A 57,671-nucleotide genomic window follows, 5' to 3' on the forward strand; every position below is an offset into this window, starting at 1 on the left:
ACACCGTCCACGAGACACACGGTATTGATGTGGAACGTGTCTTCAAGCTGTGTGTGTTTGTAGAGAAAGTTGAGAATTTTTTGTGGATGTGCCCCCGTTTTGAGCTCAATCACCACACGAATATCCTTCGTTGATTCATCACGAATATCACGAATACCATCAATCTTTTTTTCTCGAACAAGGTCAGCAACTTTGACAATGAGATCCGCCTTGTTAACACGGTACGGAATTGATGTAATTATAATTTGAAATTGACCCTTTTTCCCTTCCATAATTTCAGCTTCACCACGTGTCACAATTCCTCCCTTTCCGTTCGTGTATGCGTGCTTAATATCTTTTTCACCAAAAATAACCCCGCCTGTTGGAAAGTCTGGCCCTTTGACAAACGAGAGGAGGTCGTCATTTGTTGCTTCTGGGTTATCGGCAAGATGCACCGTTGCGTGGACAACTTCACGGAGGTTGTGTGGAGGAATGTTTGTTGCCATACCAACAGCAATACCAAGCGTGCCGTTTAAAAGAAGTCCTGGGACAGACGCCGGAAACACTACTGGCTCTTTGTATCGTCCGTCATAGTTTGGTCGCCAATCAACCGTATCTTTTTCAAGGTCTTGCATGAGCTCAAATGCCACGCGCGACATTCGTGCTTCGGTGTATCGCATCGCGGCTGGAGGGTCTCCATCAATTGAACCAAAGTTTCCCTGACCAATAACGAGCGGGTAGCGGTACGAAAATAGTTGCGCCATGTTCACCATCGCATCGTACACAGACGCATCTCCGTGCGGGTGGTATTTTCCAAGCACTTCACCAACGACAGCGGCTGATTTTCGTGGCTTTGCTGTTGGAAGCAACCGCATGCCATACATGGCGTATAAAATTCTGCGATGCACTGGTTTAAGCCCATCTCGAACATCCGGCAACGCGCGCATTGTGATAACCGACATCGCATAGTCCAAATACGCCTCCTTCATTTCGGCAGAAATGCTACGAGAAACAATCCCTGATTCGGAGCGATCTGGCACTATATTTTCATCTTCTTTTGGTGTTTTGGAAGCCATGAAATACTACATTTTTACCCTATCATTATACACCAAAAAGACCCACAAATAAAGGGGATTTCTTCGCTTTTGGGTGTTTTAAAATGAGTTCTGCACGGTGCTTTTGAGCGAGTCCCAAAGAGAGGAAAATGTTTCTTTGGAGCTATTCAGTGGGGAAACTTTTTCTGAAATAACGGTGTCTGCGGGAGAGGAAATTTGATTGAGGTGTGCAAAAAATGAGACAAACCAAATACCAAAAATACACACCGTTATCCAAAAGGCAATCCACAATGCTATGGTACGACGTTCGTGTTCTGGGCGCTGTTGAATCTTTTGTAATAACGTAAACATACTGGGAATGTGCTACACCTGTGGAGAAAGCACAATAACCTCACCCTCTTTTTCAATCACTTCTTTTTTTCGCAAAGTTACCTTGTCTGTTGCCGAAGCCCCCGTTTCTCCCTCTTCTTTAAGAAACGCCTTGAGTGTGTCTGCTGTGTAGTGCATTGGAATCACCACATGTGGTTCAAGAGAAACGGAAAGTTTGTGAGCCGCACGCGCATCAAGAACGCCGTCTCCACCAATAGGAAGAAAGAGAATGTCAACATCATCCAGCACTTCATACAACTCTGAAGAAAGTTGTCCATCAGAAAGTGCACCACAAAAACACATCTTCATATCTTCCAATGTAACGAGGTACACCGTATTGAGTCTCTCTTTTCCGTCATACATACTCTTTGACGAATATCCGCGAATCACAATACCATTGAGTTCATATTCTCCTGGCCCACTGATAACTAGAGGACTGGCATCTCCGCGTGCAACCGTTTCCGCACCATTCATATCGGGGTGGTTCACCGAAACAAGCACAACATCTGCACCGTACGATGTTGCGGTGTGTTTTGATTTCTTGGATACGGGGTTAAATGCGAGGACCGCGTCTCCAAATTGAACTTTAAATGACTCTAGTGTGTTGTACGTAATTATCATATGTACGCAAAGTATACCAAAAAATGCCTTCCCCGTCCTCTTATATTCATACTACAAATATGTTTCTTTATTTTGCTTGTGCTCTTCAAACGTCTCAGCATAGTGGGTTACCCCATCCTTTCCATTGAGGTAATACCAATATGGTGTCTTTGTTGGAGAAAGTGCCGCTTCAATGGCACTTCGTCCTGGGTTGCTAATCGGTGTTGGTGGAAGTCCAACTCGTGTGTATGAATTGTATGGAGAATCAAGTTCCAAATCTGCACTCGTCAATTCGTGTGACTCCTTTCCAAGTGTGTACGCAAACGTAGCATCAACTTGTAATGCCATGCCAACATCAAAACGCTTCCAGAGAATGCCGGACACGCTACGCTGATCTTCTCTCCCACGTGCCTCCTCTTCTATAATAGATGCCATCGTTACTATTTCTTCCAAACTTCGACTTGATGATGCAATTGCATCTGCGTATTCGGCAAGAATGGTGTCTGATTTTTTGGAGAGTGTTGAGAGAACATCTTCTGGTGTTGTGTTTACAAAAAAGAAATACGTATCAGGAAACAAAAATCCCTCTTGGGTGTATGCGAGTGAAAAAAACTTTTGTTTGTCAAATGCTGGCAGATTTTTTGAAAGAATATCAGCCATAGTGGCAACGGTGATGCCTTCAGGGAGCACTACTTTAATCTGTTCCAAACGATAGTCACCGTGCGTGAGGCGATATGCAACCGCGAGTGTTCCTTGTGGTTTTTTAAAAAGGTAATCTCCCGCTCGAATATTTTCTGCACCACCGATGACTTCTGTAAGCACCCTGAGTAATGTTGTTGATGTAATAATACGTGCGCCTTTAAGCAACGATGCAGCCTCTACAAACGAAGCACCTTCTGGGATATTCACCAAGGAGTGCTCTGGGAACGGCTTCGGCGTATGCAACAAAATCAAAAGAAGCACAACGCCACACACCACACCAATGTTCATCATCATATTTCGAGACATACCTATACAGGAAGATTCATTGGTGGCTCTGCTTTTTGTGATTCAATACGACCAAATGTTGGTGTTTCTACAACGCCTCCAGGGAAGTGAAAAATGGTTGCTAATTCTTCGGCATTAAGTACAAACGGTTTTCGTTTGTAGGGTGCGTGAAAATAACTTCGTAAACGGTATGCCTCAAACATTTCCCGTTTCATTTTTGGAAGGCGTATTTTAAGTGGGTCCTGAATAATATAATCAAAACTTGTCCCTCGAACTTTTTTGAATCCGTTCAGGTGTGGTGTGTTGTACTGTGTCAGCACACCATTAAGCGCCCCTTTGTGTGACTTGTTGAAATAGTCTTTTTCCGCGACATACACTCCACGAATACCAACGTCAAACCCGAGCTTCGTTATGCTTCGTTCAAGTGCAGTTACAATATCTTTCTCCCCAGAAGTGAAGGTGACCAACGTACTTTCCTCATCATCATTTTTACCCTTTCCTTTGAGCGTTCTCTTGTCAATAATCTTCTTTATCTCACCCTTCACATCATCTTTCCACTTGTCAGTTTTTTCAAAGTGCTCTTTTGTCTTTTTTCCTATATCAAACACATCCTCAACCGACTTAAAATTAGCAAAAAATGAGCCTTCTTTGGTATCCTCTTTTTTGTGTGCACGAACAAGAATTTGTATCCATGCCTGTTCACCCTTACCCAAACCACCGAGATACTCTAGCACTGGGGCAATGGGGTCAATTTTAAATTCCTCTTTTGGATCTCTATCCAAACCATAATCAATGTACGTTTTAATTGGGTACGGATCTGGTTTGTTGAGTATAAATTCTGCGGCATAGAGGTCCGCCACATCGGGGTCATACAAAAATGCCAGCGTGTAGTCAGGAACTTCAACGACTTCTGTTTTCGGATACTGTGCGTAGATATGATTTTGAATATTTTTAACACTATTTCTCCATGTCCAAATAAAAAACTTCACCTGGCCTTCAAGAGACACAAGCTCAAGAGAAAACCATGCACGCACACCACCGTCCCAATATTTTTCAAGAAGGTTACCTTCACCGGGAATCGAATAGAGTGAGTTGAGAGCCATTTCCATTGCTGCGGGTGACTTACTCACTTCTCGCGGAACTTTAATTTCAAGAAGAACGGGTTCTTGTTTTGCCAAATATTTTGCCCTTCGATACCGCATCCACCCGCGCCACCCAGCATATCCAAACAGAATAGGTGCCCACAGAGGAGCAAGCTCAAACAAAAAACGGGAAGTGGTCCAGATGGGTTGTATACGTTCTAGAATATCGCCGAACATATAAGTATCATACCACACGCCCCCGCCTTCAAAATGAAGTGCGGGGGCTTTGGCGTGCCGAGATTAGGCGAGAACGTAGGTTCCGTCTGGATTCTTAGAGAAATATTTTGAATCCTGAAGATTAACAAGAATAGTATTTGGCTTTACGTAACGCTCCTTGAGTACTTTTGCAACAACGTCATCTTTTGTAAGAGCACCGTGTTCTTTAAGAATTTTCGTAATAACATCACGCACAACTCCCTGCATATATCCCCATTCCGCAAGTGCGTAGAGTCCGCGTCCCACGAGAACAAATCGGTCATCCTTAATAAGCTCGTTGTGTGTTGTCGCAACGTGCGCCTTCTTTTCAAAAAGTTCGTTGATTCGTTTAGCAACTTCGCTAAAGTGAAGTGGCGATCCGTGATTTCGAATAGCAAGATATGCAAAGTCACGAACTCCCTTTGGTGTAACATTTGGAGATGCTGAGTGTCCCCATTCTCCTAATGGATTACTGGAAACAACCTTTGACATAGTGAGCCATCGACGTGTCATTTCTTCAGTGCGATATACTTCAGCAACATTTTTTAAATGTGAGAGAAATGTGGCGATAACGTCTGATTCAGAAACAAGTTCCTCGTATGAAAGTGATGCGTAGAGTTGTTTCAATGCCTCTTCAACTTTTTCTGCCAAGTCAGTATCTGCGTGCCAGCGATGTTCAAAGTGTTCATCTTCTTTTCTTTTTTCAAAATCTTCCCCAACAACCAAAATAAAGTGGAAGTGGTTTCGCACACCAGCATCAGCTGAGAGGTGTGCGAGAAAATGTTCCTCAGATGCAATGCCACCAAAAAACATGAGCTCTTCTTTCAGTTCTGCAAACGCATTTTTATCTTTTGTGTATGCATCCGATTTTCGGATACTGCCGAGAGCGTAATTTTCAATCTGACGAACTCGTTCACGGGTAATACCATACAATTCGCCAATTGCCTCAAGTGTCATACGCTTCACCTTATCACCAAGACCATACCGTTTGATGAGAACATCCTGTGCACGTGCAGAAAGGGCACCAAGAAGACGCTTGGTTACCTGCTTTGAGTTAAAAGAAATTGCCGACTTTCGACCGGCAGATGGTGATACTTTTTTTAAGGTTTTTGACATGCGTGTATTAGTTATCTATTGATTGATACCTGCTAGTCTATCACTCTTGGGGGATATCGTCAAGGCTCTCGCGTAACGATACTTATAAGGCGATTGGGGATAAAAATGACCTTCTCAACAGTAACTTTCTCTAGGTACCGAGACAGCTTTTCATCCTTATAAATTAAGGCCAAAACGTCATCTTGGGTCACTCCGGGGATGGTCAAAACCTTACCCCGAACCTTACCGTTGACCTGCATTATAACATATATCTCTTTTTCTGCAAGTACTGACTCATCGTACGTCGGCCACGCTTGTATATGAACAGAATCCTGATGCCCGAGCTGTTGCCAAAGCTCTTCGGTAATATGTGGGGCAAAGGGAGCAAGAATACGCGCGAAGGTTTCAAAAGCTTCTTGTGGTATTCCCCTTTCTTTCTCCAGAGCATTAAGACAAATCATGAGTGCCGAAACAGCGGTGTTAAACTTAAACGATTCTATTTCATCCGTCACTTTCTTAATTGTTTGATGAAGAACTCGCTTACCACTCTCAGATAGCTCATCAGCGCCAATCTTACTTGCCATTTTCCATACTCGTTCAATAAATCTTCGTACTCCAATGATACCGTCGGAGCTCCAGGGATACGAACCAACTTCATTGTATGGTCCAATGAATGCAAGATACATACGAACGGTATCCGACCCAAGTTGTGCAACTACCGCATCTGGATCAATAACGTTTCCTTTACTCTTACTCATTTTGTTTCCATCAGGACCAAGAATGAGTCCGCGATTCATTCGCTTCAGGTACGGTTCCGAGTCACGAACAAGCCCGAGGTCAAAAAGAACTTTGTGCCAAAATCGAGAATACAGCAAGTGCATTGTTGTGTGTTCGGCCCCACCAGAATAAAACGCAACAGGCATCCACATATCTTGTTTTGCTCGGGACGCAAACTCTTTCTCATTCTTTGGGTCGGTGTATCGAAGAAAATACCACGAAGAATCAATGAATGTATCCAACGTATCTGTTTCGCGTTGTGCATCTCCGCCACATGTTGGACACTTCACATTCACCCAACTTTCTGCTTTTGCGAGAGGCGACTTACCATCCCCCATTGGAAGATAGTCGTCAATTTCGGGAAGTATCACAGGAAGGTCTTTCTCTGGAACAGGAACTGGACCACATTTCTCACAATGGATAATTGGAATGGGACAACCCCAATATCGTTGACGTGACACAATCCAATCACGCATACGGTACGTTGTTTTCATTTCCCCACCAACAGATTCGGTAATTTCTCTTTTTACTTCTTCAGTATTTTTTCCATTGAATTGGTTTGAATTCACCAATACTCCGTGACCTTCGTAACAGCGCTCGCCTTTTTTTATCAAATCAAGCTCTGAAAGACGATGTCGTTCCGAAGTTTGTGCTACTGTTTCGTCTTCTAATTGGTGAGGAGCAAACGTCGGATACCCCCACGTGTCTACATCGTGCTCGTTCAAAGGATCGATAACGTGGACCATTGGCAACTCGTAACGCCGTGCAAACTCATAATCTCGTCTGTCGTGTGCAGGGACGGCCATAATGGCACCTGTCCCATATGATGCGAGTACGTAATCAGCAATAAATATTGGAATCTCTTCTTTGTTTGCTGGATTAATCGCAACAACACCCTCAAGCTTCACACCCGTCTTTTCTCTTCCCTCCGCCATACGATCAATCTCCGCTTTCTTGCGTGACTCTGTCGCATATTTTTGCACTTCCGCAAAATTGGAAATAGTACCTTTTAGTTTTTCTACCAATTCATGCTCGGGTGCGAGCACAAGGTAGGTTGCACCAAATAGCGTGTCCGGACGAGTTGTAAACACCTCAACAAAATCTAATTTTTCGAATTTCGAATTTCGAATTTCGAATTTAATCTGTGCACCTTCTGACGCACCAATCCAATTTCGTTGTGCTTCTTTAATCGCTTCTGGATACTGGAGTGTGTCTAAGTCAGACAATAGTCGTGGTGCGTAGTCGGTAATTTTAAGATTCCATTGTTTCATCAAACGCTTCTCAACTTCTGTTTCACACCGTTCACAGTGTCCCGCAACCACTTGCTCATTTGCGAGCACCGTCTTGCATGAGGGACACCAGTTTACCTCCGTTTCTTTTTGATATGCCAAACCTTTATTGTAGATTTGCAGAAAGAGCCACTGTGTCCATTTGTAGTACGATGGATCACACGTCACCACTTCGCGCGACCAATCAAACGATGCACCCATTGAACGAAGTTGGTTGCGCATGTACTCAATATTGCCAAGTGTCCACTCGCGCGGATTCAATTTGTTTTTAATCGCAGCGTTTTCAGCGGGCAAACCGAATGCATCAAACCCCATTGGGTAGAGCACATTGAAACCCTTCATGCGTTTGTACCGCGCAAAAATATCTGGAACAGAAAATGCATACCAATGTCCCACATGCAGGTTTCCCGACGGATAGGGAAACTCAATTAACGAGTAGAACTTGGGGCGTTTGTCTTCATCCTGCGCACGGAAAAGCTCTTGCCTCTCCCACTCTTTACGCCATTTCTCTTCAATTTTTTTGTGGTCGTAGGATTCCATATACGTAAACACTATACTACACCACGCACTGAGGATATAAAAACAGCCTCGCCACAGCTGTGTGGCGAGGCTGTTTTTCTTATTTTACTGTTTATACACTGGATATGTTTTTGGATCTATTGTTCGTTCAAAACACACTCGTCCCGAATCGTGAACAAAGTTTCCACTCATACCCCCCATGTCGTAGTACACAGGTGCAGGTGCTGTTTTTGCCGAATCAAGATTTGCTTGAGCAAACGTCGCACACAATTCAAACGAAAGAGGTTTAAGCACCGTGTATTCATATGATTCTTGTGATTGTGGGTCAACGGGTGCGCGGTATCCACTAATATCATCAGAAAGTGCACCTAGAGTTGTTGGCAATGCGTTGTGCTTTTGGTAGTAAAGGGTAATCTCCTGTTGAACACCCGAAAGGTCGTTCACTCGTTGTTCATCAAAACGAAGCGCACGAACTTGAGATGGTGAGCCCGCAACAACAAGTCCCCACACAACAACTCCAACAACTCCAATGACGGCAAGCACGATGAGTGTTTTGTTTACTTTTGTATCCTTTGACTCTGCACGACGTAAATCATAGAAGTAGTAGGCAAAGATAATTCCAGCAACAACAAATACTGAAAGCATTTTCCAAATAAACCGAGATGAAATTTCTCCACCAAGGTATGTATTCACCAGCGCGATAATGTCACCCGCAACCGCCGCACCAGCAATAAAGAGTGTGAAGTACACAAACCATTTACGAATAGCGAGTTGATACTTGGCAACATCGCGAGCTATATCTTTTCGGATGAGCCACGAAAGCACGATGTACAAAGGAAATGCAACAAGGAGTGTTGACATAGCAAATCGCATACCACTTGTTGCCCACGATGACATGTACTGTGGATTCAATGCGTCGGGAAGTAGGGTGTTGATAATACTAAAAAAAATCGCAATAAGGGCACCCGCAGATGCATAGAGCGCTACCGCCGTGCCAAGATACATAAAGAAGTCCTTTGGCGTCATTTTTGGTTTATCCATATAAATAGAAGTTAGTAGTAAGTAGTAAGTAGTTAGTAATTTCCTTGATTACACACCAAGTATACTCTGATTCTTGCCCAAAATACACGAAAATAGCGAGTCTAAAAAACACTTGACAAACAAACATGGTCTGCTATACTGTATCTACCTTCAGCAGGCACGGGTTGCCCAGCTTGCATGAGAAGGTATCGTTCTTCGTGGGACAGCCCAACGAGGCTCCCACAGACAACCAACTACAACAACCTGGCTCAAAAGGAGGTTCGAACTAGATACCCTTGGCTACCAAGAGCAAGGGCTGGTCAAACAAGTACTAGAAGAGTACCTCGCCACCGACAACACACGATCTTCTCGCTTCTTGTGAGACAGAACGGCGGTACCACTCAAAAGGAGGGCCTGCTAGTGCGTGATTAGTGAAGGCGCTTGCGAGTGTAAGGAGAGAGTTTCGCGCCGCGAAACTACAAATAAACCCTCTCACTTGACGGACTGTTAGCGGGTGTCCGCATCAAGTACTCGCACAGCTTGAGTTAAAAAGGGTTGGATACACAGAGACGCAGTGCGGGGGCCGGGCAGTCAGCGATGACTCCCCGGCCCTTTTTCATTTCATGCAACATTTTCAGACGTCCGACTTCTCTACAGGAAGGTCGGGCTCCCTTGTTACATGTTACATGACTTGTAAACTAGATTTTAAACTCGACGACGTCGCCGTCTTTGACGATGTATTCCTTCCCTTCTGTACGTACCAAACCCTTTTCACGAGCTGTTGCGTATGAGCCGGCATCAATTAAATCTTTCCAAAAAACAACCTCAGCACGAATAAATTTTTGTAAAAAGTCCGTGTGAATCGCAGCGCCAGCTTGCGGTGCAGTGCTTCCCTTCTTTATTGTCCACGCACGTGTTTCATCTTCTCCAGTCGTCAAGAATGTCATCAAATCAAGAAGTGTAAAACCAGAAACAATTAAATCATCAATACCACCACGTACTGAAAGCTCTGTGCGCATGGCAACACGCTCGTCATATTCCATATCTTTCAAATCAGATTCTGTATTTGCGTCCACCACAACCCATACCGCTTTTTCTTTTTCAAAAAATGCAAGCAATGCCGTCCACCGTTCATCTTTGAGTTCATCTAAATTTTTTCCACCTGATTGTGTGTTAAGTGCGTAGAGCATCTTTTTCATCGTCAAAAGGTTGAGGAGTTTCACTTTTTCAAACTCTTCTTCGGTGAGTGCTGTGGTTCGAGCAAATGCCTCGGATTCAAGCACTACCTTCACCTTCTCCAGCCCGTCTTTCTCAACCTGTGCCTCACGTGAGCCACTACGGACCTCCTTCTCAACACTTCCGAGACGCTTCGTTACTACCTGCATATCTGCCAAAATAAGCTCTAAATTAATCACCCCAATGTCTCGTACTGGGTCAATGGTGTTTGATACGTGAATAATGTCAGCATTTTCAAATATACGCACCACCTGCACAATCGCATCAACTTCGCGAATGTGGGAGAGAAATTGGTTTCCAAGTCCCTGCCCTTCCGATGCGCCCTTTACAAGTCCCGCGATGTCCACAAACTCAACGGCCGCAGGAATTGTTTTTTTTGATTGTGAAAACGTTGAAAGAACGGTGAGACGTTCGTCGGGTACTCGAACAACACCAACTGACGGATCAATGGTGCAGAACGGATAATTTGCGGCATCAACACTTTGACGTGTAAGCGCATTAAAAAGCGTCGACTTACCAACGTTGGGAAGACCAACAATACCAAGCGAGAGTCCCATAATTATTTTGAATCCTGCATTAAGGTGTGCAATTCAACTTCGTGAGATGCAAAAACAGCTTGGGCTGCGGCCATTTGCTCCATACCACTGTTCGTTTTTTCTTGAACCTCTTGTGCAATACGTACAAAAAGGTCTGGGTCTTTTTCAAGCATACGCATAAACATATCGCGTTGCTCGGGAGGTAACCCTTCGAGTTGTTTCTGTGCGAGTTTTTGTAGCAATAATCCTGAAATACTCATAGTAGTACTAGGCAGACTAGCATAGACAAAAACAAAACACCACTCGCATACGGGTGGTGTTTTGCAAAACGAAAAAATTAGTTTGTCGTTGTTGTAGTAGAAGTTGTTACTTCTGTTGTTGTGCCAGTTGTTCCATCATCACTTGTAGTTGCAACAACAGTTGTTGTTTCTACTGTTGTCTCATCTACAATCACATCAGACACATCCTTCTTGTTTGTGAAGAAGAGAACACCTGCGAGAATGAGAAGAACAACAATGATGAGGATCGTAACACCCGCTCCTCCTTTTTGTGTTGAAGTCATGTCAAAAAATTACGATTAATAAAACGGGTGCCACACTAAACATCACTGTCCATGAACGACACCAGATTTGTACCCACAACTATAGCACAGACAGCCCCCAAAAGCAAAACCCGCACGTGTGTGCAGGTTCTGCTTTTAGATATATTTTTCTAAAGAATTATGCCTCTTGATTTTGAGAGAACGTGTATGCGCCACCAATACGTGTAAACTGTCGTTCTTTAATAACATCCAATACACGGACAAGGGCAAGACGAACTGATGTATATGCTGAATCGTAGCGTTCATCAACACCCTGCAACAGTTCACCAATAATTACCTCTAGCTCGTTATTTGAAAGATGATACGTTACTTCTGCAATGTGCGGATTGACCGTTGTCTTTTCTTCAGCACCCTCAAGTCGTGCGCGATGTGCGTTGTCAAGTTCCGCTACCACTTTTCGCATAAAGTCGGCTACTGGTTGTTCTTGTGATTTGAGCATACGGAGAAATCCGAAGATGTTTTTGTCTTCTGCTCGCACCATCCATTCAACAAACAATGGAACCATTGAAAGTGTTGAAATAAAGAGTGCCTCGCGAACGCGCCCTTTATCGAGCACAAGCCATCCATCTTCTCGTGGGTATCGTGTCTTTGCAATTTCGACAACTTGTAACAATCGTTCAATTGCTTTCTTTTCGTCACCTTCTGCTGAGTGTACAACAAGTTTCATACCATCCTCAGACACCAGCGCTTGAGATGAACGTGCCACATCTTGTAGTCGAGCAAGTGAAACGGTGCTTTGAGCAACGGCATGCTCACGCTGTGCAACCATGCGCACTGCGAGTGATTGTGCAACAACATCAGCTACAGGAATTGCTGGAGCAATGGGAAGATCTACGGGAACCTCTGCAATAATTGGCTGAACACGAGATGTGTATTCATCGTACGCAGAAAATGTGTCTACTTCAGGAAGATTTTCTTCAAGAATCGGTGCAACGTCTTGGACGTAGTGTGTGCTCGTGGGTGAAACTACCTCAAATACGTTCTCGTTTGTGCGTCGACGTGCAATGACATAGGTTACCCCACCAGAGATTGCGAGCAAACCAATGATAAAGAGGAGTATCTGGAAGAGGCTTGTTCCAAGACCCGTGTACGGAACCTGTGTTAGAGAAATTGAAGAACCGAGAACTTCGGGAGTACTGAAGAGAACAACCTTCGGACGGTGGCCACTGCCCCCACCACCTCCGCCACCCCCATCGTCATCGTCGTCGTCATCGTCGTCACCTCCGCCCCCTGCATTGTCATTGTTCGTGATGGTACATGTTTTATCTTGTCCTGCAGCAAGTGTCACTGAACCATTTGCAGCACAGTCACCACCCCACACGCTTGCGGTATAGCCAGAAAGTTGGTTTTCAAAAATAAGATAGTTGGCTGGAGCAAATTTGTTTGTTTCACCGCTTATAACAAGTACTGTTGGTGCATCAATTACCGTTGGTATTTCACTGTTTACTCGCTCAACGTACAGATTAAAATCTGAAACTTGCTTAGTTCCACCGTCGTCGTTAATGACCGTCTTAATAACCGTCAGTGTTGCACCATTTTGAATGATTGGATTGTCGTTGTTTACAATCGTACATGTTTTTGTTTGTCCTGCGACAAGTGTCACGGTGCCGTTTGCGGCACAGTCACCTCCCCATGCGCCGGCTGTATATCCGGGAAGCTGGTCTTCAAAAACAAGGTAGTTGGCGGGGGTAAACTGATTAGTTTCACCACTTATGACGCGCACTGTTGGTGTAGTACTTATCGTTGGTACTTCACGGTTCACTCGCTCAACATACAGATTGAAATCCGAAACCTGTTTTATTCCACCATCATCATTGATAACTGTTTTGATTACCCTCAACATTGCTGGATTTGAAATAATTGGGTTGTCGTTGTTGGTGATTGTACATGTTTTATTTTGGCCTGCAGCAAGTGTCACTGAACCATTTGCGGCACAGTCACCACCCCACACGCTTGCGGTATAGCCAGGAAGCTGGTCTTCGCGAACGGTGTATGCTCCAGCGGCAAACTGGTTAGTTTCACCGCTTATAACAAGTACTGTTGGTTCCTCATCGAACACTCGATCAACATACAAATTGAAATCAGCAACTTGTTTAATACCACCATCGTCGTTAATGACTGTCTTAATGACTGTCAGTGTTGCCGGGTTTGTAATGATTGGATTGTCGTTGTTGGTGATGGTACATGTTTTTGTCTGTCCTGCGACAAGCGTGACCGTACCATTTGCAGCACAGTTTCCACCCCATGCGCTGGCTGTATATCCGGGAAGTTGGTCTTCGTGAACAGTATATGCTCCAGCGGCAAATTGGTTTGTTTCACCGCTTATAACAATGACATTGCCTACATAGAGTTTGAAATCTGAAACCTGCTTGATACCGCCATCGTCGTTAATAACGGTTTTTATAAGTCTAAGGTGTGCAGGATTTGGTATCACTGGATTGTCGTTGTTCACAATCGTACATGTCTTGCTTTGTCCTGCGGCAAGTGTCACGGTGCCATTTGCGGCACAGTCACCTCCCCATGCGCTTGCGGTATATCCGGGAAGTTGGTCTTCGTGAACTGTGCGTGTACCTGGCTGAAGGTGTTGCGAAACACCACTGACAAAAGGAATACTGTCTGCATACAGATGAAAGTCAGCAACCTGCTTAATACCGCCGTCGTCGTTAATAACGGTTTTTATAATCGTAAGTGTTGCTGGATTTGAAACTGGATTATCGTTGTTGGTGATGGTACATGTCTTGTTCTGTTCTCCGGAAAGTGTCACCGAGCCGTTCGCCGCACAATCACCTCCCCATGTGCCAGCTGTATATCCGGGGAGGTTGGTTTCAGACACGGTGTATGTTCCTGCGTGAAAGTAGTTATTAACACCACTCGTTACTGGTGTGGTATTTACGAACAAGGGAAAATCAGAAACGACTGCGGTTCCACCGTTGTCATTGATGACAGTTTTGGTAACGGTGAGTTTTGGTCCACACAAAGGCAAAGGATAGGACGCGAATTCCCAGTCAAAAACCGTGTAGGCCGGCAATTGCGCAAAATCTGGGTTTGTCTGAGGTGCGGCTGGGCCTTCAAAGAAATCGGATTGATACTGACACGTGGTAGGTTGTGACCTTGATATTGTTATTGTTGCACCAGGTCCAATCGAGTCTTCGTTATCGCTATAGAGTGTTTGTGTTGCAAGGAACGTTGTGTTCGAACCCGGTTCCCACTCATCAAATACCTTGTATGTAGCCATGTGAATTGAATATGTACACTCTGTTGAGAAATTTTTTACTTCAACTGATGTGGGAAGGTTACCAGTGACGATAAATGGATCACCGTTTGGATGACGGAGGTCTGCTCGTGGATTAGGAACACATGTGGATGGCTCGTGGGTTCCGCCACCAGTAGGAGGGGTTACTTCAGCACTTTTGGTAGCCACCGTAGCACCTTCAATTGTTGCTTGCTGTGCAAGCATTGCACTTGGCACCACAACAGAGGCGACGAGGAGTAATGACACTCCTGCCCCGAGAAAATTAGATCGAACTGATTGTGTAATTGTTTTTAACATATGTATTTGATTAGTATATGTACGTTTGCGCATTATACATCCCTAAAAATTAAAAGTCAATACCTCTCTATTTAGCGTGCAGTGAGGTCGTAGCTACCAACAAAATCCGATTCAACAACATATCGTTCCTCTTTTTGACCAAACGAATTGCATGTTGAAAGCGTTAATTTTTTTCGTGTGCTTGAAAAGTTCACACGTACCTCATCTTCGTTAACGAGTGATACTTTTGTCACGCGATACACATACTCTTTTGTTTTTGACTGCACGCGGACGAGATCTCCTTCACGTGCATCCTTTAAACCACTGAATGCTTTGAATGCTTGGTTTTGTACAACACGAAAACCTGTGCTGTGACCGAAAAGAAATATGTTGCTTACATCTTCCAAATCACCCGAACCTGGATAGCGGACCGCGCCACTCAAAAGTGCCGTATCAAGAATTTCAATGTCACGACTTTCTGGATTCACAATCAGTGTATCAACACCAATACGCTCAATAATAATTCGCACTGGTGCACTATCCTCTTGCACGGCATCTGTGGATTGTGGCACTGTCGTGTTCGCAATTGCAACTGTGGGGGTTTCTGTTTCAAGTTTTGGTACCAAACCAAGAGCAAATGAAATACCCAGGAGAACGATAAAAAAACCGCTCCACAGGATGCCGACAAGCACCGGATGCTCTTTTAGAAGTGCAAAAAGGTCACTCACCATGCTTTGGGAATATGTGTTTTTTTGCCTTGTTTGTGCAGTTTTCTTTTGCATAGCACGTGTATGTGTTGTCTATGAATACTACCACCTTTTTATATAAAGTCAATACCGTTCCCCAGACATCCTGAAGAACGGCACTAACTCTTACAACCTTTGTAGGAGCTCCTTATCTGTCAATTTCAACAACCCCTGTCTTAACGTTATTTTTCTCGTTTGACTCAGTAACTGAATCGGTGGGGTCAACTTCTATGCGGTAATCGTCTTCATCCGCATTTTTTATACGATCAAACCCAATAACATATTCAATACGATCTCCAGGAAAAAGTGATTGCTGGCTTGTTGATGTATATGTGTATGAGGGAGATGTAGGAAGTGCTATTTCAAATTTCCACTTGCCTGACTCCTTTGTTCCATCATTGCGAATTTCAAATTTAATCGCTCCTCGTTTCCCTGATGGAAGTTTGTAGGGAATATCATTTGTTTCTGTAAACGATCCTGTTTTTGTATCTACAAGACCAAGCGCAATAACGCGAGGAGCAAGATCTGGTTTTCCGTTCGGGTCAGAAAATGGAGGCACAATGACGGGAACGGTGATTGTCTGCCCAACTGAACCTGTCACGACCCCTGTTGCTGTCGGAGTTGGTTGCGTTGATGTACTTGTTGTTGTCGTAGTAGTTGTGGTTGTTGTAGTACTTGTTGCCGTATCAAGATACGCATCTTGTACAAGAAGTGAAAGAGTTCCTTCTTGAGAAACGAAGGGGCTGTCATTTTCAGTAAAACGAATTGAAACTGAAACTGTGGCAATCCCGTCCACTGTACCAACTGGCACAAGTGTTATCTCATTCCTACCATCAGTAAGTGGTGTTGGTGTATTACAAAAGAGCGTTGTGTCTGTACTAGCAACACGGCGTACAAGATGTACACCATCAGTACATTCATAGACAAAGGTGTATGAACCTTCCGTGTCCTTACCGCGGTGTTCCCATGTGAGTGTAAATGGCTTGTTCACGACAATCTGACTATCAACCGTGGACACAATAATGCGCTCCGCTGGAATAAAAAGTGATTGTACACTGGCAACCGCAGTTGCGAGTGCGCTTCCAACGCTTGGAAACAGCACGAGCCCACGCGCACCAACCCACACAACGCCCGCGATAATCGCAATACCGCCGACAACACTCAATACTTTAATAGTGAGATCTTTATATTTAGATGCTTTTTGTATAATAGGGAGGTCCATATAGAGTTGAAGTTAGAGGTTAGAAGTTTGAGGTTAGTAATTAGTTTTGGTTTAAATACTTTTTTGGATTTCGAACTTTGTGCTTTGAGCTTTCCTATTAGTGGCTTTGTTAAGCCGTTTTTTAATGTTCAATAATTGTAAGTCGTATTATATAGCAATCATTTACGAATGTCAAGCCCACGCATTATTTCCTTTTTGACACGACACGTAGCAGAAGCCCCCGACCAGTCTGTCTGGTCGAGGGCAAAATGGGGACACATGACTGTCCGTCTTCAAAACAGGACCAAGCTCGTCCCCAAAAGAACAGCGGCGGGAGAAAGACAAATAGGAGTCCGTTTTTGTAAGCTTACACCTTTAATAACGTCTTCTCCCATCACAAGATTCTATTTCAAATAAAATCCTCTGATGAGAGGGCGACCGAAGTCGCCCTTGGGGACATATACCCTTTCGTTCAAGTAAGAACAAGCATCGGGGCGTCCCCAAAAGAACTGCGGTGAAAGACAGCACTACTTTCGTCTTCGAGTGAAGACTTAGGGAATAACGTCTTTCACCTTTTTCAAATTGCGAGGGTGGCGAAACAATTACCAGTCATCCCGTCAAGGAAACCAGTCCATTCGTTTCGCCAAGGCAGACAAAGGTGGCAGCTTTCAGTTTGAAAACACCAGGAGTCGTCTACCATCCCTCCTTACAAAACCCTTCAAAAAAGATTCTGTAAGGAAGGGTGCATCTCTGGCGCGCATGCGCGCCAGAGATGCACCCTGTGCGGACAGAGGATCTCTCGTCTTTTAAAAGAAACCGCAAACTTCGTCCGCACTAAAATCTAATCGTATGGAGACATGTTCACTTACGTCTCTAAGACATCATGGATAACGTCTCCACACGAACATCAACACTAGGCTACTTTCTTCTGCCGTTCCACCTCGCGCTCGAGGTCCCACCACGTCATGTAGACGTACTCGGCGAACTTCGTCACCGTGCGCCAGATCGCCATCTTGTGGATGTGCCCGTCGGTGTAGCGCTTCTTGCCCTCCACCACGACAACGTCGGGGTGTGCGACACGGAGCTTCGCCTTGTACTCGCGGAGCTTCTTGCCCCAGACCGAATCCGGCCTGCGGTTGAACTGCTCACCGAGAAGGTAGAGTGCCTGACGACAGTCGGGCTGCCAGTTGGCAACTTCACCAGAACGGCGACGTGCAAAACGGCCGTCCGAAAGGACGTGTACGCCACAGAACTTCTTGAAGCCGGGCTCCGTCGCAAAACGGCGGATGTCGATGATCGCGGCAATCATACGTGCCGCAATCTTGACCCCGCATCCTTCGACCGGAGAGAAGACTCGCTCGAACACGTCGAGACTCTCGACGGCCGAAGCGAGCTCCCTCTCGCGCGCCTTCTCTTCCGAGAGAAGGGCTTGGAGGATCGCGTCGTTGGCTTTCTTGGCCTCGAACGCTTTCTCCACGCCGCCTTCGGGCACGAGACCGTCGGGCGAGCAGAAGATGCTGCCGATGGTTCGCTGACGAAGGCGCTGTTCGCATGCGATGCGCGCTTTCATTGCGTCGATGCGGGCACTGTACGCCACGCGCACCTTGACCAGCGAGAGGTCGCGGACCGTCACGGGGTAAAACAAGTTCGGCGACGTCTCCGCGAGACGAACAAGCTCGGACGAGTCGTCGTCCTTGCTGTCCGTCGTGCGGTTGTTCTTGAGGACAAAGCTCGGCACGCGCATGATGCTTGCGCCGATCTCACCCGCGCGACGAGACAGAGCGAATGCGAGGTAGTCCCCGCTTCCGCCCAAAACCATCGCGAGGTTGTCGCCTTCGCGAACACCCTCACCTTTGTAGTCGCCGAGCACGAACTGAAGCTCAGCATCCTCGTCGGGGAGATCCAGAAGGCGAACCTTCTTCCCCTCCTTGATAGCAACCTGCGTCGGATGCGATTCACCTTCCGCCGTCTTCTTCACTCGATGCCTGATTCCGATTGTTCGTCCCATTGTGAGACACTCCTCTCCGCTAGCGCGGGTTCGGCCCTGTTTGATTATCTTGGGGCCATTGTTGATGTATACGACAAAGAACAACAGTGAGAGGTACAACTCATGCCTCGTCCGTTAAGGACAACTCTCGAATCGTACCTCTCACAAATCTAATTTGAGGGAGAAAGAACACAATTCCATACGTTTTTAAAACAATCGCCTTTTCGTTCTCTCTCCCATCACAAGATTCTATTTCAAATAAAATCCTCTGATGAGAGGGCGACCAAAGTCGCCCTTGGGAACATGAGCATTGTCGTCCAAACGAACACCTCGACTTTCGTTCCCAAAAAGAGCAGTGGACAAATCAATTTTCGTCATAGACGCTTGATCATCCGTCCGCGCTGAAAGACTAGCACAGAATAGAATGTGTGTCAAATAGTGCGATATATCGCACTAAACAAAAAGCACTCGTTATCTCGAATGCTTTTTGTTTTCACTTCTACTTACTGCTCACTACTTTTCCCGACGTTTCAGTCGGGACCCCGACCATAGCGTCGGGGCTACTTACTATAAGCTACACGCTACATGTTCTGTGATACATATTTAGATATCAATCTTCGCGAGTTTTGCATTACTCTGAATAAATGTCTTGCGGGAAGGAACATCTGTTCCCATGAGGATATCAAAAATACGGTCAGCTTCTTGTGCATCTTCAATCGTCACCTGTTTTAGAATTCGTCGTGTTGGATCCATTGTTGTTTCCCACAACTCATCCGCATTCATTTCTCCAAGACCTTTGTAGCGTTGAATAGAGAGCTTGGGTAGCTTTGTTAGCTTTGTTAGCTTTTTAGCTTCGTTAGCTTCGTTAGCTTCGTTAGCTTCGTTAGCTTCAAAAACCCCAGTGGATTCTTCTTCGACCAACTCTTCACCTTCCTCTTCTACATCGTTCGCATCAACACCTTCTTTTTTAAGAAATGTATTTTTTTCTTCCTCTGTATAAAAATAGTGAATCTCTTTTGCTTTCTTCACCTTATACAGTGGTGGTTGCGCAATGTAAATAAATCCGCCTTCAATGAGCGGTTTGAAATATCGATAAAACAACGTAAGGAGCAATGTTCGAATATGCGCACCATCCACGTCGGCATCAGTTGCAATCACCACTTTGTGGTAGCGAAGTTTTGAAATATCGAAGGTGTCCGAGATGGCCGTCCCGAGTGCAATGACAAGATTTTTAATTTGTTCAGAACCAAGCATACGGTCAAGTCGCGCACGTTCCACATTCAAAATTTTTCCACGTAGTGGCAAAATTGCCTGAGTACGACGATCGCGTCCTGTTTTTGCAGTACCTCCGGCTGATTCACCTTCCACAATAAAGAGTTCTGATTCACTTGCATCTTTTGTTTGGCAGTCGGCCAACTTTCCCGGAAGCGTCATTCCCTCAAGCGCACCCTTTCGCAAAATACTGTCCTTTGCCGCTTTTGCTGCTTTGCGAGCGCGCAACGCGAGCACCACCTTGCCCATAACCGCCCTCGCCTCTTCTGGACGCTCCTCAAGAAACATAGTAAACGCCTCTCCAAATACCGTTTCAACGGCGCCACGGGCCTCAACACTACCAAGTTTGGCCTTTGTTTGTCCTTCAAATTGAATCTCACGAAGCTTGACCGATACGACGGCAGAAAGGCCTTCAAGTACGTCATCCCCAGAAAAAGGACCGTCTGCCTCCTTAAGTATGTTTGTTTTTTTCGCGTAGGTATTAAGCGTTCTGGTCAGTGCGGTTTTAAATCCGGTGATGTGCGTTCCACCCTCACCGTTGTACGTGTTGTTTGCGAATGCATAGATGTGGTCTGTCACATCGTCAACATACTGCAGTGCAACTTCTACATCAACGGTATCTTGTTCTTTTTCGATATAAAAAATTGTTTTGTGGAGTGATTTTTGAAATTCGTTTTGGTGACGAATAAATGACACAAGTCCGCCTTCAAAATAAAATGTCATTGATGGCGTTTCCAAACCAAGCTCACGCACGTACATTGTGCTATTGAAATCAATTTTTTCATCAATCTCTCGCGCGTCAATAACCGCAATACGAAGTCCACGCACCAAGTACGCTTGTTGTCGCATGTGATTTACAATCTTGTCCCAGTTGTAGATAATTTCTGGAAAAATTTCTGGGTCTGCCTCAAAGGTAGTTGTTGTCCCACGCAAATCAGAATTCTCCAATTTTTTGACACTACTCTTTGGTTTACCTCGCACATATTCCTGCATGTAGTGTCCCCCATCGCGGTACACATCAGCACGCACATATGATGAAAGTGCGTTCACTACAGATACACCGACTCCGTGAAGTCCTCCTGATACTTTGTATCCTTCTCCACCAAATTTTCCTCCTGCATGGAGAGTCGTCATGATGGTCTCAAGAGCCGACACGCCTGTTTGTTTGTGTTTATCAACCGGAACACCACGACCGTTGTCTGTTACACGAACGCGTTTTTCTGGAAGCAATACAACCTCAATATCATTTGCAAAACCACCCATCGCTTCATCGCGTGAGTTATCAAACACTTCCGTAATGAGGTGGTGTAATCCATCAGGACCAGTCGTACCAATGTACATACCTGGACGTTTTCGCACAGGATCAAGCCCTTCCAGAACGGTGATATCTGAGGCTGTATATGAGGACTCCTTTGTTTTTGGTTCTGGCTTTTTGGGCATGAAAAATGATGACTTTGACCTGTTCAGTATAGCAAAAAACACCTCAAAAATAAAGGGTTTTGATGTGTTTTGGTGGGTATAAAAATGGCTTAAAACTAGCGTACTTTCCACCCATCACGACCGTTTAATTCATCCGTAACCGCTTGCATAATAACGTTCACCTCATCGTCTGAAAGTGTTTTTTCATGGGATTGGAATACAAGGTGGTATGCGTATGATGTACGTCCGTCTTTTTTGTACGAGTCGTCAAACAGGTCTAGCCGTACCAGATACTCTCCGGCATTTTCTCTAATTATCTTTTCAACATCCGAACCCGTAAACTCATCCGGCACCCATACTGCAATATCACGCAACACAAATGGATATATTGACGAAGCGACATACTGCATAGAAGGTATGACCATTTCTGCTAAATTATACTCTGTCGGTTCAGAAAGATTTTCAACATACTCTGTAAGATTCATCAACCCACCATCCTCTCCCGTCACAAAAGTAAAATTGGCTGGTTTACCAAAGACATCTCCAATGTGTTTAAATGTATCAGCAATATTTCCTTTTGCACCAGACATAATTTCAAGCTCAATATGTTCACCATCTTTTGTAAAAACTGTTCCGATTTCGAAAAATTTTAATTTTGAAAAGTCGTAAATACCTAATAGCGAGAGCATGTTACTGTTATATGCGAAGGCATCTCCAAGTCCTGTTTCTAAACTATTCCTCAAAAATCCCTTATCTCCTGCAAGTGAATTTGCAAGTTTAACTTCCCCCTTCTCTTGGAACGTGTACGTCATCACTTCTGAGAATCCGACACTAACAAGAATATCGCGTACTTTGTTTGTGTAATAAAACACCTTGTCCGTTTTCGATACTGATGCTAAAGGAAGTTGCTGTGCCGGAATGTGCTCATATCCGTACACACGTCCAACTTCTTCAAAAAGATCAGACGGCAAACGTATATCTACACGCTCAAAAGGAATTGTGACTGAAAAACGTGGAGATGTATCAGTAACAACACGTTTATACCACTTTTCTTTTGCAAATGTTTTACTCTCAGAAAGTTTCTCTCGTACCACACCACCAACCGCAGAACCCGCATGAATAACCTCACCATTGCCTGCGTAGATGCCAACATGGTCAACACCGTGCCCAACTTCTGTTCCAGGGAGATACTCCAGCGTCTTCGTACGAATTGCTTCATCTTTGACCATAACGCCGAGTATTGAAGAATAATTTTCACCATCAATTGTACGTACTTCCTCTGTATTCGTGAATATAAAATCGCCGGGCAGTAGGTCTTTTTCGTCAATTGAATCCAGATAGACAAATTGGTCAATGGTAATTCGAGGTATACCAAATGTATACCCAGCCTCAATCGCACACCACGCGGTGAGAGTTGCACAATTGAACGCCTCGGGTGTGTCAAAACGAATGCGCGCCATGCGCTTATATGGGGCGCCGGTAACACCTTGAGCTTTTTGTACAATAACATCTCGAGGGTTTTCTATTTTTGTGTATGTAAATCCGAAACGGTCAAGAATTTTTACAAGCTCATTATCTGAAAGTGTTGTCCCAAGAAGTTTGTTCACTTCGTCTGATGAAACACCAATTTTATATGGGAGCGTTGCTCGAACCCTTTCAAAACCATCATACTCAATCACATCACCTCCTGCAATATCTTTGATGAGCGTGACAAGTGCCTGAAGTGCATACAGCGGTAGCTCATCAGGAATTTCATTTTCAAAACGGTATGATGCATCAGTACGCAACTTTAATTTCTGAGATGCTTTTCGTGTAAGTGTGGGATGAAACTTTGCAGATTCCAAAATAATATCTTTTGTTGCAGTATCAACTTCTGCTTGGCTACCACCTTTAATGCCAGCAATTGCGATTGGTGTATCTCCTGAAGCATCAGTAATGAGTTGGATTGTTTCATCAAGTTCGTACCGCGTGCCACCAAGAACCTCAATACTTTCGCCAGCGCGTGCCATACGCACATGAATTGCTTTGCTACCCTCCACATCTCCCAGTTTTTGTGCGTCAAATGAATGAAGTGGCTGACCTAACTCCAACATGACGAAGTTTGTAGCATCAACAACATTATTGATTGAACGCTGGCCGAGTGTTTCAAGTCGTTCCGTGAGCCATTTTGGCGATGGACCAACGGTAATGCCTTTTACATATGCCGCCTGATACACAGGACATGCGTTTTCTTTTTCAACTGTAACAGTTAGTGCATTACTTTTTTCAAATGACGGAACACTACCCGAAAGTGGGTCATGCGACAATGGAATGTTACATAAGACGGAAAATTCTTTTGCGATGCCTCGGTGACACAAACAATCATGTGCACGATTAGGCAACACTTTTACATCAAAAACCGTGTCTTCTCCAACAGCTTCTATTCCCTCAATTTCAAATGCACCAAAGGTGAGTATACATTCAAGTTCGCTCACTTTAGGAAGTGGGGAGTCAAAAAATGTTTGGAGCCATGCACGAGATACTTTCATATATAGTTATTTGGTTGGAAATTGCATGGTTAGACGTAAATCACCTGTGTGGAATAATCGCACGTCATCAATTCCCCACTTGAGCATACAGAGTCGCTCAACACCGCCACCAAAAGCAAATCCTTGGTAGCGTTTTGGATCAATACCTGCATTGTTGAGCACATTTGGATGCACCATACCTGCCCCCATCACCTCAATCCAACGATCGCGAAGTTTTGGAGTTACATGCTCGCCAGTCAAGCGCATATCAACTTCAACTGACGGTTCGGTAAATCCAAAAAAGCTGGGGCGCAGTCGCACTTCAACCGTACCTCCAAAAAACTCCCTGAAAAATGTTTCAAGTACGCCTTTGAGGTGTGCCAGTGTTGTATCTTCTGAAACAACCAATCCCTCAAGTTGGTAGAACTGTGCCTCATGTGTCATGTCAGTTGCTTCGTTTCTGTACACCTTTCCTGGCACAATAATGCGAATTGGTGGCTCGTGTGTTTCCATGTAGCGAATCTGTACCGGCGACGTGTGGGTACGCAGTACGCGACCATCAGGGAGCCAGAAGGTGTCCTGCATGTCACGTGCAGGGTGATCTTTGGGAACATTGAGCGCGGTGAAGTTATGCCACTCATCTTCAATTTCTGGTCCTGTTGCAACCGAAAAACCCATACTACGGAAAATACGTTCAAAATCACGAATGGCGACAGTGAGTGGGTGGTAAAATCCTTTTTGTTCCATGATGTACCGATTATACCTTTGATTCGACCTAAAATAAAACAGTCGCTTGAGGCGACTGTTTTATTTTGTACCAACAACTACTCGCACCGCTAGCTTTCTTTCAATTTCACCCTTTTCACTCTTCATCTTCTTAAAATATTTTTTGAGTCCATCTAATGCTTTTGATTTGAGTAGTGCGGGAACTGAATTCCAGATTGATACCGACTGAACATACTCCAGTGCGTTCGGAATAGAGAATAGTTCACTTTTTCTCCAGGCTCTTATTTTTATCTTTTTAAATCTGTTCTGGAGTAGACTAGTTTGTGGTTTATATAAGATATTCTTCCGAAAGTGGGCAACCTCTCGATGTATTGTTCTTATAATCATTCTCCTGTAACCCTCTCCCCAACTTTTCAGACCCATCTTGTTTACGATAAAAATAATCCCACCAGGCCTTAGAACTCGGCGAATTTCACTAATACTTTTCCTATCATTAAACCAATGGAACGCACCAAACGCAGTGACGACATCAAAGGTTCTGTCTTTAAACGGCAGGTTATTGGCATAACCAGTGACATATTTTTCATTGTTGATTTTTGGATATTTTTTTGCCGCTCGGAGCATGACTACATCGGGGTCACACCCTATAACATGTCCATACTTAGTAAGTTGTCTTGTAGAAATCCCTGTACCACATCCCAAATCTAGAATCAAAGAATCTTTGGTTGTTAGATTTTTTTTCAGAAAATTAAAAACCTCGGCTGGATATGGGCGCCGAGCTTTTTTATATTCTTTTACCAGTGCGCCGAACTTTCCAAGTTTACTTCTCATAGGACAAGTGTTCTCTTTGTTTTGGAGCCGCCTCCCAGATTCGAACTGGGGACCTACGCATTACAAGTGCGTTGCTCTACCAACTGAGCTAAGGCGGCGTGACTATATTCTACCTACTTATCATTACGTGCCAAACTAAAAGTGTTGCTCTCCCACCTCCCTTCGGTCGGATTCAAAACAAAGCAGTTTGTTTTTTATCCAACTGAGCTAAGGCGGCGTGGCTATATTTTACCTCGTCACAAACCACTACTCTACAGGGTTTTCCTGAGAAATTCCACCCTGTATCTTTTTCTTGTGATCATAGAGATGTTTAAAATACTCTGATGAAACCTTTCCTTGCGCAACAAGCTTCTCTCCTCGTGCAGCTCGAATCATGTGTGCCGCAACAAGAACAACAATGGTACGGCCCCATGTTAGGAGTGTGTGAAAAACATATAACACAATGTCTCGTACCGCCTGAACAACGAGCACAACAAAATGTACGACACGACCTCGAATATGGAGAAAATGGTCTCGTACGACAGGAGAATGTCTCTGTAAAAAGAGTGTGAGTGTTGTTGTTGAACTCCGTTTTATTTCCCACTCTTTAAATGCAAAGAAAAGTGAGAGAAGAAAGAGCGATCCACCAAATGTACTAATGAGTGCTGTCATAATGAGGATTTTCTCAACACCAGACGCTATACAGAAAACTTACAGAAACGTCCGAGTTGTGTTCGTTCGCCAAATTTTTGCACCGCGCCATCAATAAGTCCCCCAAGCGTTATGTCAGGATTCTTAAAAAATGGTTGTTTCAAAATCTCTTCCACACCTGCTTCTAGTATAGCATCGTCCGTTGCGGCAATTTGCATAGCAAAATCTTTCGCAAGTTCTTGAAATTCGGGATTTCGAGCAACAAAATCTGTTTCACACTGCAATTCCGCAAGCGCACCGATAGCTCCGTGGTTGTGAATGTATGCTTGAACAGAACCAGAACCAAGTGCCCGGTCTGATTTTTTGGAAGCAATCGTTGCTCCTTTTTCACGCAAAATATCCAGCGCCTTCTCAATATCACCCCCCGAACTTTCAAGGGCATCTTTACACTGGTTGAGCGGTAGACCTGTTCGGTCACGCAACTGCTTCACATCGAGAGCGGTAACAGCCATATGTTTTAAAAAATTAATGAACAATTATTTCTTTGCGACGTGTGTGGGTGCTACGCGAGCGCCCCGTCGAGCAGGTCGTTCGTCTGGAGCAACGGGCTTTCGTTCGGGCATCGCCGCTTTTGCTGGCACACGTTTGGAACCCGTGCTGTATGCTTTTGCAATTCGGTCAATAACGTACGTAATAGTTCCAATACTTGCATCGTTACACGGAACAACATATGTAATGTCTCGCACGTCACAGTCAGAATTTGAAAGTGCAATAATTGGAATCTTGAGCATGAGTGCTTCTGCTCGAGCAATCTTCTCAAATTGAGGGTCAACAATCACCATAGCTCCCGGAAGGTGTGAGAGTGTTCGGATACCACCAAACATCTCATCCAGACGCTTTATCTGTCGGTCAATCATCAATCGTTCTTTCTTTGTATACTTCGTAAGTGTCCCTTTTTCTCGCTCATCAGAAAGTGTTAAAAGCTTTTCAACCCGTTTGTGAATGATATCAAAATTAGAAAGTGTTCCTCCAACCCATCGTCCTGCTACAAACGGAGCGCCTGCAAGGATGGCTGCTGAAGAAATAGCTGTTTGTGCTTCTCGCTTACCTCCCACAAAGAGAACTTTCTTTCCTGTTGCTGCTAGATTTTCAACAAATGCACATGCCTCATTGAGGGCCTCTGCTGTCTTTTCCAAGTCAAAAATCTCAACATTGTTTTTTACGCCAAAAATGTACTTCTTTGTTGTTGGATGTCGGCGTGCCTTTGGGTACCCATAATGAGCCCCTACTGTAAAGAGTTCTCCGACGGCTACTTTTATATCAGTTTCTGTAGTGGTCATAGTGTTTGATGAAAAGAGCCCCGTAGGGCAACGTGTCAAAGATACCAGAGACAGACGCGAGAATCAAGCCTCTTTTTGAGGAGTATCCGAAGCCACCGCCAACGCTTTAATAATACGAGAAATGTCACCTCCGAGGATTCCGGGGATATTTGACCAACTTTCCTTGATGCGGTGGTCAGTCACACGGTCTTGGGGAAAGTTGTATGTACGAATTTTCTCAGAACGATCGCCTGTTCCAATCTGCGCCTTTGTTTCTGTAGACAAATCCTTCATTGCTTTATCCGATTCAAGTACTTCAAGTTTTGCCAAAAGCATTTCCATTGCCTTGTCACGGTTTCTTTGCTGGCTTCGCTCTGCCTGCGAACGAACCGCAAGGCCCGTTGGTTTGTGCACAATACGAACCGCCGTTTCAACCTTGTTCACGTTTTGTCCTCCCGCACCTCCCGCACGTGAAAATTCCATTTCAATATCTGCAGGATTTATTTCAAGTGTATGTTTTTTTCGGAGAGGAAGAATGGCGACTGATGCGGTTGATGTATGAATGCGCCCCGATTTTTCGGTTGCAGGAATACGTTGAATGCGGTGCACACCCGTTTCAAAACGGAGTTCTTTAAACACGCCCTTTCCAGAAATCTCAAATGATGCATCTTTATACCCGCCCATCGTTGCACGTGATTCATCCAACGTGGTAACTTGCCAACCCTTTATTTCAGCATAGTGTTGATACATCAACGCCAAAAGCTCGGCAAATAACGCCGCTTCTTCCCCACCTGCTCCAGCACGCACTTCCAAAATAATGTCATTGGGAGATTCTTCAACACCTTTTTCCTCTTTTTCCATTCCTTCAATCTGCTCAATAATACCTTTCTCTGATGCATCAATTTGCGTCAAATCATCCTTTGCTAAATCCGCCAAGGATGGGTCTGCTTCAATGGTCATGAGCACATCTTTTCGTTCTTTCGCAAGACGTTCAAGCTCGTGTGCCAAAAAAGCAGTTTTATGATTTTGTTTTAGTTTTTCGAGATCCATACGTATAACCAAATTCAAAGTTCAAATATCAAAGTTCAAAAAATTTTAGTTTTATATTTTTACTTTTTTGGATTTTGTGCTTTGAGTTTTGTGCTTAATAGATATCATTCAGTATAACAAAACAGCCATATCCAGAAAGGACACAACTGTCGTGTAATTATCTGTGGAGTTACTTCTCTGATTCAACCTCAAGAGAAGCCTTTTTGGTTTTCTTTGCGGTTGCGTGCTTCTTTGCTTCCTCACGCTTAGCTGCAGTTGTTGATTGACGAGTTTTGAATTTCTCCATACGTCCAGCGAGAATCTTCTTGCTCTCGTCACCTACGTAAAAGGGGTGGCACGCAGAACACACTTCGACGTCTATCTTTTCTTTCGTCGAACCTACGGTGAATGTGTTCCCACAGGCGCATTTAACGGCCGCCTTTAAGAAATATGCTGGGTGTATATCGGATTTCATCCCGTTAGAGATAGAAAACGCTTTGCGTTTCCGTAGTTATTTGTACAAAATCAAGATATTCGAACATCTTGGACTATTCCCTCCCGTTTCTTTTCGTAACTGAACAATCTCTAACGGGATTCATAGCCGGTGTACTGTACCAAAAAGACCCGAAATAATCAAGAGGAACACGGTTTTTGAATATTTGGATCCAAAAATTACTACTACCAAGTTGTGATTGAGACACGCTTCCATGTATCCGTCGCAACACAACGATATATATAATTCGCGTCAAAACAAATTTCTCCCGCCGAACAGGCATCAATAGCGCTGACCGGGCACGTCTTCCATGTATAAAGCTTAAACGCCTTAGTAGCATTATCAACCGATACAACAGTGAACCCGCCGATACCTCCCTCAAGAACATCAGCATGTGCAGACCACCACGTATCTCCATCATTGACTCCAATCGTTGCAGACTGGTTGTCCACCATAACATAGCCCGCCGTGGTAGAGTCTCCACTACCCCAAAGCTCAGACATGTCGGCGCTAGTTACCCCTATCTCCAACCTCGGCTTGTCAGCCCCAGTACGGCCTTGTATCGTCTGCCCGTCCGCGTCACCCGCGAGGAGAACATAGTTTGCTGGATTAAATGGTGTTGCACCAATGGTAAGCGCACCGACAGTTGCCGTACCCGTCACACCCAAGTCACCGCCCGTAGTAATACTTGTCCCAATGGTTGATGAAGCTGTTACCGAAAGAGCAGTAACAAAAAACAGCACAACGATCGGTGAAAGCCACTTTGAGAATTTTTCCATATAACTTTGAATTAGATTTAAAAATTAAAAATACTATTCACACCCTACTGCACCCGAACAGTAAGAAGGAGTTGAAGATATTGTTTGAGCAGTTCAATAAGTCGTTCCATAAGTATCAATACTAAATCTTGATTTGTTTCTTCTGTGGTGTGTTGTATACGTCTTCCACTTGAACCTCCTCCTGAAATTACTCCAGACTCACTTGCAACACACACACCTTCTGGTGTAATGGTAATGGTTGGGTTACCACCGACTGAAGCGAGCCCGAGTCGTGACTCCGTGTCGCTACACACCTCGCTCGTTACATATTGAGCATCCGCATCGTGGGTAAAACCAACTTTGTCAGCTGATGCAATAATAATAGCGGAACCATTATCAAGAGTGATTGAAAAATCAGTTGCGCTAATTGTTATGCTTGCAATCTCAGCACTACTTCCATAGATGGTTAGTTCATATCCACCAACATCAAGAATCGCTGTTGTTTCAAATGTGACATCATTAAAAGCAGCTTGTACAGAAGCAAAAAGGGGTACAAGCGACAAACCGAGAATGATGAAGAATTTAGAGATTTTTTTCATACACAACAAGTAAGAGATATTTCGTGACTTGTTATCCTATACACCAACAAAAACACATGCCTGTGTTGTAGATGCCACTTGCACGTAGCTCGCCCCATCACACACACAGAGATAATCGGACAGGTCAGAGTATGCGATTGTTCCCGCGCTACCTGCCGCACAAGCGACGGGTTCAGCGGATACGGGCACCAAACGGACCCTACCTTGTAGTGCCGTTTCTCCTCCCGCGGATGGATTAAGAATAATGTCCCCTCCTCCACTTGCCGTGAAAATCCAAGCCGATCCATCACCGCCAGTGTCAAATGTTGTTCCACTTCCAGATGACACATCACTAGGAAGTCCGACTGTTCCAGAAAAAGATGGGCTAGCAAGTGGTGCATAATCTGCTGGATCAAAAGTTGCATATTCGGGACTTTCTGGATCAAAAGGTGTTACACCAAGAACAAGTGCGCGCGAGGTTGTGGTACCCGTCACATCCAAATCACCTCCTGTGGTAATACTTGTGCCTATTGTCGAAGATGCGGTGACGCTTAACGCTGTAACAAAAAATAGTGCAATGATTGGTGAAAGCCACTTTGAGAATTTTTCCATATAACTTTGAATTGGATTAGAAAATTAAAAATACTATTTACATCCTACTGTCCTTGAGCTGCAAGAAGCAATGCTAGGTATTGTTGAAGAAGACCGATGAGTTTTTCCATAAGCATCAAGATAACGGGGTCGTTTGAGGAACCACCCCCACCACCTCCGCCTCCACCATCGTCATCATCATCCCCGTTATTGACATTCACGGTAACACTGTCGGTTGCTGAACCACCTGTGCCAGTACAACTAATTGCAAATGTCGTTGCGTTGATAAGATTACTTGAAGTATCACTCCCCGATGTTGCACCACCACTGATAGTAAATCCTGAAGAACTTCCTTGTGTAACTGAACATAATGTTGCATATGTTGAAGCCCATGTCAGTGTTGTTGCACCCCCCGTGCTCACAGGATTTGGAGAAGCGGTTAGGGTTGCTGTTGGAGTGGTGTCTTCCACGTTGATATTCACAACAACACTCGCCGTTGCTGTTCCACTTGACCCAGTACAACTGATTGCAAATGTTGTTGAAACAGAAATAGGGTCTGAAGAATCACTCCCTGCCGTTGCGCCACCTGTAGTAAATCCTGATTTTCCTCCCTGTGTCACAGAACACGAGGTTGCATATGTTGAACTCCACGAGAGGACAGTACTTCCAACACTTCGTGTGTATATGGGATTTGGAGAAGCGGTTAGGGTTGCCGTCGGAGGAGGTAAGGATGTTGTTGAAAAAACAGATGATGGAAACACTAATACAGAAGCTATAAGAAGAAATACAAAATACGAGATTGTTTTTTTCATAGGAGCAAGAGTTTTAGTTAGTGTGGGTAATACTTCTAGTGTAACAGTTTTTGTGGTGCTTTTTTACCTGTGGGGAAAGCTTACTTTCCATTCTTCAAAATATCAATCTGCACTTGGTACCCATCGGCAAGTGCCATCACTTCATCACCATAAAAAGCATACGATGGTTTAGACGCGTTTCCCCAGCCTGCAAAATAACGAAGTGACGCAAGACGTTCTGCTGCCCGAGTTCCCGCGGTTGCACCGTTGTCGCCTAAAAGAATCCCGGCCGCGGTGAAGGCGTCCAATGGATTGTATGGATTTGGTGGAAAGTTTCCAGAAACAGCTCCGATACGATCCTTATTTTTATCATACGGTGCACATGTTTGTGTTGTCTTGTCACATGAATACCCAGCGTATTGTGCCCATGTTGAAGGAATAAATTGTGCCGGTCCCATAGCGCCCCCCCATCCGTACCACGGCTTTGCAGACACCGGCATACTATCTGGGTTGAGCCCTAAATCTTTCATGAGTGTCCCAAAAATATATTTATCACGCTCCGGGTGCGAATCAGTAATCCAGTTTCCTGTTCCAAGATTTTCTCCGAGGCGTGTCTCTTCCTGAAGTGTTCCTAAAATAAGTGCTGCTCGCACACCAGTAACTTTTTGTACGTCTTGTGCAAAATCAATGGCCTCACCGAGGGAAATTGCTGATGAACCGCGAAGTTTGAAGAGCTCGGCGCGAATTTGTGCGGCCGTCTGTTGTTTCTGCGCAATAATCGTTTGGTAGACGGTTTCCTGACCCTTCGTCACGGTGAGCACCTCCTTTTTTTGTGCCTCTTGAATTTCAATTTTTTTCTTTTCAAGTTCTTGAAGTTTTTTGAGTTCAAGTTCATCTGCTTGTCGTTCTTCTAGGGTTACTTTTTCTTTATGAGTTTCATCCTTTGTTGATTCAATTTCTCGAAATGAACCCTGAAGCGCTACAGTAATCGCATCAAAAGAATCTAGGTCCTCAAAAAATTCTGAAATGTTTTCTTTAGCAAGAGCCACCTCTACAAGAGACACATTGTCTAATCGATTTGTTTCACGAATAAGTTGCGCGAGGGACTCTTTCTCTCGAGACATGCGGGCAGTGAGTTCATCTATGGTTTCTAGCTTGTCGCCAATTTCACCTCCAATTTTTTTAATGGAGTACGTGCGTGCCTGAATACCAAGTTGGGATTTTTTTATTTCACCATTGAGCAACGACACGTCACGTTCAAGTGACACGCGTTCGGTGCGTTTTTCATCAAGAAAAACCTGCTGAAATTCTATTTCTTTCTCAACTTTTTTGAGTTGCGCCTCAAGCTCTTTCTGCCGTGCTTCAACAGAGTCCTGTAGGGTTTCAGCAAAGACCGTGGAGCAGAATCCCACGGAGAGAATACTTATGAACAAAATGAGTAGGGAGCGTGAATGGCGCATAGAAGTGGCCAGACACCCGTTGGTATTGGACTACGCCTAGTTTTTTTCCGGCTTTTCTGTCTTTTCTGGCTTTTCCGCATCTTCTCCCGTGGCCTCTCCGCCTTCCTCTCCTTCTTCCTCTTTCTTGCCCCTCTTTTCAACTTCAATAGACTCCATGTCTATTTCAGCAACTGGCGCCTCCTCTTCTTCTTTCGGTTGTGACACAGATACTACTGTTTCTTCTAACTCTTCCTGAATGGCCACACCCGCGGGTACTGGTATATCTTTAATGGCGATACGACCCTCAAAGGTTTCAAGTGTCGATACATCTATTAGTATCTCATGTGGCAAGTCCTTTGGAAATGCTTCCACTTTAACTTCGTGCATAACTTTCATAAGTGTTCCTCCAAGGTTCTTAACTGCTGGTGACTCACCAACAAATACAAGGGGAACTTCTGTTTGCACCTTCTTTCCTTTCTCAATAACATAAAAATCAACGTGGCGAGCGATGTCAGTCACTGGATGAAAATCAACTTCGTGAATGAGCGCATCTTTGGGTTCACCCACACCCTCAAGAGTGATGACAGTTGACTCACCTGCTTCTTTCCAGAGCTTCTCAAACACCTTCTGATCAACAGAAATAGCTTGTGTTGGCTCTTTTGGACCATAGAGTACACCAGGAATACGCCCGTTTGCACGAAGCGTGTCTGGCTTTCCTCCATCTCGTTTTTGTATCTGTACTACCGTCATAGGTCACCAATAATCGCATAGAGACACTTAAAATGCAACCGTCCTAGAGAGCCCCAGTACAACGGCTCGGGTTTTTTGACCAAAATATCCTATTGAAGGGGTAACTCCTTTGACCATTTGAAATTCAGCGAGAGCTTGTTGGGTACGTGTGCCAAAATAACCAGTCGCACCAACCAAGAACAAAGTGCGAGCGAAAGAACCCGAGTTTTGTGTAATAAGAAATATTTGAAGTTTGACAACGTCTTGTCCACTATCGCCAAGGGTGAGGTCGCGTGAGTACTCATTTTTTTCTGAGATTGGACCAAGAAACACAACCATCTCTGGTGTGGGAATGCCACCAAGGGCAATGAATTGTACGATAAGAGATTTGAGCTGAATAAGAAGTGTTTGAAGAATCTTTGTGTCATTTTGGGGTACGGCTTCAGGCACTGCAGGGATTATTGGTTTTTTGTTATCCCCACCACCTCCACTTTCTTCCTCTTCTACCGAGCATGTAGACGTGGTGAACGATCTATCTGCACCATAAGCAATTCCAGCCGTCGGATTTGATGCCCACACCTTCACGTGATACAACGTTTCGCATACAAGTGACGTAAGACTTCCAGAAAAAACTCCCGTTGAAAAAACCCCGTTCTCTGTTGTTGTTGCACCATATGCCGTGGTGAGACCAAATGTAAAACCACGTGCTGTCACATTTTCTCCACCAGTTGTACTAATCGTCCCATTTCCAACCGCGGTAGTTTGTTCAATTGAAGATACCGCATCGGTCGTCACCGTAGGAACCACCACCTCAAGAACATCTTCAAGGTCAATGTGTGTTGTTCCTGTTCCGGTTCTTGGCGTCATCCAGTTGTCTGTTGCTCCGACAACAAGATCAAAAGATGGATTTGTTTCAAAATCAATCACCGATGCTGTTTGGACGGTCAGAACACCTGTCGCTCCATCAATGGTAAACGCCGAATCTGTATTCCCAGACACAATGGTGTATGTAAGCGTGTTACCACCATATGCGTCAGTCGCCGTGACCGTACCAACAACTGTATTTATAGGACTGTTTTCGGAAAGTGTAAGAGTATCAGGTGTAACCACGGGAGTTTCATTTCCAACAAAACACGATAGATCATAGGTTGAGATTTGATACCCGCCATCATTGCCAAGGTCAAGAATCGCTTCATTGAGCGCCTCTGTATATGCGCCATAAAAAGGGCCATAGCCGTCACCTGTAATCGTGGTGGTAAGCGTCGGCTGTCCGTCGATGACAAAGAAACCGGGTTGACCCGAGTCTCCACCCACAAGCGCTTCACTGAACGCATAACGCGTCGTTGTCGCCGGCGGAGTAAAAAACGAAAGCGACGCATGCCCGTCCATTGAACTGTATGAATAATCAAGGTCAACGATTGAGGCTTTTTGTTCCTGATCAAAAAGAATAAATGGCACTATGGGTTCAGAGAAGTAGCGTTCAACTTCTTCTTTACTCACAATCGGATAGAACGCTATTCCCGCAGGAACGTCGGCATTGAGGACACCGAGCTGAATGTCATCTTGGTTCGGCTGAAAAACAATTTCCACCTGGGCCTGTAAGGTGCGTGTAACAATCGTATTGTCATCCGCAATAAAAATAATCGTTGATCCATTGGTTATCGGAAAGTGATTTGCAAATACGATGTGTCGGGGAGAGATAAGAACGCCCGCCTTTGTAAAACTTGAATTGGAGTTCCACGGTGATGCTCCCGTCAAAGCAAGTGGAGTATCTCCTTCGGTGATCCACACAGTCGCACTTCTCGTCCACGGATCCATATCGGTTCCCCGCGTTGAAAAAATCTTTTTAGTGCTGTCGTTTGCAGTTAGACCCTCAATACGGTACTCAATCTCATGCTTCATTTCTGCTACGAGATCTGTTGAAAAAAGACCGACACAGCTTGCGGGAGCAAACACGTCGGCAAACACCACGGACACGACAATAGAAAAACACCCGACAAAAACCACCACAAACACACAGCACCTTGTACTAAAAATAAAACGCATTCGTGTATACATTATCGGCCAGCAAAGAGTTTGAGGCGCTTTTCAACAATATCCTGTACTGCTAGCACGGCTTGTTTAGTGTATTTGTATGGTGCAAGTTCCTCAGTATTTTCTTGCAATGAAATTTGGAGTGCTTTTCGGTATGCAACACGGAGTTCGGTTGACACGTGTACTTGAGCAATTCCTGACACAATGACCGCAAGGTAGTCCTCGTCCGATGTTCCAGAGCCTCCGTGAAGCACGAGCGGAATACTCACGGCATCTGCAATCTCTTTCACACGCGAAGGATTAAGACGTGGATCCATACCACTCTTCAATGTCCCATGAATAGTGCCAACAGCTGGGGCGAGTAAGTCCACCCCTGTTTCGTCAACAAACCGTTTCGCGTCTTCTGCGGTTGTCATCATGTCATCAGTTACCGCGGCGCCCACAGGAAGTACATCAAGAAGTTGCGAGCCAACACCAATAAAACCAAGTTCTCCTTCAACCAATGTTGTGTCTCCTTTTGATTGCGCATAGGCAACACACTCTTTTGTCTTGGCGATGTTTTCTTCAAAAGAAAGCTGGGCCCCGTCAAAAATAACACTATCAAATCCGGCATCAATTGCCTCTTTAACACGTTCGACACTGTATGTGTGATCGGCATTGAGATATATATCATGTTCAGTATCTTCGCGAAGTGTTTTCACTAACGCAACGAGTTCTTTCACACCAAACGCATCTCGTTCCCCTTCTGATGCTCCAATGATGACAGGGAGGCGCACATCTTTGGCGGCGTTCACAATTGCTTGCACCATTTCTATGTTTGCAACATTAAAATGTCCGATGGCATACTTACCTTTCTGTGCCTCATTAATTGTTTCGCGTAGAGTTTTCATCCCATAATTCTATCATAAAACATGTAGCGTGTAGCACATAACAAAAATAGCGCTTGTTACATGTTGCGTGTTACATGTTGCGTGTTACCTGCTGCGTGTTACATGCTATGTGTTACATGCTCTATCCCCTGTGCTATCATATCCCCATGACCTACGACCTTATCGCCATTGGCGACACAGTAACCGACGAGTTTATTGAACTAGAAGATGTACGTATTGACACGAAACGTGACCCCGAAGACAAGGGGTATCAGGAGATTTGTTTTCGATTTGGAGACAAGGTGTCATATAAAAACCTGACTGTAGTACATGCGGTCGGCAACGCGGCAAATGCCGCTGTATCAGCAACTCGGCTTGGCCTAACGACCGCATTCGTCAGTGATGTTGGGGATGATGAGCTTGGAACAAAAATACTTGAAACACTCACTGGGCACAATGTATCAACATCGTTCATTCGTATACACGAAGACATGCTGAGCAATCACCACTATGTTTTACACTATGGACCAGAGCGAACCATTCTAATCAAACATCAACCATATCCGTACGCACTCCCCGACATTGGAGAACCGACATGGTTATATCTTTCGTCTCTCGCAGACCACTCTCTGGACTATCATCACGAAATCGCGCGGTATCTGGAAGCACATCCATCAATTAAACTTGCATTTCAACCGGGAACATTTCAGATTAAACTCGGAGCAAAAGAATTATCCGACATATATGCACGCACGCACATTTTCTTTTGCAACCGCGAGGAGGCGGGTAGAATTTTAGAAACACCAGAAATCAACGACATCAAAAAACTTTTGAAAGATGTCTCTGCTCTCGGACCAAAGGTGGTAGTCATTACGGACGGACCAAATGGTGCATATGCGTACGATTCACAAAACGGCGAGATGCTCTCGGTTACCATGTACCCAGACCCAAAACCACCAGTTGACCGCACGGGGGCTGGAGATGCGTTTGCTTCAACGGTTGTTTCTGCGCTTGTTCTTGAAAAACCTTTGTCTGAAGCGCTTTTGTGGGGACCTATTAACTCCATGTCAGTTGTGCAATACATTGGCGCACAAGCAGGACTCCTCTCACGTGAACAACTGGAAAAACATCTTGCCGAAGCTCCTGCGGACTACAGGGTTGAGAAGCTCTAGATTGAGTTCATCCAGAACTTACTTGAGCTGGCTCCCACCACTTGGTTTGGAGGTAGAGTAAATGCTAGATATACTTTCACTAGACGACAACCACAAGAAATAAGGAGACTCCAATGAAGAGAACTCCGCTCTTCTTTTTGTTTGTACTGTTCTTTTTCAACATGCACACGGCAAACGCGCACACCCACAAGGAACGTGTCGCGGACCTCACCAAGGAACTGTCCGTATTGGGAGAAGAGTGGGTCACCGACATCTTCAACCACAAGGATGTTTGCAGCGAGATTGAAGTTCCTCAGCCACGCCTGCGAGCCTGGAACGAGCTTCGTAACGAAGTTCTCTCTGATGTGTCGCAAACGCGAGGAGAATTATTTTTCCTCGCCAACGGAAGTCTCTTCACCGCCGCTGGCAAGACATATGCAAAGGACGACCTCCTCCCCTATGTAATTCTGGCAATCCCCCGGATCGAATCAAACCTTGGTGAGAATCGTGCGGGCACGCCAGTCATCGCGACACTTTTCAAGAAGTATGAGCGGGTTGTTGATGGTCCAAGCGGAAACAAACGTCGAAACTACATCAAAGAAAAGGAAATCATCCCTTTTCTGCAGATGGCCAAGACAAACGAATGGGATGTGTGTTTGATCTTGGGAACTCGTGCAGCAGCGTTTGGGTATCCACACTTCATTCCGGAGTCGCTACGGCTTGCCGTGGACGGCGACGACGATGGAAAAATCGATCTCATGTGGAGTCTTGCTGACGCCACACGGAGTATCGCGCACTATCTCCACAAAACAGGGTGGAGCCACTCAAATACACGAGCAGTATTTCGATACAATCCAGACCCTAAGTATGTGCAGATTGTGCTTGAATACGCGTATGCGATTAAGAAACGTGTCCCTGTGTAACGCGAACCGCCCCTCGAGGTTGAGGGGCGGTTTTTTATCCAGCACTCAGTCGCTGAGTGCTGGATTTATTCTTCCACCTTTTCAAATCGTTTTCGCCTTTGTCCTTCAATCTCTACTTCTTCTTCAAACATAGAAAGTGGCCGAACCCAGAGTTTTGATTTTGGGTTGTCGTACAGAGCCTCATACACCACAAGGTCTTCTAGTGTCTCTGAGTGTTTTGCAATACCAATAACGCGGTAGAGATTTCCTGTTTTTGTATGTTTGTATATTCCTGGTGTAATCATATTTATTTCCTTCTGCTTACTACTTTCTACATATTACTTATCTTTTATTTTCTTCCAATTACTTTCTTGGCCGCCTCAACAATAGAATCCACATCCATCTTGTAGTGTTTGAGAAGTTCGTCGGGAGTTCCTGATTGGCCAAATTGATCATGTACACCGATAAATTCCATTGGTACTGGTTTCTCTCGTGCAAGTACCTCAGCAACCGCGGAACCCATACCACCAGCAATTTGATGCTCTTCAATCGTAACTACCGCTCCACATTTAGAAGCAACATCGACGATTGTTTTTTCATCCATTGGTTTAATAGTGTGATTGTTTACCACGATTGAGCCAATGCCTTCATCTTGGAGTTTTTTTGCCGAAACGAGTGCATTGTGCACCAGTGTTCCGCACGCGATAAGTGCAACTTGTGGATTGTCACTTTCCCAAAGTATCTCAGCACGTCCGATTTCAAAAGGGGTTTCGGGTGTTGTAAACGAAGGACTTCCTGCACGGCCGATTCGCAAATAGACAGGTGTATTTGTTTTTGCAATTGCAATCGTTGCTTTCCGCGCCTCTTCTGCATCCGCTGGCACAATCACTACCATACGTGGGAGCATCCGCATCAATCCAATATCTTCAAGCGCTTGATGTGTTGCACCATCAGGCCCCACAGACACACCTGCATGACTGCCGATAATTTTAACGGGCACATTATTAATCGCTATCGTTGTACGAATTTGTTCATTATTTCGTCCTGGAGAAAACGTTGCGTATGAGGTAATAAAGGGAATCTTTCCATAATTTGCGAGACCAGCTCCAACAGTTGCAAGATTTTGTTCTGCCACACCTATTTCAATATAGCGGTCAGGAAATTCTTTGTGAAACCATTCCGCACGTGTTGATTCTTCCAAATCGGCACACAACACCACAACACGTTCGTCCGCTTTCCCCGCTTCCACTAATCCATATCCAAAACCATCTCTCGTTGGTACTTTTTTGATATCTGCATCAAAAATGTTTTCTATAAGTTTTTGCTCTGATTTAATCATTATGACTTGCTTCTATTTTCCCCTTAAGCGTACGCAACTCTTTCAAAAACTTTTGCTCTTCTTTTTTTGTTGGTGGTTTGCCGTGCCAGTGAAAATCATATTCAATCTCTTTAATTCCCTTTCCTGCAATCGTATGCGCAATAATCACCGTTGGTTTTTCAACAATGGCTTTTGCTTCATCAATTGCATCAACAAACGCCATCATGTTGTGCCCGTCAATCTCAATCACGTGCCAATTAAATGCTCGCCACTTATCTGCAAGTGGTTCCAACGGCATCACATTCTCCGTCATACCATCAATTTGGATATTGTTGCGATCAACAACCGCCGTAAGGTTTGAAAGTTTGTTATTTCCTGCAAACATTGCGCCTTCCCACGTGTTTCCTGCCTGTAGTTCTCCATCGGAGAGCAAACAGTATGTGCGCCACTTCTTTCCGTCCATCCGTGCACCATACGCAATACCCGAGGCCTGTGAGAGTCCTGAACCAAGAGGACCTGATGTTGTCTCTAATCCCGGCAAACGTTCTCTCTCTGGATGTCCTTGCAGACGACTTCCAAATTTTCGCAGTGTCTTGAGTTCATTCATCGGAAAGTATTCCGCGTGTGCCATCGTTGCGTACCGAATCGGTGTGATGTGTCCGTTTGAAAGTATGAGACGATCGCGTTCTTCCCACTGCGGGTTTTTTGGATCGTGTTTGAGAATATGAAAATAGAGTGCGGTAAAAATATCTGCCATATCAAGAGGACCAGCAGTGTGTCCACTCCCCGCATCTTCAAGCATGTCAATAAGCGACATGCGAATATCGTTAGCACGTAATTCTAACTCCTTAATTTTTTCGTCACTCAAATGGGTCATAGAGATATGTTGGTGCACTTCTCGCCCCGTACTAAGCCTTGCTTTAGTGCGGGGTCGTTTGCTTTCAGTTCTAACTCTTTAATTTTTTCATCAGAAAGGCGCGTCATGACTGTATGTATCATAACACGCGGACTCCGTGTAAAAATGAGCTCTGTGGATGCCCTAGAGGGTCTGGAGGTATGTCACAGTATCTTGTATATCTTCACTCCCAAAAATCATTGAGCCAGAAATAAGTTTTGTTGCACCCGCTTCCACAAGAAGTGGTGCGGTCTCATCATCAACACCAATATCAACCGCGATAGGAAGTTCAGGAAATTGTGCGCGAAGAGATTTTATCTTCTTAAATACTCGTTCATCCAAAGAAACACCCGCAAATCCTATGTCATCATTTCCCATACACTGCACAAAATCAATTAGTGCGATATATCGCACTAATTCAGAAATCGGAGTGCTTGGTTTTATTCCGAGACCAACTTCAATGTCCGCGTCTTTGAGTTTTTTAATTATTTCGTCAAGTTTTTGTGTGCTTTCAATATGTATAACCGCACTGGCAATTCCCACTTGTATCCATGTATCAATTGCATGCTCTGGTTCATTAATTAAAAAATCAACTTCGTAATCCATGTCATCCCAATATGGCAAACCCTCATCTTGCGCGAGAATTTCTTTGAGATGTGAATCGTCTCCATTGTATGGCCATGTTTTTGATGACGCGTATGTACCATCAGCAACATCAAGCTGTACACGCGGCACAATACCTTTCACGCGCGACACCTTACCAAGAATATCGGCGTAACTTTCTGGAAGTAGTGCTGGAACAACCTGAATCATAGATAGTAGTAGGTAGAGTGTAGAAAAAACTAAGAATGAGAATCCAATTTTTGAATTCTACGAACGTGGCGTTCTTCGTTTGTAAATGGAGCGCGCAGCCATTTTTCTATAACCTCTTTTGCTTCCTCGTGGGTAACAAAAGATGCGCCGAGGGAGAGTATATTTGAGTCGTTATCTTCACGACTTGATTCTATAATTCCTTTTTGTTCACCAACTTTAGATGTCTGTGTGAGGGGCTCTCGTTCTCCGTAATACACAAGTGTCCGAATTCCTTTAATGCGGTTTGCTGCAACTGCTTCCCCTTGACCAGAACTTCCAATAATAATTCCTCTTTCCGCTTCACCGCCCGCTACTGCATTTGCTACGGAAAATACAAAATCAGGGTAGTCATCATTTTCATCAAACGAAAATGCACCTTTATCCATCACTTCGTGGTCTTGAGAGACAAGAAAATCTCTCACGTACTCTTTGAGTTTAAATCCTGCATGATCTGCCCCAAGTGCGATTTTCATAAAGATTATTTTTGAGAATTAAGATACATTTCTTCAAAAAAACTATATGGTGTATACATCACCACACCATCTTCAAAACCTAAAGAGTTATATGTTTTTTTCTGATAAATCGAAAGAAAAAATAACATTAAGAGAAGAATAATAACTATGGAAATAATACGTGATGATTTTTTCATGCACTACGACAAACTGGAAGCCATTTTGCGCACATGCCGAATGAGTGTTGAGGTGTAGCCCATCTCGTTGTCGTACCACGAAAGAACCTTCACCAAATTTCCATCAACAACGCGTGTGAGTTTACTGTCAACAATTGCCCCATACAGTTCACCAACAATATCTGAAGAAACAAGTTCTTCGTCGCTCACTTTCAAAATACCCTGCCATCGCGCATCCTGTGATGCTTTTCGTAAAATATCATTTACCTCTTCCACGGTTGTGTTTCGTTTCGTAATAAGTGTCACATCTGCAATAGAACCAACAATCACCGGCACTCGAATTGCAATACCATCAAACTTTCCTTCCAAATCAGTAATTGCCTTTGTTACGGCAGTTGCTGCACCCGTCGAAGTCGGCACAATGTTGTGTGCAGCTGCTCGTCCCTCGCGCCAATCTTTTTTATTCGGACCATCTTGTAAACTTTGTGATTGTGTGTAGCCGTGGACGGTATTGAGGACTGCTTTTTCTACACCGAGTGTCTCGTGCAAAATTTGAATCACAGGACTGACTGCATTTGTGGTACATGAACCGTTTGAAGTGATGTCACACGTTTTTAATTTCTCCTCATTAACTCCCATCAACACCGTCGCCGTTTCAATGCCTGAAACAATGTCACCTTTTGCAGGGGCGGTAATCACTACGCGCTTTGCGCCTGCATCAAGGTGTTTCTTTGCATCAGCATAGTTTGTGAAAAAGCCACTTGATTCAACAACAATATCTACATCAAGTTTTTTCCATGGCAAACTGCTCGGATCTTTTTCTTGAAAAATTGGGATGTCTTTTCCGTTTACGGTAATACCTCCATCACGCGCCTGTACGTCAATATCCGAGCGTCCGTAAGAACTGTCATACGTAAGCAAGTATGCGAGATTTTGTGCGTCACCGAGATCATTGATGGCAACGACATCAATTTCAGGATACTTGAGTGCAAGTTTGAGAAACGAGCGTCCGATTCTGCCAAAACCATTGATTGCAATGCGGGACATAAATAGAGATTAGATACTGGATACTAGGAATAATTGGTACACAAAAAGTATACCCCGCACTCACCTTTACTCCAAAGGTAAAGGTGAGTGCGGGGTATAGCACAGAAGAAAGCACCGCCAGAGACGGTGCTTCAACTTGAAAAAACTGCTTACTCGGGCCTCATACCAGCTGTGTACACAAGAGTGTCGAGAGGTACTTTGAAGGTTTTGCCGACCATCCTTGTGCCATCTACCTCAACAACACGGAAGAGACCCCCATCGAGCTTTTGGAGCATCGCGTGGAGAACCCACGCATCAAGCTTGAGTGCTGTGAGATTGTTATTTGGCGACATGAAAAAAATCTTCATGTAGCCAACCTCGCGAAGTGTCATGGGCATTTCTCCTTTGCAAAATCTACAGAGAAGATCCCTGAAAGAAAATATTATGCAAGGTGTTTTTTGAACAATTCTGCGAGCACTTTAGGATTTCCTGCCCCTTTGGACAATTTCATGCCCTGTCCCACAAAGAATTGGAGCAGTGCTTCCTTTCCTGCTTTATAGTCAGCAACAACGGTTGGATTTTCATTAATCACTTGTTCAACAATTTTCAAAAGTGCACTTTCGTCGCTTTGCTGAAGCAATCCTTCACGCTCTGCAACCTTTCTTGGATCTAGTGTTTGTTCTTGTAAGTACAAAACACGCAGAAGATCTTTGAGTCCCCTGGAAGACAGGTCTCCTTCTTTGGCCATTTTTACTGCGTCAACAAAAAAATTAGGAGCTATTTTTCGTATTGAAAGATATCCATCTTTTTCTGCTTTTTCCCTAATTAAAGCTATGTAGTCATTCAAAAAATAATTTGCGACCAGCTGCAAAAGTTCCTTGTCAGCTGAACAGTGACTGATTATTTCTTCAACATATTCGTATGATTCCGGTGATGAAACAATACTTTCTATATCCTCGTCTTTCATTTCGTACTCCTGTTTGTATCTCTCTCGCTTCACCCACGGTAATTCTGGTAGTTCTTTTGAAAGTGCTTCACGAGAAAATTCTGGGATTTCTGAAATCTTCAATTTTGGTAAATCTGGTTCTGGAAAATATCGATAGTCGTGGGACGATTCTTTTTTACGCTGTGAAAACGTAACACCCTTCACATCGTCCCACCCTCTCGTTTCCTGCTCAACAGTTCCGCCACCTTCAAGTAACGCCGATTGTCGTTCAATTTCGTATGCAATTGCTTTTTCTGCAGCACGGAAAGAGTTGATGTTTTTTATTTCTGTTTTTGTTCCAAGGTTTTTATCTTTTGAAACAGAAATATTTACCTCCACACGAAGGTGTCCTTTTTCCATGTCTGCATCAGACACACCGAGCGTTCGGAGTAACAACTGCAATTCACGTGCAAAATCTCCCGCTTCTTTTGCACTATGAATAACTGGTTCAGTCACCAATTCCATCAGTGGTACACCTGCACGATTGAAATCAATAAGCGAGTGGTCTCCCGCATGTTGTGAACGTGCTGTGTCTTCTTCAAGGTGAATGCGCGTGAGGGCGACACCGTGCAAAGCCCCACCTCTCACAAGAGGATGCGCGTACTGGCTGATTTGGTATCCCTTTGGAATATCTGGGTAGAAGTAGTTTTTGCGGTCAAATTCAGTAAAATCAGCGAGTTCTCCACCAACAGCCACGCCCACCTTCAGCACATGCTTTACCGCCTCTTTGTTAATGACAGGAAGCGTTCCGGGGTGCCCCATACACACAGGACACACGTTTACGTTTGGACGCTTTTCATCCGGGTCATTCTTTGAATTACAAAACATCTTTGTCTGCGTTTTGAGCTCAACGTGTATTTCAAGTCCAATTGTTGGTGTGTAAGTTGTCATAATGATTGTGTTCAATACTTGCCCAGCACTAAATTTAGTGCTGGGTGAAAATCTCAAGTCCGATTGTTGGTGTGTACTCTGACATATAGAGAGTATAGAACACTTGCGCGTAATTTTCGAATAGAAAAAAGGTCCCTTTTGAGGGGGACCAGTGGACGCTCTTTGTTGCCTTAGCCTTGGATGTTTTCTGTGCATTCTTGTCAGTCAGCATCTTGCCTTCTGATCGAAGATACAACGCACAGACGTCACCCAGATTCCCTTTGCTCGACCCGAAGGTTGAGAGCATTGGTACTCAGGAACCCCAACTGAGGAGATGGACGGGAAATTGCACCCGTATTCCATTTTGTAACTCCCCCTAACGTGTACGAGCACGTTAATGTTGGCCCCTTCTACCCCACCAGAGCATCATTGGGCTTCGCACCCTTCGCATCTTCGTGGTTTGGGCTGAGTCTATTCCTTTCGGGAACAGAGTCACGATTGTTTTCTCGCCAAAGAGCGTCCGAAAAAGATACTACAGGAGTTGTATCCTATTCGCAAGCCCTTTTATTTTTTTCTTAAGACCTTCACAAGGGTATCGCCCAACACTTTCAAAGAGGCGTCATCGTAGACGGAAACCGTTACGATATTCTTTGCAAGAATTTTTGTTGCTTTAGCAAAATCTTTTATGCGTGTTGCGAGTGCTTTTTCATCAAGAAGGTCTCGTTTTGTAAACAGAATTACTTCGGGTTTTTCTGCCAAATCTTTGGAGTATTTTGAAAGTTCTGCGCGAATGGTTTTGTATGCAACCGTGGGGTCCTCGTGTTCACACGAAATACAGTGGATGAGTGTCTTTGTTCGTTTAATGTGACGAAGAAAGGTGTGACCGAGCCCTTTTCCTTCTGCGGCGCCCTCAATCAACCCCGGAATGTCGGCGAGCACAAATCCGTACAATGCGCCGAGATTTGGATTGAGTGTGGTAAACGCATACGAACCCACTTTAGCGTGCGCACCCGTCAGTGCATTCAACACGCTCGATTTTCCAGCGTTTGGAAGGCCAATGAGACCTGCATCAACAACAAGTTGCAGTTCAATATCAAAATCAGCCTCTTCACCAGGTTTTCCTTTTGTTGATTGTTTTGGTGTAACGTTTCGAGAACCTTTGAAGTGTTCATTGCCATACCCACCGTTACCACCTTGGAGAATAATTTCCCTCTGTCCCTCAATCAAAAGTTCAAAACGTTGCCCTGTCTGCACGTTGGTAATCACCGTTCCAACAGGAAATTCAAAAAGTAATTCCTTACCATCTCTTCCCTCTTTGCTTTGACTACCTCCAGCCGCACCATCTTCTGCTTCATAACTTTTTTGGTCATTGTAGCGAAGGAGTACAGTAATGTCTCGAATCGCAGTAACGACAACATCACCTCCACGGCCACCATTACCTCCAGCGGCACCAGACAAATCTTTCCCTTTGAGATGCAACCAACGCACCACACCGTCGCCTCCGCGACCCGCAGTCAAATGTAAGTGTAGTTCATCAATGAAGGGCATAAATAGTGGTGGGTTTGGAGTTGGGGGTTAGAAGTTGGTGATTAGAAAATTTAGTTTGTAAGAGCTAATTCAGCTAGTGCAATAGCCCCTTCCTTTGTTTTTGTAACTGCCATAAATCCAGCACGGTGGCAGAAGAAAGCGTCTGTAACACCAGTTATTGACGCAAGTTCATCACCTTTCTTTCCCTGCCACGCAACAGGCAGTGATTTTCGTACTGCGAATGAGAAAGGCTCAATAGAAACTCCCACAACTTGCCAAGTCCCGTCCTCGTGAGTCCGAACAAAATAAATAGGCTCTTGATATTCACCAAGCACATTAGCAATGAGGGTGCGTGAAATAATTTCTCCCTCTGGAAAGACAATGATGGTTTTATTTTTAGATGCTTCATACTGTGTGTGTATAAATTGTTTTGTTTCAGCATCACTTTTTACATGAACAATAACTCGTTCAAGAATCCGTCCAGCAATCGCAACTGCTTCCATAAAAGCCTCGTCACGTGTTAATGCTTCACCGCGGGCCGGTTCAAGAAAAGCGATTACTGACTGAATGAGAAACGGTGACTTTTTATATTGATCATTCTTAAAAAACAACTCAACACCGTTGTCATATGCGTCTATGGGTTCAATAATATATTCGTCGACAGCATCTGCATCTGTTTGAGAACCAATAATTTCCTTTCCAAACTTTTTCCAAATGAGACCAAATGAGGCATATGGAATACCATTGTTACGCTTTCCTGCCCCGCCCTCTTGGTGGTGATCAAACCTATTTTTTGACTCGTCATATACAAAACCAGCGTCAAGAACATAGTCACCGCTCCTAATAATTTCAGGGTCTCGACTCCGTAGCACTTCAATTTCCTGTCCGGCAAGTAACAACCGCAATGCGGCAACTCCAAATACATCATCGGCATGAAATCCTCCACTGTGTGTAACAATCCGAATCTTAGTCATTGTCAGGAAGAAATTTGTGCCCTACCCACACCACAACCGAAACAAGAAGTGCGCCAATAAAGGCGTCTATAAATCTTTCTACGAGAAATCCGTCAACAAAGTATGCTGCCAACCAGAATAGCCCCGCATTAATAACAAGTGTGAAAAATCCGAGTGTAATGATGTTGATTGGAAGCGTCAATAAAATAATGATTGGCTTCACAATAAGGTTGAGTACTGCAAGCACGACAGCAACAATGAGAGCGACATAGAAACTTTCAACAACAATGCCTGGGATAAGATACGAGGCACCGAGAACCGCAAGGGCTGTTAAAATTATTTTGTACAGAATATTCATATGTTAGTGTGTATTAGGAGTGCTTATAAGTACAACTATTCTACCACCACTTCTTCAATGACAATATCGTGCTGTTTTTTCTTTTTCTTTTTGTGGTAATACAGAAAAACAACCAGGGCCAGAGCACAAGCAATAAGAATAGTGTTTTGTGCGCCCTCTACTACTGTTGAATACCCGAGATAGAAATTACCAAATTGCCACCCAATAAATCCTGACCACATTGAACGAACAATGGTGCCAAAAAAGGTGTGGAGAAAAAATGGTAGTGGACGCCAACGAACAAGACCACAAAACACATTGATTGCCACACTTGGTGTAAGTGGAAATGATCGTGCGGCAAAGAGAAGCACATCATCCCACGTGTGACCCTCCATATACAGACGCATCTTCTCAACTTCATCCCACGACACGCCCATGTACTTTCCATATTTCACCACAATGGGTTTTCCTCCCCAATACACAATGCCGTAAATAATAAGAGAGCCGAAAGAAAGACCGACAGCAATAGGTAACCCGACATACAAAAAGAGTTTCAAAAATGCAGCCGTTGAGAGTGCTGTTCCTTCAAGAAAAAAGAAACCCGCTGACACCGTAACCAGTGTTGAAGGAATTGGTGGAATAATTTCTTGCAAAAAACCGAGGGCCAAAACGCCCCACGGACCAATGGAAACAAAAAGTGCTTGAGCAAATGAAAGAAGGTTATCTAACATAAGGTTGATTTTTAATGAACGGAGTGAGTATAAGGTAAACCTTTCTCCAACATCGCTCGGATGTCATGCAAACAAGATCGTTTGCGCGACACTCCTCGCTTATTGGAGTAAAAATCACCACCCCGCCCTTTTATGCCAAAAAAGATGGGTTGTTCAGGAGTGTATGATTTTGTTGCTATGGGTATCATGCTGTATGGCGTTATTCAAGAGAAAGGGCTGGGTTGTGAAAAATATAGTCGCCACGCTCCTTATTTTTCAACAACCTTCCATTCTCCACTTTCAATAAGTCCTTCTGCTTTTTTATATTTCATTTCCTGTGTTGTGGTTCCATTGGTGATGGTAACAACATCGTTACGTCCAAAATGTTCAATACTTTTTGCCTGAGCTGGTGCTGATGAAGAATCATTTCCAATCATTTGAAGACGCGCCCGTTCACGACGCAACTGTTCTTCTTCTTTCGTAAATGCCCCCGCACCAATTTGAGGCACCATACTTATAACGTGCCCAACAATTGATGCCTCCATCCTTCTAAATGCCATCAAACCCTCTTTTTGATATTCAACAAGTGGGTCACGCTGACCATACGCACGAAGATTGACACTACTACGCGTAAAGTCCATGAGTTCAAGGTGATCAATCCAAAAGACATCAATTGCCTGCAACATAAGCCGGCGGGCCACTTCTAAAAAAGGACCTTCACCAAGTTCTTTCTTTTTTTGCTCGAGAATGCGTGTCACATCCTCATCACCATCTATCATCTCAAATAGAATACGCTCTATATCTGCGTGTTCGCCAAGTATAAGTGCCTTTCGACGGTCATAAATAGTCTTTCGTTGTGTGTTCATCACGTCATCAAACTCAAGCACGTGTTTTCGTACATCAAAGTTAAGGCCTTCAATTTTTTTCTGAGCAGCTTCAAGTGATCGGTTAATGAGTTTATTTTCAATAGGTACATCCTCAGGAATACCGAAACGACCCATCATACGTTTTACCACATCAGACGCAAACACGCGCATCAATGAATCTTCAAGTGATACAAAAAAATGTGTTTCACCGGGATCTCCCTGACGGCCCGAACGACCACGCAACTGATCATCAATACGACGCGCTTCGTGTCGTTCGGTTCCAAGTACAAACAAACCACCGAGTTGTTTCACCTCCTCGTGTTCTTCGAGTGTTGCAAGTGCGCCACCGAGTTTAATATCAACTCCTCGTCCTGCCATGTTTGTTGCAACTGTTACTGAACCCTTTCGTCCTGCTTGTGCAATCACCTCTCCTTCTTGCTCGTGCATTTTTGCATTAAGAATGGTGTGTGGGATGCCTTCGTTGTGAAGATGCATGGCAAGCAATTCGTTTTTTTCAATAGACACCGTACCAATCAACACCGGCTGACCTTTGTCATGTGCTTCTTTCACCCGTTTTGCTATCGCCTCAAATTTCCCTTTCTCTGTTTGGTAAATGAAGTCATTGTGGTCAGTGCGCGCACTTGGACGATTTGTTGGAATAGGAATCACATCAAGTCCATACACTTTGAAAAATTCTTCGGAACTTGAGAACGCCGTTCCCGTCATGCCCGAAAGCTTTTTATACATGCGGAAGTAGTTTTGATAGGTAATGGAAGCAAGCGTTCGGGACTCTTCTTGAATACGTGCACCCTCTTTCGCTTCAATAGCTTGGTGCAACCCCTCTGACCATCGTCGTCCTGGTTGAAGTCTTCCCGTAAATTCATCAACAATGATAACTTCCCCGTCGCGCACGACGTACTCTTTGTCTTTTTTGTAGAGTGCCTTCGCCTTTACCGCCGATTCAAGGTGGTGCACATACCGAACACCTGCGTCAGTATAGATATTCTCTAGTCCGAGTATCTTCTCGGCTTTACTAATGCCCGATTCGGTAAGTAATATCGCGTGTTTTTTCTCATCTACCTCATAGTCCTCTTCTTCTGTAAGATGGTTAGCTATTTCAGCAAACGTTGTGTACAGTTTTTCGGACTCATTTGTGGCAATAGAAATGATGAGCGGTGTGCGAGCTTCATCTATCAAAATTGAGTCAATTTCATCAACAATGGCGAAAGAGTGTCCTCCATTTTTTGGCATACGTTGAGATAAGTCCTCTTTTCTGTACACGGTGTTGTCACGTAAATAGTCAAAACCAAACTCGCTGTTTGTACCATACGTGATGTCAGCGGCGTATGCGTCTCGTTTTTCACATGGGCGTAAAAATTCGTACACAATTTTAAACGAACCAACCTCATCACGCCTTTCATCCACCTCTAGATGAGCCGGATCATACAAAAATGATTGACGCTGACTGTTTACGACACCGATTGAAAGACCGAGAAAAGAAAAGACTTGCCCCATCCACACCGCGTCACGTCGAGCAAGATAATCATTGACCGTCACGATGTGTACACCACTTTCTGTTAGTGCGTTGAGATATGCGGGAAGCGTTTCAACAAGGGTTTTTCCTTCTCCTGTTCGCATTTCAGCAATTGCACCACGGTGCAACATAATTCCACCAATGAGTTGCACATCATAGTGTCGTTGTTTAAGTGTTCGTTGTGCCGCTTCACGTACAACAGCAAAAGCTTCAGGAAGAATGTCCTCGAGTGTTTCTCCGCTTACGAGACGACTCCTGAATTCATCAGTTTTTGCGCGAAGTTCTACGTTAGAAAGCGCCTGTGTGGCGGTCTCAAAACTGTTTATCTGCACGACAATCGGCTGAAGGGCCGAAAGGGTCCGTGACGCATCACTTCCGAACAATTTGCTGAAAAACTCCATAAAATATAGACCGTGGACTGAATTATAACACAAAACCCCACCAGAGGCGGCAACGGTCACTTTTAGTGACCGAAAATTAAATCGCTGTATACAAAAAATCGCCCGAAGGTGCGCGTGGTTGCTTTTAAAGCAACCACAAATAAAATGCTTGTATACAAAAAATCGTCTGAAGGTGCGGGTGATTGCTTAAGGCAATCACAAATAAGGTGCTTGTATACAAAAAATCGCCCGAAGGCGATTTTTTGTATGTGGGACAAAGCGTGAGCTTACGCTCGACGCTTTGCAGCTTTTCGCTTTGGAGCGCGCTTTGCAGCCTTTCGCTTTGCAACTTTCTTTTTTGCCATAATGTTGAATCGTGGTACCACGATTGATAAGGGTTTGGTAAACGTCGACCAACACGAACGTACACATTAGCGTGTACATCTGTTTACTACTAAAAGTATCGTTCATATTGACACACAACACAATGTTTTTTGTGCATAAGTGTGGATAACCCATCTGCACTTCGTGCAGAAAGTTCAAAGTACAAATTTCAAAACCAAAAAACATATTCCCGTCTTTATGTTTTTCTTCTTCGTGTATCACTTTTTATTTCATCATCACAACCTCTTTTTCAATTTGAATTCCTGTTTTTTCAAAAACAATTTCTCCTATGTGCTCCGCAAATGTGTACACTTCATCAGCGGTTGCGCCATGTTCTGTCACCAATACTAACGGCTGTTGTTCAAAAAGAAATACTCGGCCCTCTTTAAAACCCTTAAAATTACAGACTTCATCAAGCACCCAGGCAAGGGGGATCTTTACGCGCACAGAATCAACAGGAAAACTTGGCATTTCAGGATACTTTTGCAACAAGGACTCATACACACCTTTTGCAATGATTGGATTTTTAAAAAATGAGCCCGCGGTGCCAAATATGCTCATGTCGGGAAATTTTTGCGCTCGTATCTGAAGAACCGCTTCACGAATATTCGATGGATTTTGAGGCAGTGTACCCTTTTTGGAAAAAAAGAGGGACACATCTTTATACTCCATTGAGGGGGTAAAGTTTTTTGAAAGTGTATATGCAACTCGGGTTACTGTGTATGACTTTCCTTTTTCTGATTTAAAAATACTGTCACGATATCCAAAACGACATTCATTGCAAGAAAGTTTTTTGCTCACGAGTGTGCGTGTGTCAAACACTTCAACGTATGCAATATGAGCACCAACCTCAACACCATAGGCTCCTATATTTTGCACAGGTGATGCTCCAACACTTCCAGGAATACCCGAGAGGTTTTCTAGACCCGAAAGACCCCGTGCCACCGTGTCCGCAACAAAGGTGTCCCAACTTTCTCCTCCAGCACATACAGCAAGCACTGTTTGTGTATCTATATTTTCATACAAAATACCCTTCATTTGCATATACACAACAACCCCTTCATACATTCCATCAGGAATAAGAACATTGGAACCACCACCTAAGACAAAAATGGGTAGATTTTTTTCACGTGCAAAAAGAGTTGCATCTCGAAGTTCTTCTACGGACGCCACGGAAGCAAAATAGCGTGCATTTCCACCAATGCGCAGTGTGGTATACGGCGCAAGGGGCTCATTTTCTCTACACACGAACTCGTGTGCGTTTCTGGTCATACATGACCGGCGGGTGCGAAGCTCCATGTGTTGTTCTATGTGAGTGCAGCCGCCGGTCATGTACAAACAGAACCGCCTTCCATTCTACATGAATGGAAGGCGGTGCAAAAGCTTTTTTTCGTCAACCCGTCTAAGCGAGGTTTAACCTCGCCAAAGAAAGCTACTCAAGCACTTGTGGTTCTTCTGCTACGACCTCTTCTGTAACTGGCTCTACTTGTGCCACTGGTGCTGGCTGATTTGTGGTCGCCTTTTTCAAAGATTCTTTGTATTGGTTTATTGACGCAATAACCTGGGATGATTCGCGCAGTGGTTGGATTATGAGAATGTGTTCTCGGTTAATGAACATGGTATCTTCTGGTGCGTGAAGTTCATTTCCACTTTTTTGCAAAATAAACTCTGGACGCTCTGCTGTGCCACCTTGTTGTAGATAGAACGCGTCCACAAGAATTACATCCCTGTAATTCATGGACTCAATTTTTCCAAAAAAGACTTGGTTGGTTGTCAAAAAGACAGCAACATATGTTGATTCACCTATGAGGGCACTATCTGAACCAAGAAGCGTGTCATACGAGTACCACGTGGCACCACCAACAAGCCCACCAAAAAGAATCATGACAATGACAGAAGATATCGTTAGTTTTTTCATACTATATACTATTAAAAATTAAAATTACACTACGACGCCATTAAAATATGTATCCACTAAGGACTATAGTATACAGTGTTACACTCATAAAAAAATGTCCGTGTGGATATGTACTAAACGAAAACTCCACCCAAGGGGCGGAGCTTTCGCAGAACATCTGTGGAGTAGCTTAACACGCTACCGCACTCACACTAGTATCATAGCATAGTGATACAAAAAAAGCAAGTGGATTATTGTGCAACATTTTGAGGCTGTGCATCTTTTCCACCCTGTATTGCCTCTCGCAGTATCGGCACACCTTTTGCAAACTCTGTGTTTATACTGGCGGCATCATCAACAAGTTGTAAGGCCTTTTGTGTGTTGCCCGCATCGGTGAGCTCATTAATTTTTGAAAGGTAGTTATCAATATTTCCACTTGTAAGGAGCTCGCCACGAAGTAGCTGGAAGACGATGCCCTCCACCACACTGTCAAAATCGGTCATTTCTCCACGCCGATATTCTTCAGAAATAAGATGTGCGGTTGTTGTTCCAAACGTTTTTTGTGCAAAAGCGTCCACTTCAGATACCATCTTCATATTAAACAGTAGTGCAAGATACCGTGTGGCATATTCCTGACTTTCGGGGGCAAGTACTACTAGCCTTTCAAATACCTTGCGCGCTTGTTCTGATTCTCCCTGCAACAACAGCACCATGCCGTATTCACTCAAAAACATCTGTCTGTTTGGGTTAAGTGCTAACAGCTCTTCAAAAAGACGAATTGCCTCATCAAAATTCCCGAGGCGCGCCTCAAAAATTGCCATGAAATATTTAGGTCGTGTATTAAGTGGGTCTTCTTGCACAGCCATGCGCGCCTCATCATATGCACGAGAGAGATATGCTTGTTTTATATCATTAGATGCGTTGCTAGACGCGAGGGTGAATGCAACACGGCTCAATTGCAAACGTGATTCATCTTTTCCTATTGAATCTTTGAGTGCTCGCTCAAAAAACGGAAGTGTTGCGACTGGGTCTTGGCCCCCTCCTATGTACGTAAGGCCTGTAATAAGAGATTGTGACGCAATAATATGAGGAATAGAAGTTGTATATGCCAGTATGAGTATCGCCACCACACCAACATAGGAAGTGCCTCGACGAATAGATGCATTTTGTATAAGGAAAGTATTACTATTCTTTTCCACAACCACCTGGTGATATGCACTTGAAAATGATTCAATAAAACCAATAAAAGAAAAGAAGAAGATGTAGCTGATGAGATTATCAAATACAAAAACATTGTGAACAAAATATCCAGCAAGCAATCCTGTGAAGAGTGCTCTCTCTGGAACAGAGAGCTGCGTTGTTGGGCGCCAGAGTACTATGAGTGAAATAACAAACAATGAAAGATAGGAGAGAAGGCCGAGAATACCCGCAGAAATAAGCCAATCAAAAAAGACACTGTGTGCTCGGTCAAACCACGGCTCTTGAATATACATTCGTGGGTCATAGTACTTTCCAAACACCACAATGAAGTTGTCCTGACCCCAACCAAGAATGGGTCGTTCAAGAAAACCATTTTTTGCAATACTTCCCCACAACACAAGGCGTGACTGAACCGTCTGCCCAGATAACGACGTGTTCGCAATACGTGAAAGAAACTGGCTGTTCTGAACAAACGAGCTTTTGCGAATTCCAAAAAACATCCCCGCTCCAAGAACCATAAGAATAATAAAACCAATTGATATCTTTCTGAGGCGTGCTACGTCTTTTCCCTTCCATGCAATAAGAATTGCGGTAAGGAATAACCCACCAACAAGACCGAGGAGTGTTCCGCGAGTTCCTGTGTAGTACAGTGTCACGAACTGCAAAACAAGCGCAAGTACATAGAAAATTGAGAGTGGACGCGATGAATACTTTTTATACAAAAACCACAGCGTTACAAAAATATGGAAAAGCATGTACACAGCCAAATAAATTGAGTTGCCTAATGTTGCGTCCACCCTGTCTCCACCTTGAGACATTGCAAGAACACCCACAAGTTGCAACATGGCATAGAGACCTACTCCTGCACTGGCAACGATTGATGTATTCCAAAACTTCACCCAAAAATTCTTTTTTGTTAACACAGAAAATGCTACAAAAAAGTATGCACAAAGGTACAGAAATGTAACGAGACCATCCATGCGCTCAAAATTACTCCACAAACTTCTTTGAAAATTAACACCAAAAATATCAGCGAGTGTGACGATACTAAAAAATACCAAGATACTTAACACCAACGGAGAGCGGTGTGGAAGATATGATTTGTCAATAAGTACGAGGGCAAACCACAGTGCAAGGAGAATGCCAACGATAATTCGAAAGATAAACGCCTTTCCTGTAATAAAGGGAAAGAATAGTGACCCCGTTACCACAAATGGAATGAAGGGGACAAGAAATAGGCCTGCTACTAAAACTTTTTCAAGAATGCGTTGCATGTTGGAGATACTATAGCACCTTGAGAGGAGCTGGGCGAATAGTATTCTATCCCTTTTTTGTTCCCCAAATACAGACCGCGGGAAGCATTTTTTCTAATATGTGTATATCTTTTGTAGTAGCACTAATTTTTTCCTCTAGAATATTTACTAAAGAGAGTATTTCATGTAAATCACTTGTGTGTGTATTTTTAAGCAAGGCGACGAGAGACGGATTATTGTGCCATGTTACTTTTTCTATTTTTACACCACCTTGTTGAAGGGTATCTGTAACACGTGAGAAGTTCACATACGCAGCAAATTTTGTTTCAGGAATCAACTTCTTTACAAAAGAATACTTTTTGGACAGGTTACAGAGTGCAACATGAAAATGTTCCTTGAGATTTGAAGGATAGAGCGCGTGTCCAAGGTCATACAAATGAATGATGCGTCCGTTTGATTTCAAAAGGTCAACAGAAAACTGTAAGAATGTTTCTAAATCTTTGACATGTTCAAGAACACTTAAAGACACAACGACATCAAACATACCCCTCCACCTTTCTTCATCTTCACCATATCCTAAACGCCCCTCAACTGAGGCTGTTGGAAATGATTTGAGTATCGTGCGGGCTTGAGCTGCTTCGCTCTTGTTTGGTTCAAATCCCACATATCGCATCTGTGGATATTTTTTGAGAAGTTCAATGAAATTCTTTGACTGTCCCGATCCAAGATCTCCAATTGCCAAATCTGGCTTCTGTATCAACATCTTTTCAATTTCATCTATAACAAAGAATTTTGATGGTTTCATAGAATAGGAACTACCCTTGTAATCTTTGAAACTTTTGACGAGGTATGGCAAGCACATCAATCACAATTCCCCCTTGATTGAAAAAAAACAGTTTTGGCTCGTACCATAACACAATCATCCATAAATAAAAAAATCGGTTTCCATTAACATAAAATGTATAGTCTTTAAGTGCTTTGTGAATTTTTTTTAAAGGGTGTTTGTTATTCTTCCTGAGGTCTGGCAAAAAAAATTCAAAAAAGATAAAAGGTTTGTACTGTTTGATTGTGTTCTTGGCCCCCTCAAACACTTCCGGCTCATGTCCCTCTACATCAATCTTGATA

The 57,671-nt window shown here is 44.0% G+C and carries 53 protein-coding genes and 1 tRNA gene (2 of these 54 cut by a window edge); 2 read left to right on the plus strand and 52 right to left on the minus strand.

Annotation, left to right across the window (positions count from 1 at the left end):
* The 33 genes from gyrA to NUW02_03485 form a co-directional block, all read right to left on the minus strand.
* On the minus strand, window positions 1-1,055 hold the 5' end (the start) of the coding sequence (gyrA, locus tag NUW02_03325; protein MCR4275042.1) for a DNA gyrase subunit A. The gene continues 1,417 nt to the left of window position 1, outside the view; 1,055 of the gene's 2,472 nt are visible here — the first part of the coding sequence; the start codon lies at window positions 1,053-1,055; its stop codon lies off the left edge, out of view.
* Window positions 1,056-1,133: 78 nt separating this feature from the next.
* The gene (locus tag NUW02_03330) at window positions 1,134-1,385 is read right to left on the minus strand and encodes a hypothetical protein (protein ID MCR4275043.1); all 252 of its coding nucleotides are present in this window, start codon (window positions 1,383-1,385) and stop codon (window positions 1,134-1,136) included.
* Window positions 1,386-1,397: 12 nt separating this feature from the next.
* Window positions 1,398-2,024, minus strand: coding sequence for an MBL fold metallo-hydrolase (locus NUW02_03335; protein ID MCR4275044.1), 627 nt, complete (start codon window positions 2,022-2,024; stop codon window positions 1,398-1,400).
* A gap of 51 nt (window positions 2,025-2,075) precedes the next feature.
* A complete protein-coding gene (gene mltG / locus NUW02_03340) occupies window positions 2,076-3,011 on the minus strand; it encodes an endolytic transglycosylase MltG (protein ID MCR4275045.1) in 936 nt (311 codons plus the stop codon).
* A 2-nt stretch (window positions 3,012-3,013) separates the two neighbouring features.
* Window positions 3,014-4,309, minus strand: a complete 1,296-nt coding sequence (locus NUW02_03345; protein ID MCR4275046.1) for a hypothetical protein — start codon at window positions 4,307-4,309, stop codon at window positions 3,014-3,016.
* A gap of 63 nt (window positions 4,310-4,372) precedes the next feature.
* Window positions 4,373-5,443 (minus strand): hypothetical protein, encoded by a 1,071-nt coding sequence (locus tag NUW02_03350; protein MCR4275047.1) that lies wholly within the window; start codon window positions 5,441-5,443, stop codon window positions 4,373-4,375.
* A gap of 59 nt (window positions 5,444-5,502) precedes the next feature.
* A complete protein-coding gene (gene leuS, locus NUW02_03355; protein ID MCR4275048.1) occupies window positions 5,503-8,028 on the minus strand; it encodes a leucine--tRNA ligase in 2,526 nt (841 codons plus the stop codon).
* 84 nt (window positions 8,029-8,112) lie between these two features.
* Window positions 8,113-9,048, minus strand: coding sequence for a DUF5671 domain-containing protein (locus tag NUW02_03360; protein MCR4275049.1), 936 nt, complete (start codon window positions 9,046-9,048; stop codon window positions 8,113-8,115).
* A 677-nt stretch (window positions 9,049-9,725) separates the two neighbouring features.
* Entirely contained in the window at window positions 9,726-10,820 is a 1,095-nt protein-coding gene (gene ychF, locus NUW02_03365) for a redox-regulated ATPase YchF (GenBank protein ID MCR4275050.1), read from the minus strand.
* Window positions 10,821-10,822: 2 nt separating this feature from the next.
* Window positions 10,823-11,059: a hypothetical protein gene (locus NUW02_03370; GenBank protein MCR4275051.1), complete on the minus strand. Its 237-nt coding sequence runs from the start codon at window positions 11,057-11,059 to the stop codon at window positions 10,823-10,825.
* 77 nt (window positions 11,060-11,136) lie between these two features.
* Complete coding sequence (locus tag NUW02_03375) at window positions 11,137-11,361, minus strand: hypothetical protein (GenBank protein MCR4275052.1); 225 nt, start codon at window positions 11,359-11,361, stop codon at window positions 11,137-11,139.
* Between the two features lie 157 nt (window positions 11,362-11,518).
* On the minus strand, window positions 11,519-14,950 hold the full coding sequence (locus tag NUW02_03380) for a hypothetical protein (GenBank protein MCR4275053.1): 3,432 nt from the start codon (window positions 14,948-14,950) through the stop codon (window positions 11,519-11,521).
* Between the two features lie 71 nt (window positions 14,951-15,021).
* A complete protein-coding gene (locus NUW02_03385; GenBank protein ID MCR4275054.1) occupies window positions 15,022-15,711 on the minus strand; it encodes a sortase in 690 nt (229 codons plus the stop codon).
* 112 nt (window positions 15,712-15,823) lie between these two features.
* Window positions 15,824-16,897 (minus strand): hypothetical protein, encoded by a 1,074-nt coding sequence (locus NUW02_03390; protein ID MCR4275055.1) that lies wholly within the window; start codon window positions 16,895-16,897, stop codon window positions 15,824-15,826.
* Between the two features lie 892 nt (window positions 16,898-17,789).
* Window positions 17,790-18,884 (minus strand): hypothetical protein, encoded by a 1,095-nt coding sequence (locus NUW02_03395; GenBank protein MCR4275056.1) that lies wholly within the window; start codon window positions 18,882-18,884, stop codon window positions 17,790-17,792.
* Between the two features lie 582 nt (window positions 18,885-19,466).
* Window positions 19,467-21,575, minus strand: a complete 2,109-nt coding sequence (locus tag NUW02_03400; protein MCR4275057.1) for a type IIA DNA topoisomerase subunit B — start codon at window positions 21,573-21,575, stop codon at window positions 19,467-19,469.
* Between the two features lie 95 nt (window positions 21,576-21,670).
* Window positions 21,671-24,082: a phenylalanine--tRNA ligase beta subunit-related protein gene (locus NUW02_03405; GenBank protein ID MCR4275058.1), complete on the minus strand. Its 2,412-nt coding sequence runs from the start codon at window positions 24,080-24,082 to the stop codon at window positions 21,671-21,673.
* Between the two features lie 6 nt (window positions 24,083-24,088).
* On the minus strand, window positions 24,089-24,808 hold the full coding sequence (gene pheS / locus NUW02_03410) for a phenylalanine--tRNA ligase subunit alpha (protein MCR4275059.1): 720 nt from the start codon (window positions 24,806-24,808) through the stop codon (window positions 24,089-24,091).
* A 60-nt stretch (window positions 24,809-24,868) separates the two neighbouring features.
* Window positions 24,869-25,618, minus strand: coding sequence for a class I SAM-dependent methyltransferase (locus tag NUW02_03415; GenBank protein ID MCR4275060.1), 750 nt, complete (start codon window positions 25,616-25,618; stop codon window positions 24,869-24,871).
* Window positions 25,619-25,640: 22 nt separating this feature from the next.
* Window positions 25,641-25,716 (minus strand) — tRNA-Thr (locus tag NUW02_03420).
* 148 nt (window positions 25,717-25,864) lie between these two features.
* Window positions 25,865-26,269, minus strand: a complete 405-nt coding sequence (locus NUW02_03425) for a hypothetical protein (GenBank protein ID MCR4275061.1) — start codon at window positions 26,267-26,269, stop codon at window positions 25,865-25,867.
* 26 nt (window positions 26,270-26,295) lie between these two features.
* Entirely contained in the window at window positions 26,296-26,760 is a 465-nt protein-coding gene (locus NUW02_03430; GenBank protein MCR4275062.1) for an elongation factor Ts, read from the minus strand.
* Between the two features lie 24 nt (window positions 26,761-26,784).
* Complete coding sequence (gene rpsB, locus NUW02_03435) at window positions 26,785-27,588, minus strand: 30S ribosomal protein S2 (GenBank protein ID MCR4275063.1); 804 nt, start codon at window positions 27,586-27,588, stop codon at window positions 26,785-26,787.
* A gap of 63 nt (window positions 27,589-27,651) precedes the next feature.
* Window positions 27,652-28,617 carry a PCRF domain-containing protein gene (locus NUW02_03440; GenBank protein ID MCR4275064.1) on the minus strand — a complete coding sequence of 322 codons (966 nt, stop codon included), beginning with the start codon at window positions 28,615-28,617 and terminating at the stop codon, window positions 27,652-27,654.
* Window positions 28,618-28,786: 169 nt separating this feature from the next.
* On the minus strand, window positions 28,787-29,071 hold the full coding sequence (gene rpmE, locus NUW02_03445; GenBank protein ID MCR4275065.1) for a 50S ribosomal protein L31: 285 nt from the start codon (window positions 29,069-29,071) through the stop codon (window positions 28,787-28,789).
* Between the two features lie 203 nt (window positions 29,072-29,274).
* The gene (locus tag NUW02_03450; protein ID MCR4275066.1) at window positions 29,275-29,868 is read right to left on the minus strand and encodes a hypothetical protein; all 594 of its coding nucleotides are present in this window, start codon (window positions 29,866-29,868) and stop codon (window positions 29,275-29,277) included.
* Between the two features lie 44 nt (window positions 29,869-29,912).
* Complete coding sequence (locus NUW02_03455; protein ID MCR4275067.1) at window positions 29,913-30,446, minus strand: hypothetical protein; 534 nt, start codon at window positions 30,444-30,446, stop codon at window positions 29,913-29,915.
* 36 nt (window positions 30,447-30,482) lie between these two features.
* On the minus strand, window positions 30,483-31,037 hold the full coding sequence (locus NUW02_03460) for a hypothetical protein (GenBank protein MCR4275068.1): 555 nt from the start codon (window positions 31,035-31,037) through the stop codon (window positions 30,483-30,485).
* Window positions 31,038-31,081: 44 nt separating this feature from the next.
* A complete protein-coding gene (locus tag NUW02_03465) occupies window positions 31,082-31,828 on the minus strand; it encodes a hypothetical protein (protein MCR4275069.1) in 747 nt (248 codons plus the stop codon).
* An 80-nt stretch (window positions 31,829-31,908) separates the two neighbouring features.
* Window positions 31,909-33,267 carry a hypothetical protein gene (locus NUW02_03470; protein ID MCR4275070.1) on the minus strand — a complete coding sequence of 453 codons (1,359 nt, stop codon included), beginning with the start codon at window positions 33,265-33,267 and terminating at the stop codon, window positions 31,909-31,911.
* A 36-nt stretch (window positions 33,268-33,303) separates the two neighbouring features.
* Window positions 33,304-33,996, minus strand: a complete 693-nt coding sequence (locus NUW02_03475; GenBank protein MCR4275071.1) for a 50S ribosomal protein L25 — start codon at window positions 33,994-33,996, stop codon at window positions 33,304-33,306.
* Window positions 33,997-34,023: 27 nt separating this feature from the next.
* Window positions 34,024-35,952 (minus strand): cadherin domain-containing protein, encoded by a 1,929-nt coding sequence (locus NUW02_03480; protein ID MCR4275072.1) that lies wholly within the window; start codon window positions 35,950-35,952, stop codon window positions 34,024-34,026.
* 80 nt (window positions 35,953-36,032) lie between these two features.
* A complete protein-coding gene (locus NUW02_03485; GenBank protein ID MCR4275073.1) occupies window positions 36,033-36,899 on the minus strand; it encodes a class II fructose-bisphosphate aldolase in 867 nt (288 codons plus the stop codon).
* Between the two features lie 146 nt (window positions 36,900-37,045).
* On the opposite strand from NUW02_03485, the gene NUW02_03490 reads away from it, so the two are divergent.
* Both NUW02_03490 and NUW02_03495 read left to right on the plus strand, forming a co-directional pair.
* A complete protein-coding gene (locus NUW02_03490; protein ID MCR4275074.1) occupies window positions 37,046-38,050 on the plus strand; it encodes a carbohydrate kinase family protein in 1,005 nt (334 codons plus the stop codon).
* Window positions 38,051-38,211: 161 nt separating this feature from the next.
* Window positions 38,212-38,952 (plus strand): lytic murein transglycosylase, encoded by a 741-nt coding sequence (locus NUW02_03495; GenBank protein ID MCR4275075.1) that lies wholly within the window; start codon window positions 38,212-38,214, stop codon window positions 38,950-38,952.
* 65 nt (window positions 38,953-39,017) lie between these two features.
* On the opposite strand, the gene NUW02_03500 is transcribed toward NUW02_03495, so the two are convergent.
* The 19 genes from NUW02_03500 to NUW02_03590 all read right to left on the minus strand — a co-directional run.
* On the minus strand, window positions 39,018-39,236 hold the full coding sequence (locus tag NUW02_03500) for a DUF1653 domain-containing protein (GenBank protein MCR4275076.1): 219 nt from the start codon (window positions 39,234-39,236) through the stop codon (window positions 39,018-39,020).
* A 44-nt stretch (window positions 39,237-39,280) separates the two neighbouring features.
* Window positions 39,281-40,270, minus strand: coding sequence for a transketolase family protein (locus NUW02_03505; protein MCR4275077.1), 990 nt, complete (start codon window positions 40,268-40,270; stop codon window positions 39,281-39,283).
* Window positions 40,263-41,126 (minus strand): transketolase, encoded by an 864-nt coding sequence (locus NUW02_03510; GenBank protein ID MCR4275078.1) that lies wholly within the window; start codon window positions 41,124-41,126, stop codon window positions 40,263-40,265. The genes NUW02_03505 and NUW02_03510 overlap by 8 nt, the downstream gene beginning before the upstream one ends.
* 162 nt (window positions 41,127-41,288) lie before the next feature.
* A complete protein-coding gene (locus NUW02_03515) occupies window positions 41,289-41,957 on the minus strand; it encodes a hypothetical protein (protein MCR4275079.1) in 669 nt (222 codons plus the stop codon).
* Between the two features lie 29 nt (window positions 41,958-41,986).
* Window positions 41,987-42,469 (minus strand): RpiB/LacA/LacB family sugar-phosphate isomerase, encoded by a 483-nt coding sequence (locus NUW02_03520; protein MCR4275080.1) that lies wholly within the window; start codon window positions 42,467-42,469, stop codon window positions 41,987-41,989.
* A gap of 5 nt (window positions 42,470-42,474) precedes the next feature.
* On the minus strand, window positions 42,475-42,645 hold the full coding sequence (locus tag NUW02_03525; GenBank protein ID MCR4275081.1) for a hypothetical protein: 171 nt from the start codon (window positions 42,643-42,645) through the stop codon (window positions 42,475-42,477).
* A gap of 3 nt (window positions 42,646-42,648) precedes the next feature.
* The gene (gene gap / locus NUW02_03530; protein MCR4275082.1) at window positions 42,649-43,671 is read right to left on the minus strand and encodes a type I glyceraldehyde-3-phosphate dehydrogenase; all 1,023 of its coding nucleotides are present in this window, start codon (window positions 43,669-43,671) and stop codon (window positions 42,649-42,651) included.
* Between the two features lie 149 nt (window positions 43,672-43,820).
* Window positions 43,821-44,048: a hypothetical protein gene (locus NUW02_03535; GenBank protein ID MCR4275083.1), complete on the minus strand. Its 228-nt coding sequence runs from the start codon at window positions 44,046-44,048 to the stop codon at window positions 43,821-43,823.
* A 44-nt stretch (window positions 44,049-44,092) separates the two neighbouring features.
* Entirely contained in the window at window positions 44,093-45,526 is a 1,434-nt protein-coding gene (gene gatB / locus NUW02_03540) for an Asp-tRNA(Asn)/Glu-tRNA(Gln) amidotransferase subunit GatB (GenBank protein ID MCR4275084.1), read from the minus strand.
* A gap of 543 nt (window positions 45,527-46,069) precedes the next feature.
* Window positions 46,070-47,053 carry a GTPase ObgE gene (obgE, locus tag NUW02_03545; GenBank protein ID MCR4275085.1) on the minus strand — a complete coding sequence of 328 codons (984 nt, stop codon included), beginning with the start codon at window positions 47,051-47,053 and terminating at the stop codon, window positions 46,070-46,072.
* Between the two features lie 50 nt (window positions 47,054-47,103).
* Window positions 47,104-48,006, minus strand: coding sequence for an MYG1 family protein (locus tag NUW02_03550; GenBank protein MCR4275086.1), 903 nt, complete (start codon window positions 48,004-48,006; stop codon window positions 47,104-47,106).
* Window positions 47,999-48,343 carry a phage holin family protein gene (locus tag NUW02_03555; GenBank protein ID MCR4275087.1) on the minus strand — a complete coding sequence of 115 codons (345 nt, stop codon included), beginning with the start codon at window positions 48,341-48,343 and terminating at the stop codon, window positions 47,999-48,001. The genes NUW02_03550 and NUW02_03555 overlap by 8 nt, the downstream gene beginning before the upstream one ends.
* A 35-nt stretch (window positions 48,344-48,378) precedes the next feature.
* A complete protein-coding gene (locus NUW02_03560) occupies window positions 48,379-49,053 on the minus strand; it encodes a VTT domain-containing protein (GenBank protein MCR4275088.1) in 675 nt (224 codons plus the stop codon).
* Window positions 49,054-49,301: 248 nt separating this feature from the next.
* Window positions 49,302-51,833, minus strand: a complete 2,532-nt coding sequence (gene secA / locus NUW02_03565) for a preprotein translocase subunit SecA (protein MCR4275089.1) — start codon at window positions 51,831-51,833, stop codon at window positions 49,302-49,304.
* 588 nt (window positions 51,834-52,421) lie between these two features.
* Window positions 52,422-53,468, minus strand: a complete 1,047-nt coding sequence (gene murB / locus NUW02_03570) for a UDP-N-acetylmuramate dehydrogenase (GenBank protein MCR4275090.1) — start codon at window positions 53,466-53,468, stop codon at window positions 52,422-52,424.
* 160 nt (window positions 53,469-53,628) lie between these two features.
* Window positions 53,629-54,114: a hypothetical protein gene (locus NUW02_03575; protein ID MCR4275091.1), complete on the minus strand. Its 486-nt coding sequence runs from the start codon at window positions 54,112-54,114 to the stop codon at window positions 53,629-53,631.
* 230 nt (window positions 54,115-54,344) lie between these two features.
* The gene (locus tag NUW02_03580; protein MCR4275092.1) at window positions 54,345-56,567 is read right to left on the minus strand and encodes an O-antigen ligase family protein; all 2,223 of its coding nucleotides are present in this window, start codon (window positions 56,565-56,567) and stop codon (window positions 54,345-54,347) included.
* Window positions 56,568-56,613: 46 nt separating this feature from the next.
* Entirely contained in the window at window positions 56,614-57,351 is a 738-nt protein-coding gene (locus NUW02_03585; GenBank protein ID MCR4275093.1) for a class I SAM-dependent methyltransferase, read from the minus strand.
* Between the two features lie 10 nt (window positions 57,352-57,361).
* On the minus strand, window positions 57,362-57,671 hold the 3' portion of the coding sequence (locus NUW02_03590; GenBank protein ID MCR4275094.1) for an FkbM family methyltransferase. It continues 437 nt past the right edge of the window; only the last 310 of its 747 coding nucleotides appear in the window; its start codon lies off the right edge, out of view; it ends in the stop codon at window positions 57,362-57,364.

The sequence above is a fragment of the Candidatus Campbellbacteria bacterium genome (assembly GCA_024653945.1).
Classification (GTDB): domain Bacteria; phylum Patescibacteriota; class Minisyncoccia; order Phycocordibacterales; family EsbW-18; genus EsbW-18.

Bases quoted from the DNA above. Each gene is read 5' to 3' on its own strand.
- NUW02_03330 (MCR4275043.1), bottom strand. From the start codon at position 1,385: ATGTTTACGTTATTACAAAAGATTCAACAGCGCCCAGAACACGAACGT.
- NUW02_03335 (MCR4275044.1), bottom strand. From the start codon at position 2,024: ATGATAATTACGTACAACACACTAGAGTCATTTAAAGTTCAATTTGGA.
- mltG (MCR4275045.1), bottom strand. From the start codon at position 3,011: ATGTCTCGAAATATGATGATGAACATTGGTGTGGTGTGTGGCGTTGTG.
- NUW02_03345 (MCR4275046.1), bottom strand. From the start codon at position 4,309: ATGTTCGGCGATATTCTAGAACGTATACAACCCATCTGGACCACTTCC.
- NUW02_03350 (MCR4275047.1), bottom strand. From the start codon at position 5,443: ATGTCAAAAACCTTAAAAAAAGTATCACCATCTGCCGGTCGAAAGTCG.
- leuS (MCR4275048.1), bottom strand. From the start codon at position 8,028: ATGGAATCCTACGACCACAAAAAAATTGAAGAGAAATGGCGTAAAGAG.
- NUW02_03360 (MCR4275049.1), bottom strand. From the start codon at position 9,048: ATGGATAAACCAAAAATGACGCCAAAGGACTTCTTTATGTATCTTGGC.
- ychF (MCR4275050.1), bottom strand. From the start codon at position 10,820: ATGGGACTCTCGCTTGGTATTGTTGGTCTTCCCAACGTTGGTAAGTCG.
- NUW02_03370 (MCR4275051.1), bottom strand. From the start codon at position 11,059: ATGAGTATTTCAGGATTATTGCTACAAAAACTCGCACAGAAACAACTC.
- NUW02_03375 (MCR4275052.1), bottom strand. From the start codon at position 11,361: ATGACTTCAACACAAAAAGGAGGAGCGGGTGTTACGATCCTCATCATT.
- NUW02_03380 (MCR4275053.1), bottom strand. From the start codon at position 14,950: ATGTTAAAAACAATTACACAATCAGTTCGATCTAATTTTCTCGGGGCA.
- NUW02_03385 (MCR4275054.1), bottom strand. From the start codon at position 15,711: ATGCAAAAGAAAACTGCACAAACAAGGCAAAAAAACACATATTCCCAA.
- NUW02_03390 (MCR4275055.1), bottom strand. From the start codon at position 16,897: ATGGACCTCCCTATTATACAAAAAGCATCTAAATATAAAGATCTCACT.
- NUW02_03395 (MCR4275056.1), bottom strand. From the start codon at position 18,884: ATGGGACGAACAATCGGAATCAGGCATCGAGTGAAGAAGACGGCGGAA.
- NUW02_03400 (MCR4275057.1), bottom strand. From the start codon at position 21,575: ATGCCCAAAAAGCCAGAACCAAAAACAAAGGAGTCCTCATATACAGCC.
- NUW02_03405 (MCR4275058.1), bottom strand. From the start codon at position 24,082: ATGAAAGTATCTCGTGCATGGCTCCAAACATTTTTTGACTCCCCACTT.
- pheS (MCR4275059.1), bottom strand. From the start codon at position 24,808: ATGGAACAAAAAGGATTTTACCACCCACTCACTGTCGCCATTCGTGAT.
- NUW02_03415 (MCR4275060.1), bottom strand. From the start codon at position 25,618: ATGAGAAGTAAACTTGGAAAGTTCGGCGCACTGGTAAAAGAATATAAA.
- NUW02_03425 (MCR4275061.1), bottom strand. From the start codon at position 26,269: ATGACAGCACTCATTAGTACATTTGGTGGATCGCTCTTTCTTCTCTCA.
- NUW02_03430 (MCR4275062.1), bottom strand. From the start codon at position 26,760: ATGGCTGTTACCGCTCTCGATGTGAAGCAGTTGCGTGACCGAACAGGT.
- rpsB (MCR4275063.1), bottom strand. From the start codon at position 27,588: ATGACCACTACAGAAACTGATATAAAAGTAGCCGTCGGAGAACTCTTT.
- NUW02_03440 (MCR4275064.1), bottom strand. From the start codon at position 28,617: ATGGATCTCGAAAAACTAAAACAAAATCATAAAACTGCTTTTTTGGCA.
- rpmE (MCR4275065.1), bottom strand. From the start codon at position 29,071: ATGAAATCCGATATACACCCAGCATATTTCTTAAAGGCGGCCGTTAAA.
- NUW02_03450 (MCR4275066.1), bottom strand. From the start codon at position 29,868: ATGGAAAAATTCTCAAAGTGGCTTTCACCGATCGTTGTGCTGTTTTTT.
- NUW02_03455 (MCR4275067.1), bottom strand. From the start codon at position 30,446: ATGAAAAAAATCTCTAAATTCTTCATCATTCTCGGTTTGTCGCTTGTA.
- NUW02_03460 (MCR4275068.1), bottom strand. From the start codon at position 31,037: ATGGAAAAATTCTCAAAGTGGCTTTCACCAATCATTGCACTATTTTTT.
- NUW02_03465 (MCR4275069.1), bottom strand. From the start codon at position 31,828: ATGAAAAAAACAATCTCGTATTTTGTATTTCTTCTTATAGCTTCTGTA.
- NUW02_03470 (MCR4275070.1), bottom strand. From the start codon at position 33,267: ATGCGCCATTCACGCTCCCTACTCATTTTGTTCATAAGTATTCTCTCC.
- NUW02_03475 (MCR4275071.1), bottom strand. From the start codon at position 33,996: ATGACGGTAGTACAGATACAAAAACGAGATGGAGGAAAGCCAGACACG.
- NUW02_03485 (MCR4275073.1), bottom strand. From the start codon at position 36,899: ATGAAAACTCTACGCGAAACAATTAATGAGGCACAGAAAGGTAAGTAT.
- NUW02_03490 (MCR4275074.1), top strand. From the start codon at position 37,046: ATGACCTACGACCTTATCGCCATTGGCGACACAGTAACCGACGAGTTT.
- NUW02_03495 (MCR4275075.1), top strand. From the start codon at position 38,212: ATGCACACGGCAAACGCGCACACCCACAAGGAACGTGTCGCGGACCTC.
- NUW02_03500 (MCR4275076.1), bottom strand. From the start codon at position 39,236: ATGATTACACCAGGAATATACAAACATACAAAAACAGGAAATCTCTAC.
- NUW02_03505 (MCR4275077.1), bottom strand. From the start codon at position 40,270: ATGATTAAATCAGAGCAAAAACTTATAGAAAACATTTTTGATGCAGAT.
- NUW02_03510 (MCR4275078.1), bottom strand. From the start codon at position 41,126: ATGACCCATTTGAGTGACGAAAAAATTAAGGAGTTAGAATTACGTGCT.
- NUW02_03515 (MCR4275079.1), bottom strand. From the start codon at position 41,957: ATGATTCAGGTTGTTCCAGCACTACTTCCAGAAAGTTACGCCGATATT.
- NUW02_03520 (MCR4275080.1), bottom strand. From the start codon at position 42,469: ATGAAAATCGCACTTGGGGCAGATCATGCAGGATTTAAACTCAAAGAG.
- NUW02_03525 (MCR4275081.1), bottom strand. From the start codon at position 42,645: ATGAAAAAATCATCACGTATTATTTCCATAGTTATTATTCTTCTCTTA.
- gap (MCR4275082.1), bottom strand. From the start codon at position 43,671: ATGTCCCGCATTGCAATCAATGGTTTTGGCAGAATCGGACGCTCGTTT.
- NUW02_03535 (MCR4275083.1), bottom strand. From the start codon at position 44,048: ATGCCCATGACACTTCGCGAGGTTGGCTACATGAAGATTTTTTTCATG.
- gatB (MCR4275084.1), bottom strand. From the start codon at position 45,526: ATGACAACTTACACACCAACAATTGGACTTGAAATACACGTTGAGCTC.
- obgE (MCR4275085.1), bottom strand. From the start codon at position 47,053: ATGCCCTTCATTGATGAACTACACTTACATTTGACTGCGGGTCGCGGA.
- NUW02_03550 (MCR4275086.1), bottom strand. From the start codon at position 48,006: ATGACTAAGATTCGGATTGTTACACACAGTGGAGGATTTCATGCCGAT.
- NUW02_03555 (MCR4275087.1), bottom strand. From the start codon at position 48,343: ATGAATATTCTGTACAAAATAATTTTAACAGCCCTTGCGGTTCTCGGT.
- NUW02_03560 (MCR4275088.1), bottom strand. From the start codon at position 49,053: ATGTTAGATAACCTTCTTTCATTTGCTCAAGCACTTTTTGTTTCCATT.
- secA (MCR4275089.1), bottom strand. From the start codon at position 51,833: ATGGAGTTTTTCAGCAAATTGTTCGGAAGTGATGCGTCACGGACCCTT.
- murB (MCR4275090.1), bottom strand. From the start codon at position 53,468: ATGACCAGAAACGCACACGAGTTCGTGTGTAGAGAAAATGAGCCCCTT.
- NUW02_03575 (MCR4275091.1), bottom strand. From the start codon at position 54,114: ATGAAAAAACTAACGATATCTTCTGTCATTGTCATGATTCTTTTTGGT.
- NUW02_03580 (MCR4275092.1), bottom strand. From the start codon at position 56,567: ATGCAACGCATTCTTGAAAAAGTTTTAGTAGCAGGCCTATTTCTTGTC.
- NUW02_03585 (MCR4275093.1), bottom strand. From the start codon at position 57,351: ATGAAACCATCAAAATTCTTTGTTATAGATGAAATTGAAAAGATGTTG.